Source organism: Levilactobacillus suantsaii, from assembly GCF_004115745.1.
GTDB classification, from domain to species: Bacteria; Bacillota; Bacilli; order Lactobacillales; family Lactobacillaceae; genus Levilactobacillus; species Levilactobacillus suantsaii.
This window is the reverse complement of record NZ_QXIL01000006.1, coordinates 56,626-113,261: the sequence shown is the minus strand read 5'-3', so window position 1 is coordinate 113,261 and position 56,636 is coordinate 56,626. Positions and strand designations below refer to the sequence as shown.

56 protein-coding genes, 1 tRNA gene and 2 pseudogenes (1 of these 59 running past the window's edge) are annotated in these 56,636 nt (G+C 51.9%); 36 read left to right on the top strand and 23 right to left on the bottom strand.

Annotation, left to right across the window (positions count from 1 at the left end):
* Positions 1–76: 76 nt before the first annotated feature.
* On the top strand, positions 77–370 hold the full coding sequence (locus tag DXH47_RS04920; RefSeq protein WP_129032126.1) for a hypothetical protein: 294 nt from the start codon (positions 77–79) through the stop codon (positions 368–370).
* Positions 371–423: 53 nt separating this feature from the next.
* Positions 424–1,677, top strand: coding sequence for a cytosine deaminase (codA, locus tag DXH47_RS04915; protein ID WP_129032124.1), 1,254 nt, complete (start codon positions 424–426; stop codon positions 1,675–1,677).
* Positions 1,678–1,924: 247 nt separating this feature from the next.
* On the opposite strand, the gene DXH47_RS04910 is transcribed toward codA, so the two are convergent.
* The gene (locus DXH47_RS04910) at positions 1,925–2,398 is read right to left on the bottom strand and encodes a hypothetical protein (RefSeq protein WP_129032122.1); all 474 of its coding nucleotides are present in this window, start codon (positions 2,396–2,398) and stop codon (positions 1,925–1,927) included.
* Positions 2,399–2,685: 287 nt separating this feature from the next.
* Here DXH47_RS04910 and DXH47_RS04905 point away from each other — a divergent pair, with 287 nt between their 5' ends.
* From DXH47_RS04905 to DXH47_RS04880, 6 genes are all read left to right on the top strand, one after another.
* Positions 2,686–3,531, top strand: a complete 846-nt coding sequence (locus DXH47_RS04905; RefSeq protein ID WP_129032119.1) for a ribonuclease H family protein — start codon at positions 2,686–2,688, stop codon at positions 3,529–3,531.
* 28 nt (positions 3,532–3,559) lie between these two features.
* Positions 3,560–4,024: a VOC family protein gene (locus DXH47_RS04900; RefSeq protein WP_129032117.1), complete on the top strand. Its 465-nt coding sequence runs from the start codon at positions 3,560–3,562 to the stop codon at positions 4,022–4,024.
* Between the two features lie 148 nt (positions 4,025–4,172).
* Complete coding sequence (locus DXH47_RS04895; protein ID WP_129032115.1) at positions 4,173–4,775, top strand: sugar O-acetyltransferase; 603 nt, start codon at positions 4,173–4,175, stop codon at positions 4,773–4,775.
* Between the two features lie 937 nt (positions 4,776–5,712).
* Positions 5,713–7,296: a BCCT family transporter gene (locus tag DXH47_RS04890; RefSeq protein WP_129032113.1), complete on the top strand. Its 1,584-nt coding sequence runs from the start codon at positions 5,713–5,715 to the stop codon at positions 7,294–7,296.
* A 162-nt stretch (positions 7,297–7,458) separates the two neighbouring features.
* Positions 7,459–7,917 (top strand): universal stress protein, encoded by a 459-nt coding sequence (locus DXH47_RS04885; RefSeq protein WP_129032111.1) that lies wholly within the window; start codon positions 7,459–7,461, stop codon positions 7,915–7,917.
* 114 nt (positions 7,918–8,031) lie between these two features.
* On the top strand, positions 8,032–8,724 hold the full coding sequence (locus DXH47_RS04880) for a beta-phosphoglucomutase family hydrolase (RefSeq protein WP_129032109.1): 693 nt from the start codon (positions 8,032–8,034) through the stop codon (positions 8,722–8,724).
* On the opposite strand, the gene DXH47_RS04875 is transcribed toward DXH47_RS04880, so the two are convergent.
* Positions 8,663–9,055, bottom strand: coding sequence for a DUF488 domain-containing protein (locus DXH47_RS04875; RefSeq protein WP_129032107.1), 393 nt, complete (start codon positions 9,053–9,055; stop codon positions 8,663–8,665). The two genes, DXH47_RS04880 and DXH47_RS04875, sit on opposite strands and share 62 nt — an antisense overlap.
* A gap of 143 nt (positions 9,056–9,198) precedes the next feature.
* Between DXH47_RS04875 and DXH47_RS04870 the strand changes: the two genes are divergently transcribed.
* Both DXH47_RS04870 and DXH47_RS04865 read left to right on the top strand, forming a co-directional pair.
* The gene (locus tag DXH47_RS04870) at positions 9,199–9,828 is read left to right on the top strand and encodes a DNA-3-methyladenine glycosylase (protein ID WP_129032105.1); all 630 of its coding nucleotides are present in this window, start codon (positions 9,199–9,201) and stop codon (positions 9,826–9,828) included.
* 62 nt (positions 9,829–9,890) lie between these two features.
* On the top strand, positions 9,891–10,736 hold the full coding sequence (locus tag DXH47_RS04865; RefSeq protein ID WP_129032103.1) for a helix-turn-helix domain-containing protein: 846 nt from the start codon (positions 9,891–9,893) through the stop codon (positions 10,734–10,736).
* 173 nt (positions 10,737–10,909) lie between these two features.
* Here DXH47_RS04865 and DXH47_RS04860 read toward each other — a convergent pair whose 3' ends face one another.
* From DXH47_RS04860 to DXH47_RS11630, 3 genes are all read right to left on the bottom strand, one after another.
* A complete protein-coding gene (locus DXH47_RS04860) occupies positions 10,910–11,632 on the bottom strand; it encodes a demethylmenaquinone methyltransferase (RefSeq protein ID WP_129032101.1) in 723 nt (240 codons plus the stop codon).
* 19 nt (positions 11,633–11,651) lie between these two features.
* Entirely contained in the window at positions 11,652–12,443 is a 792-nt protein-coding gene (gene map, locus DXH47_RS04855; RefSeq protein WP_129032099.1) for a type I methionyl aminopeptidase, read from the bottom strand.
* A gap of 149 nt (positions 12,444–12,592) precedes the next feature.
* Complete coding sequence (locus DXH47_RS11630; protein WP_170954949.1) at positions 12,593–12,769, bottom strand: hypothetical protein; 177 nt, start codon at positions 12,767–12,769, stop codon at positions 12,593–12,595.
* Between the two features lie 217 nt (positions 12,770–12,986).
* Here DXH47_RS11630 and DXH47_RS04850 point away from each other — a divergent pair, with 217 nt between their 5' ends.
* Positions 12,987–14,417, top strand: a complete 1,431-nt coding sequence (locus DXH47_RS04850; protein ID WP_129032097.1) for an MFS transporter — start codon at positions 12,987–12,989, stop codon at positions 14,415–14,417.
* A 93-nt stretch (positions 14,418–14,510) separates the two neighbouring features.
* Here DXH47_RS04850 and DXH47_RS04845 read toward each other — a convergent pair whose 3' ends face one another.
* Positions 14,511–15,332, bottom strand: coding sequence for an SDR family NAD(P)-dependent oxidoreductase (locus tag DXH47_RS04845; protein WP_129032094.1), 822 nt, complete (start codon positions 15,330–15,332; stop codon positions 14,511–14,513).
* Between the two features lie 243 nt (positions 15,333–15,575).
* On the opposite strand from DXH47_RS04845, the gene DXH47_RS04840 reads away from it, so the two are divergent.
* From DXH47_RS04840 to DXH47_RS04795, 10 genes are all read left to right on the top strand, one after another.
* Positions 15,576–17,297, top strand: a complete 1,722-nt coding sequence (locus tag DXH47_RS04840; protein ID WP_129032092.1) for a phosphoenolpyruvate carboxykinase (ATP) — start codon at positions 15,576–15,578, stop codon at positions 17,295–17,297.
* 176 nt (positions 17,298–17,473) lie between these two features.
* Positions 17,474–18,493, top strand: coding sequence for an aldose epimerase family protein (locus tag DXH47_RS04835; RefSeq protein WP_129032090.1), 1,020 nt, complete (start codon positions 17,474–17,476; stop codon positions 18,491–18,493).
* A 77-nt stretch (positions 18,494–18,570) separates the two neighbouring features.
* Positions 18,571–20,304 carry a phospho-sugar mutase gene (locus DXH47_RS04830; protein WP_129032087.1) on the top strand — a complete coding sequence of 578 codons (1,734 nt, stop codon included), beginning with the start codon at positions 18,571–18,573 and terminating at the stop codon, positions 20,302–20,304.
* An 81-nt stretch (positions 20,305–20,385) separates the two neighbouring features.
* Entirely contained in the window at positions 20,386–20,625 is a 240-nt protein-coding gene (locus tag DXH47_RS04825; protein ID WP_129032085.1) for a hypothetical protein, read from the top strand.
* A 367-nt stretch (positions 20,626–20,992) separates the two neighbouring features.
* Positions 20,993–21,238, top strand: coding sequence for a hypothetical protein (locus tag DXH47_RS04820; RefSeq protein ID WP_129032083.1), 246 nt, complete (start codon positions 20,993–20,995; stop codon positions 21,236–21,238).
* A gap of 35 nt (positions 21,239–21,273) precedes the next feature.
* Entirely contained in the window at positions 21,274–22,707 is a 1,434-nt protein-coding gene (locus DXH47_RS04815; RefSeq protein WP_129032081.1) for a glycoside-pentoside-hexuronide (GPH):cation symporter, read from the top strand.
* Positions 22,708–22,857: 150 nt separating this feature from the next.
* Positions 22,858–24,027, top strand: a complete 1,170-nt coding sequence (locus DXH47_RS04810; protein ID WP_129032079.1) for a galactokinase — start codon at positions 22,858–22,860, stop codon at positions 24,025–24,027.
* Between the two features lie 47 nt (positions 24,028–24,074).
* Complete coding sequence (galE, locus tag DXH47_RS04805; protein ID WP_129032077.1) at positions 24,075–25,079, top strand: UDP-glucose 4-epimerase GalE; 1,005 nt, start codon at positions 24,075–24,077, stop codon at positions 25,077–25,079.
* Positions 25,079–26,542 carry a UDP-glucose--hexose-1-phosphate uridylyltransferase gene (locus DXH47_RS04800; RefSeq protein ID WP_129032075.1) on the top strand — a complete coding sequence of 488 codons (1,464 nt, stop codon included), beginning with the start codon at positions 25,079–25,081 and terminating at the stop codon, positions 26,540–26,542. The genes galE and DXH47_RS04800 overlap by 1 nt, the downstream gene beginning before the upstream one ends.
* Positions 26,543–26,574: 32 nt before the next feature.
* Entirely contained in the window at positions 26,575–27,582 is a 1,008-nt protein-coding gene (locus tag DXH47_RS04795; RefSeq protein WP_129032073.1) for a LacI family DNA-binding transcriptional regulator, read from the top strand.
* Between the two features lie 93 nt (positions 27,583–27,675).
* Here the strand turns inward: DXH47_RS04795 and DXH47_RS04790 are convergent, their stop codons facing one another.
* The 3 genes from DXH47_RS04790 to DXH47_RS04780 all read right to left on the bottom strand — a co-directional run bounded on the left by DXH47_RS04790 (position 27,676) and on the right by DXH47_RS04780 (position 31,525).
* Positions 27,676–29,628, bottom strand: a complete 1,953-nt coding sequence (locus tag DXH47_RS04790; RefSeq protein WP_129032071.1) for a M13 family metallopeptidase — start codon at positions 29,626–29,628, stop codon at positions 27,676–27,678.
* Positions 29,629–29,829: 201 nt separating this feature from the next.
* Positions 29,830–30,327, bottom strand: coding sequence for a MarR family transcriptional regulator (locus DXH47_RS04785; RefSeq protein WP_129032069.1), 498 nt, complete (start codon positions 30,325–30,327; stop codon positions 29,830–29,832).
* A gap of 316 nt (positions 30,328–30,643) precedes the next feature.
* Positions 30,644–31,525 carry a hypothetical protein gene (locus DXH47_RS04780; protein ID WP_129032067.1) on the bottom strand — a complete coding sequence of 294 codons (882 nt, stop codon included), beginning with the start codon at positions 31,523–31,525 and terminating at the stop codon, positions 30,644–30,646.
* 214 nt (positions 31,526–31,739) lie between these two features.
* Between DXH47_RS04780 and DXH47_RS04775 the strand changes: the two genes are divergently transcribed.
* Entirely contained in the window at positions 31,740–32,165 is a 426-nt protein-coding gene (locus tag DXH47_RS04775) for a universal stress protein (protein WP_129032065.1), read from the top strand.
* A 67-nt stretch (positions 32,166–32,232) separates the two neighbouring features.
* On the opposite strand, the gene DXH47_RS11970 is transcribed toward DXH47_RS04775, so the two are convergent.
* The gene (locus DXH47_RS11970; protein WP_263853898.1) at positions 32,233–32,358 is read right to left on the bottom strand and encodes a hypothetical protein; all 126 of its coding nucleotides are present in this window, start codon (positions 32,356–32,358) and stop codon (positions 32,233–32,235) included.
* 220 nt (positions 32,359–32,578) lie between these two features.
* Here DXH47_RS11970 and DXH47_RS04770 point away from each other — a divergent pair, with 220 nt between their 5' ends.
* Positions 32,579–33,697: a YibE/F family protein gene (locus DXH47_RS04770; protein WP_129032063.1), complete on the top strand. Its 1,119-nt coding sequence runs from the start codon at positions 32,579–32,581 to the stop codon at positions 33,695–33,697.
* Entirely contained in the window at positions 33,694–34,473 is a 780-nt protein-coding gene (locus DXH47_RS04765; RefSeq protein ID WP_129032061.1) for a YibE/F family protein, read from the top strand. Before DXH47_RS04770 ends, DXH47_RS04765 begins: the two co-directional genes overlap by 4 nt.
* Before the next feature lie 291 nt (positions 34,474–34,764).
* Here DXH47_RS04765 and DXH47_RS04760 read toward each other — a convergent pair whose 3' ends face one another.
* Both DXH47_RS04760 and DXH47_RS04755 read right to left on the bottom strand, forming a co-directional pair.
* Positions 34,765–35,661, bottom strand: coding sequence for a peptidoglycan recognition protein family protein (locus tag DXH47_RS04760; RefSeq protein ID WP_225423498.1), 897 nt, complete (start codon positions 35,659–35,661; stop codon positions 34,765–34,767).
* A gap of 426 nt (positions 35,662–36,087) precedes the next feature.
* On the bottom strand, positions 36,088–36,600 hold the full coding sequence (locus DXH47_RS04755) for a Fur family transcriptional regulator (RefSeq protein WP_129032059.1): 513 nt from the start codon (positions 36,598–36,600) through the stop codon (positions 36,088–36,090).
* A gap of 274 nt (positions 36,601–36,874) precedes the next feature.
* Here DXH47_RS04755 and DXH47_RS04750 point away from each other — a divergent pair, with 274 nt between their 5' ends.
* The 3 genes from DXH47_RS04750 to DXH47_RS04740 all read left to right on the top strand — a co-directional run bounded on the left by DXH47_RS04750 (position 36,875) and on the right by DXH47_RS04740 (position 39,954).
* Positions 36,875–37,561, top strand: coding sequence for a VIT1/CCC1 transporter family protein (locus DXH47_RS04750; protein WP_129032057.1), 687 nt, complete (start codon positions 36,875–36,877; stop codon positions 37,559–37,561).
* A 15-nt stretch (positions 37,562–37,576) separates the two neighbouring features.
* A complete protein-coding gene (locus DXH47_RS04745) occupies positions 37,577–38,284 on the top strand; it encodes a VIT1/CCC1 transporter family protein (RefSeq protein WP_129032055.1) in 708 nt (235 codons plus the stop codon).
* 98 nt (positions 38,285–38,382) lie between these two features.
* Positions 38,383–39,954 carry an APC family permease gene (locus tag DXH47_RS04740; protein ID WP_129032170.1) on the top strand — a complete coding sequence of 524 codons (1,572 nt, stop codon included), beginning with the start codon at positions 38,383–38,385 and terminating at the stop codon, positions 39,952–39,954.
* Positions 39,955–40,069: 115 nt separating this feature from the next.
* On the opposite strand, the gene DXH47_RS04735 is transcribed toward DXH47_RS04740, so the two are convergent.
* Positions 40,070–40,516 (bottom strand): GNAT family N-acetyltransferase, encoded by a 447-nt coding sequence (locus tag DXH47_RS04735; protein ID WP_129032054.1) that lies wholly within the window; start codon positions 40,514–40,516, stop codon positions 40,070–40,072.
* Between the two features lie 203 nt (positions 40,517–40,719).
* Between DXH47_RS04735 and DXH47_RS04730 the strand changes: the two genes are divergently transcribed.
* Positions 40,720–41,760, top strand: a complete 1,041-nt coding sequence (locus tag DXH47_RS04730; protein WP_129032052.1) for a lactonase family protein — start codon at positions 40,720–40,722, stop codon at positions 41,758–41,760.
* A gap of 75 nt (positions 41,761–41,835) precedes the next feature.
* On the opposite strand, the gene DXH47_RS04725 is transcribed toward DXH47_RS04730, so the two are convergent.
* Complete coding sequence (locus DXH47_RS04725) at positions 41,836–44,214, bottom strand: ATP-dependent DNA helicase (protein WP_129032050.1); 2,379 nt, start codon at positions 44,212–44,214, stop codon at positions 41,836–41,838.
* A 135-nt stretch (positions 44,215–44,349) separates the two neighbouring features.
* On the opposite strand from DXH47_RS04725, the gene DXH47_RS04720 reads away from it, so the two are divergent.
* Complete coding sequence (locus DXH47_RS04720) at positions 44,350–44,613, top strand: PTS sugar transporter (RefSeq protein ID WP_129032048.1); 264 nt, start codon at positions 44,350–44,352, stop codon at positions 44,611–44,613.
* A 52-nt stretch (positions 44,614–44,665) separates the two neighbouring features.
* A complete protein-coding gene (locus DXH47_RS04715) occupies positions 44,666–44,872 on the top strand; it encodes a hypothetical protein (RefSeq protein WP_129032046.1) in 207 nt (68 codons plus the stop codon).
* Positions 44,873–44,947: 75 nt separating this feature from the next.
* Here the strand turns inward: DXH47_RS04715 and DXH47_RS04710 are convergent, their stop codons facing one another.
* A complete protein-coding gene (locus tag DXH47_RS04710) occupies positions 44,948–45,298 on the bottom strand; it encodes a hypothetical protein (RefSeq protein ID WP_129032044.1) in 351 nt (116 codons plus the stop codon).
* A 317-nt stretch (positions 45,299–45,615) separates the two neighbouring features.
* On the opposite strand from DXH47_RS04710, the gene DXH47_RS04705 reads away from it, so the two are divergent.
* The 4 genes from DXH47_RS04705 (at position 45,616) to pstB (ending at position 49,233) form a co-directional block, all read left to right on the top strand.
* Entirely contained in the window at positions 45,616–46,509 is an 894-nt protein-coding gene (locus DXH47_RS04705; protein WP_129032042.1) for a phosphate ABC transporter substrate-binding protein PstS family protein, read from the top strand.
* Positions 46,510–46,586: 77 nt separating this feature from the next.
* Positions 46,587–47,540: a phosphate ABC transporter permease subunit PstC gene (pstC, locus tag DXH47_RS04700; RefSeq protein ID WP_129032040.1), complete on the top strand. Its 954-nt coding sequence runs from the start codon at positions 46,587–46,589 to the stop codon at positions 47,538–47,540.
* Positions 47,530–48,417 (top strand): phosphate ABC transporter permease PstA, encoded by an 888-nt coding sequence (pstA, locus tag DXH47_RS04695; protein WP_129032038.1) that lies wholly within the window; start codon positions 47,530–47,532, stop codon positions 48,415–48,417. The genes pstC and pstA overlap by 11 nt, the downstream gene beginning before the upstream one ends.
* A gap of 12 nt (positions 48,418–48,429) precedes the next feature.
* Positions 48,430–49,233, top strand: a complete 804-nt coding sequence (gene pstB, locus DXH47_RS04690) for a phosphate ABC transporter ATP-binding protein PstB (RefSeq protein WP_129032036.1) — start codon at positions 48,430–48,432, stop codon at positions 49,231–49,233.
* Positions 49,234–49,348: 115 nt separating this feature from the next.
* On the opposite strand, the pseudogene DXH47_RS04685 reads toward pstB, so the two are convergent.
* From DXH47_RS04685 to DXH47_RS04670, 4 genes and pseudogenes are all read right to left on the bottom strand, one after another.
* A pseudogene (locus DXH47_RS04685) lies at positions 49,349–50,405 on the bottom strand (ABC transporter substrate-binding protein).
* Positions 50,402–51,202 carry an ABC transporter permease gene (locus tag DXH47_RS04680; RefSeq protein ID WP_129032034.1) on the bottom strand — a complete coding sequence of 267 codons (801 nt, stop codon included), beginning with the start codon at positions 51,200–51,202 and terminating at the stop codon, positions 50,402–50,404. The pseudogene DXH47_RS04685 and the gene DXH47_RS04680 overlap by 4 nt, the downstream one beginning before the upstream one ends.
* Positions 51,199–52,008, bottom strand: a complete 810-nt coding sequence (locus DXH47_RS04675) for an ABC transporter permease (RefSeq protein ID WP_129032032.1) — start codon at positions 52,006–52,008, stop codon at positions 51,199–51,201. Before DXH47_RS04675 ends, DXH47_RS04680 begins: the two co-directional genes overlap by 4 nt.
* Positions 51,995–53,107, bottom strand: a complete 1,113-nt coding sequence (locus DXH47_RS04670) for an ABC transporter ATP-binding protein (protein WP_129032030.1) — start codon at positions 53,105–53,107, stop codon at positions 51,995–51,997. The genes DXH47_RS04675 and DXH47_RS04670 overlap by 14 nt, the downstream gene beginning before the upstream one ends.
* A 117-nt stretch (positions 53,108–53,224) precedes the next feature.
* On the opposite strand from DXH47_RS04670, the gene DXH47_RS04665 reads away from it, so the two are divergent.
* Together DXH47_RS04665 and DXH47_RS11830 are read left to right on the top strand one after the other, a co-directional pair.
* Complete coding sequence (locus tag DXH47_RS04665) at positions 53,225–53,725, top strand: GNAT family N-acetyltransferase (RefSeq protein ID WP_129032029.1); 501 nt, start codon at positions 53,225–53,227, stop codon at positions 53,723–53,725.
* A gap of 262 nt (positions 53,726–53,987) precedes the next feature.
* A pseudogene (locus DXH47_RS11830) lies at positions 53,988–54,215 on the top strand (transposase); the annotation flags it as partial.
* A 188-nt stretch (positions 54,216–54,403) separates the two neighbouring features.
* Here the strand turns inward: DXH47_RS11830 and DXH47_RS04660 are convergent.
* The 4 genes from DXH47_RS04660 to DXH47_RS04645 all read right to left on the bottom strand — a co-directional run.
* A tRNA-Ala gene (locus DXH47_RS04660) sits at positions 54,404–54,476 on the bottom strand.
* Positions 54,477–54,645: 169 nt separating this feature from the next.
* A complete protein-coding gene (locus tag DXH47_RS04655) occupies positions 54,646–55,017 on the bottom strand; it encodes a hypothetical protein (protein WP_129032027.1) in 372 nt (123 codons plus the stop codon).
* A gap of 13 nt (positions 55,018–55,030) precedes the next feature.
* Positions 55,031–56,245 (bottom strand): ABC transporter permease, encoded by a 1,215-nt coding sequence (locus DXH47_RS04650; protein ID WP_129032025.1) that lies wholly within the window; start codon positions 56,243–56,245, stop codon positions 55,031–55,033.
* A protein-coding gene (locus DXH47_RS04645; RefSeq protein WP_129032023.1) for an ABC transporter ATP-binding protein crosses the window boundary here: on the bottom strand, positions 56,238–56,636 show its 3' portion. 498 nt of this gene lie beyond the right edge of the window; 399 of the gene's 897 nt are visible here — the last part of the coding sequence; its start codon lies off the right edge, out of view — the gene reads right to left on this strand; its stop codon occupies positions 56,238–56,240. The genes DXH47_RS04650 and DXH47_RS04645 overlap by 8 nt, the downstream gene beginning before the upstream one ends.

The following is a 56,636-nucleotide window of genomic DNA, read 5'->3' as shown; positions in this document are numbered from 1 at the left end:
TAAGCCTAGGATAGCATGAATTGCCACGGGGAACGATTAAATCGATTAAAAATTAGTGCGAGGGGGTAAACGGATTATGGGGAAACGTTGGCGGGGGCCACTCTGGGGCCTTATCGGACTGCTCATGGGGAGCTATGCGCTTACGGGGGCCCTCGGCTGGGCGTATCTCCTAACGGGTAACGAACCACTGACCTTAACGTTCGGATTGCTGGGATGTGTGCTAAGCTTAATAGGCCTAGGGAAAACGTTCGCTCACCAATCGGGCTGGTGGCTGGTCTGGACCGTGGTGGCTATGTGGGTCGCCGTTATCGGCGCTTTTGCCGACGGGTTGTTGCTCTGGTTCGGCCGGACCATCACTGGTTTTTATTAACGTTGCACCGAGGCAACGGTCAAACTTACAGGATAGAAGGGAACTGAAACGTCATGTTAATTCAACAGGGTTTCATTGAAAATGCCACGGAACCACAGGATATTCGAATCGAAAAGGGTCGCTTTACGGCCATTGCCCCGCACTTGACGCCGCTAGACCATGAAGATGTCCTGGACGCCAAGGGAAAGCTGATTTTACCACCATTCGTGGATCCACACGTTCATTTGGACAGCACCATGACGGCAGGGGACCCCGAATGGAACCAATCCGGGACGCTTTTTGATGGCATTCGTATCTGGGGAGAACGCAAGAAGACACTGACTCACGATGACGTCAAACAGCGGGCCCGACAGGCACTGGAGTTGCAAGCGTCACATGGGATTCAGTTCGTCCGTTCCCACGTGGATGTGACCGACCCGCATTTGACGGCATTGAAGGCTTTGATCGAAGTTCGTGACGAGGTCAAAGACTTTATCGAGTTGCAGTTGGTCGCTTTTCCACAAGACGGCATCTTGTCATTTCCACACGGGAAGGAACTCGTAGAACGCGCGGCCCAATTAGGAGTCGACGCGATTGGGGCGATTCCGCACTTCGAATTTACCCGGGAATACAGCGTGGAATCCTTACACTTTGCGGTGGGTATCGCCCAAAAGTACGGGAAATTAGTCGATGCGCACTGTGACGAGATCGATGATCCGGCATCGCGTGGCTTGGAGACGCTGGCGACGTTGGCCTACGAAACGGGGTTACGCGACAAAGTCACGGCCAGCCACACCACGGCGATGGGCTCGTACAACAACGCCTACGCTTACAAGTTGATGCGCTTGCTGAAGCTCTCGGGCATCAACATGATTTCGAACCCGCTGATCAACACTCACTTGGGTGGTCGCTTTGACACCTATCCAAAGCGTCGGGGCTTGACCCGGGTCAAGGAACTCAACGAAGCAGGCATCAACGTGGCTTTCGGTGAAGATGACATCAAGGACCCGTGGTACCCGATGGGCGATGGCAACATGTTGGATGCGTTACATACCGGGATTCACGTGACCCAAATGATGGGCTACGACGATATTTTGAACTCCTATCAATTTATAACCACCCACGGGGCTAAAGCCATGCACGTGGCCGACCACTACGGTATCGAAGTCGGTAAACCGGCGAACCTGGTCGTGATGAACAGCGATAACTTCTACAACGCGTTGAACACCCGTGCAGAAGTGTTGTATTCGATTCATCACGGCAAGGTGATTGTCCGGACCGAACCGAAACACGTCCACCTTCATTTGACACAAGACGAATTGAAATGATGCTTAAAAAGTCGCGCATTAATGACTCCGGTGAGACGCCTGCTTGGGGGTAGGCTCACCGAATTCGGGCTCAGCGCAACGACCTGACTTTTGGCGCCCGTTGCGGTATCGTTCTATTGGGTCACTTAAAAAGTGCACCGCCTTTAAATGGCTTTCCCATTTAAAGGCGGTGCACTTTAGTGTTTTGTCCCCGGCCCGTTTACCGATTAATGGGGACACAAAAAGCGTTCCCGAAAACGCGGAACGCCTATTTCTTCGCGTGTTTACTTTTCTTAACCACGGCAATCGTCGGTTTTTTCGCTACAGTGCTGGGTTTCTTTTTCTCGTGATGCTGGGTCCGTAGTTGTTTCTTCAGGACTTCAATTTCGTCAACGTGTAAGGATTTCCATTCTTGGTAGGAACTAGCGGAGTCAGTGTCGGTTGGTTTCAGACCGGTGTTTAACCAAAAGCAGGCCTCAGACAAACTAGGAAAATTATGAATCCACAACGTTTGGCCGTTGTCGGAATCAAACGCCACGTAAGACCGGAAGTGCCGTTTCAAGAAGGTGTGTCGGCGAATTTTAAACGCTTCACGTTTGCGGGTTAACCGATAATCTGGCAAGATATACTGACCGGAAAGTGCAAGGTGGGGAAAACGTTCGCCCCGTTGGTCGTGCTGATCTTTCAGCATGGCCCGGGCTTGGTCAACGGTAATGAGTGTTGCACGGATAGGACTTTCCATAAAGACCCCCCTTAGAAGTTTTAGACAAGGTAACAGATAAAGTCACTTTCCGGTCGGTAAAATCCCCTTATATACTAGGTTAGCATAATCTGTGCATAATGAAAACAAATATCCCCTGCAAAGGGCAGAATCCCGAATGAAAGCGGGAGCTAAGTCATTAGTCAGTTGATTTAACTTGTGAAATCGGCAAAGGTAACGGCTTCACAATTTTGGTAATACCCATTTTCAAAAATCTGATGAAAAAGTATGGTAAACTAACAAGGATTAGTGTGAAAGTGGGGATGACGATGGGACAGAAGTTTTATGCGGTCCGCCGCGGTCGTAAGCCCGGCATCTACCGGACTTGGCCGGAAGCTCAACGACAAGTCCAAGGGTTTCCGGGCGCCCGTTACAAGAGCTTTGCCACGCGCGGCGAAGCGCAGGCTTTTCTGACGGGGGAGCCCCCAAAAACGACGGCTAAAGTAGCGTCAAGCTCTCTGGCAACTCAATCGGGTGCCCAGACAACAGCGACGTCAACTAGTGAAATTACCGTTTATACGGACGGTGGCTCACGCAATACTGGTAACGTGGCGGGGGGCCACGTGCGGCAGGGTGATAAGGCCGCTTGGGCCTACCGCATCGAGTTGCCTGAGCAAGTCGTGACCGATTCTGCCGGTGAATGGGGCGCCAGTAATAACCGGATGGAGATCATGGCGTTTTTGCAAGCCCTCCAACGGTTAGTGGCACTCGACCAGACGGCGCGCCAAATTCAATTCGTGCTGGATTCCCAGTACGTTTTGAATGCCGTGACCAAGGGTTGGCTTTCTGGTTGGAAACGGCGTGGATGGAAGCGCAGCGCGGGGCCGTTAGCCAACACTGAGCTTTGGCAGCAAGTCGACCCCCTGTTAGGGCAGTTCCAGCACCTGAGTTTTCACTGGACGAAGGGGCACGCCACGAATCAAGGCAACGTGTTTGTCGACCACCTGTTAAACACGACGATGGATCAGATGGGGTCAACGGCCACTAACTCGCGGGTAAAACCGACGGGGACCCCGGCTAAGCAACCAACAGCCCAACCGGCGAATCAACAAACTGTTGACCAGTCGGTCGCGGCTATTCGGCGCATCCTCCAGATGCCGCCGGATGAGGAGTAATCAGACTAAGAATAATGAGGTAACGATCATGGAAGCAAAAATGATTCCCTATTTGGAATTCGAGAATGCTAAGGAAGCCTTAGCTTACTATCAACAAGTCTTTGGGGCCACGAACGTTTATCGGGTCAGTCCGACCGCGGACGAAGCGGAACAGTATGGGCTGAACGCTGACGTGGAATTGAGCCAATTGACCATGCGCGGGGGCTTTCAATTATTAGGGTTAGACGTGCAATGTGCCGACGCCTTCATGGGTCAACCCACGTCCTCGACGTTGATTTCACTGATGTTGCTGGTTGATGAGGACGACAGCGACAGCGTGAAGGCCTTAACGGCACTCTATCAACGCTTGGTGAAGGCCGACGTCAAGATTATCAGTCCGTTTACGGATCAACAACAGGGTGGTAAGATGGGCCAAATTGTTGATGCGTATGGCATCACCTGGATCCTCCGGGAAGCCCCGACACAACCCGTTGTGCCGACCCCGGCGGACTAAAGTGCCACTAAATCGATCATAAACCGGGGTCCGGGCAGGTTTTGCCGGGCTTTTTTGGCGTCCCCAGGTGGTGGGCTTTAGAGACCGTGCCTAGGGACTTCTGGGGGAAAGTGGTATCATTAACGGATATAGAGGAGTGATTCATGTTATGGCAACAGAACGGGAAAAGATGACCGCGGGCCAGCCCTACAAACAGTTCGATCACGAGTTGATTGCGCGGCGGACCGCAGCCCGGAAACAATTACGGGCGGTCAACCAGTTAGACGACAACGATGAACGGAACGCCGGCTACCGCAAGCTTATCACCGATACGGGTGACGACTTCTTCGTGGAAGCAGGGTTCAAATTTGATTACGGGTGGAATATCCACATCGGTGATCACTTTTATGGCAATTACGATATGACTTTCCTGGATACTTGTCCCATCACGATTGGTGAACACTGCTACTTTGGACCGAACATTGGTCTTTACACGCCGGTCCATCCCTTGAATGCGCTGGCCCGGTCGGCCGACGTGGAAATGGGCGCCCCCATCACCATTGGCGATAACGCCTGGTTGGGGGGCCGAGTCACTATTTTACCCGGGGTCACGTTGGGGAATAATGTGGTCGTAGGGGCCGGTTCCGTGGTGACGAAGTCCTTTGGCGACAACGTGGTCATTGCCGGTAACCCCGCGCGGGTCATCAAGGAAATCGATAATGGCGCGACGGGCAACGCCGCTGTTAAGGCGAAATGGCCCTGGGCTTTTTAGTTGCCGGCCAACCAATTGTCGACAATCAAAATTCTCATCAAATTCTTAGATTAAAGCCATGATGGGGACCGCAACCGTTTACAAAAGTAGGCTAATGTCTGATTTAAGGTTAGGGTTTTACTAATGACAGCGACCGCGTATAATAAGCTTTGGATATTGCTTCACAGGAATGCAGTCGTAGCGGCTGTTTAGGCGCGTAGCGTCGGACTCGTGGGACGACCCGGTTCGGCGCTTTTTGTGTATCCTGGGAGCGTGACACCCCGAGCGAAAGTCGTTCGGGTAGACTAATGAGGAGGTAATTGATGATTTCTAATTTCACCTAAAACATCTGTTGGCCTAATACAGCCAACAACGTTTCGAATGCGGTTATCATTTTCGATTACCGAAGATTGGCGGAACCTTAAGCCAACCCGACACGCAGTCTTTGTTCTCTAATGAGTCAGTCATTGATGTTTTGCCAATCGTGAGGCCTCAACTTGCGACGTCGCGACTGATGGGGGGCAAAGTGTTGAGCCAGTTGAAGGTTTGTCGGCACTGAGTTTTATTTGCGAGGCTTCGATCAGTATCTTGCACCGCAGGCCAGACCGAAGAAGGAAGGAAAATCTGCTACTGATTTTATACCTAGCAAAACTAGGCCGAACGTGCAAAAACTCTATCAGGAACGGAGTGTTCCCGTTCCTGCGCCCAACGAGGTTTTGTCAAAGCCCTGTTAAAAATCTGGAGATACTGAAAATCTTTGTGCGGTCGTTGACCGTTAGCAAAGGGCTGTACCGGTAGCTAGCCGGGAATTAACGCTTGTGGACTAGGCACTAAATTGTGTGTGATACAATTTGACGAGTGCGAATAGGACGAAGCAAGAACTTCTGAAACTTTTAACCAAGTTATCAGTGGCAGGATTTTTATTTTAGCGCGAAAAAATATTGATAAGTTAGTGTTCGTGCCAACCTTTGTCTTGTTTATTATCGCGTCCATCTTCTTTATTATGGGCGGTGATCGATTACAGGCAACGTTAAGTACCGTGCTGAGTTGGATTGATACCAACATGGCGTGGGCTTATCTGCTGGTTTACGTGATCAACTTTTTATTCTTTATGTATCTCGCTTTTGGTAAGTTTGGGAAAATTAAATTAGGGGATCCCGATGACAAGCCGCGTTACAGCAGCTTCCAGTGGGGGAGTATGGTCTTTGCGACGGCGATTGATGCCAGTATCTTAATGCTCTCCATCGTTGACCCCCTGCGGTACTTGCAGCACCCGGCCTTCGGGTTAAAGCCGTTTTCCAAAGCGGCTTACGGGGCAGCACACATGTACGGTCAGTTCAACTGGGGGCCGATGGCGTGGATGATGTTCGCGCCGGCTACCATTGCGATTGCCTACGTGTTGTTCGTGAAGCACGGAAAAGTGCAACGGGTAAGTGCCGCCATTACCAGCCTCCAAGGTGATAGTCGCGGTAAGAAGATTGCCCGTCAGGTGATTGACTTCCTCGTGGTCTTCGGGATCATGGGCGGAATCGGATCATCGGTCGGCATGGAAATTCCGATTATTTCGAAAGTCTTAAGTCGCTTGACCGGGGTTCAAGATAACTTGACCCTGAAGATTGAGCTCTTTATTATTTTATTCGTTTTGTTTGCCGTCACGGTCTTCCACGGGTTAAACGGGGGGATTGACCGGTTGAGTGCGGCACATATTTGGACCGCCTTAGGACTGTTGGCCTTGATTTTGATTATCGGACCAACCATGTATATTTTGAATTCCGAAACCAACAGTTTGGGCTTGATGGCCCAGAAGTTTGTCTCGATGGCCACGAATACCCTGCCGAACGGTGGGGACACCACGGCCCAGCAGGAAACCATTTTCTACTGGGGTTGGTGGTTGTCCTACATGCCCGTCATGGGACTGTTTATCGCCCGGATCTCTAAAGGCCGGACTATCAAGCAGGTCTTGATTGGAATGCTGACTTATGGGGCTTTGGGTTGCATGAGCTTCTACGCCATCTTCGGGGGTTACTCCCTGTGGCTCCAGCAGACGGGGGCTGTGAACTTGGTCCACATCTTAAACACGCAGGGGCAGGCCGCCGTGGTCGCCACGGTGATCTCTACCTTACCGTTTAAGATGATTGTGTTGGCCTTGTACTGCATCTCGTGTTTCATCTTCTTGGCCACCACGATTTCGTCATCGGCGTTCATCGTGTCGTCGTTCACCAGTCTGAACTTAGACGATGGGCAACAACCAAGTCGTTGGAACCGGATGGTCTGGGTCGTCGTCTTCATTTTCTTCTCCTTCGGGATTGTGATGGTCGGGGGCTTCAAGACTGTTCAGACGGTCTCAACGATTGCTGGATTCCCGTTGATGGCAGTTTGCCTGTTGTTGCTTCATTCCATCTGGCACATGTTAACGGCGAAGACCAAGCCAGCCACGGCACCCGTGGTTGTGCCTAAGCCAGTGGTGATGCGCCGAATTACGGTTGAATTACCACACGCGGTTCGCGGACCGATGATTCTGTCACCGGACCACGCCCGTTAAGGTCAGGCATCATTAACTTAAATCGAATTAGAAAAAGGGTCCTGCCGACTGATTGTCGGTGGGGTCCTTTTTAGTTAAGGCCGTCGCTTAGCGGTTCGGTTGCGTTTTCATAACTGGTTGTTATAATGAAATCAGGAAAAAGAGAACACCAGGAGGGGTTTTATGCCAGAAGAAGAGTACCGCCCGTTATTTTTTGACCGGATTTTGATTACGATTGATGAAGATGATCGCCCATCGACCAGTCGCGCCTTTCGCTTTGCGCTGACCATGGCGCGGGATTACGATGCCGAACTGGGAATCGTGTCGGTCCTAGAAAATAACGATATTAGCGTCTACGACTCGTTAATGCCGGATAAGCTACACCAGAAGCGTACGGAACTCCAAACGGTCGTTAAAGATTACGCCGCTAAGGCCGAAAGCTTTGGCGTCAAGCACGTTCAACCGCTGGTTGCTGAAGGCGGTGACGTGGACGACGTCATCTTACAGCAGGTCATTCCGAGCTTTGAGCCCGATTTGGTCGTCTGTGGGGCCGACGTTGACTTCGCGTCACACGGCCGACCAGGAGCTATTGGTCTGCGCTTGGCCCGCAAGGCCGACGTGTCCGTCATTGTGATTCGTTAAGACGGTTGATTGAAGTCACTTTAAAAGCGCCAGCGGATGAAATACCGTTGACGCTTTTAATGCTAATTGGGGTGTATAATTGCGCCTAATGAGTACGCGATAGGGGGGAGTCTCGTGACTAAAACACAGATTAAAGGCTTTTTATTTGATCTCCACGGCGTGATCGCTGATTCCTGGCAGTATCACTTGCAATCCTGGCAGGCCGTAGCTCGTGAGCTCCAGATTCCGTGGACCGCCGATTTGACGCGCCGGTTACCAGGGATGAGTCGGCGTCAATCACTGGTGACGATTCTAGACTCGGTGGGGCAACCCGACCGATTAGACGCCCAACAGTTCCAACAGATGACCGATCATGAAAATGAGCTGTACCGCCAATTTGTGGCTCAGATGACGCCGGCCAACCGGTTACCGGGGATTACGGCCTTTTTGACCGAAGTGACGCAGCAGGGCTACCCAGTGGCCTTAGCGTCGGCCTCAACCAATGCCCCGGCGGAAATCGCCCACCTCGGCTTAACGGCGATTTTTGATAAAATTGTCCCGGCGGCGAGTCTGCCAGCCAGTAAACCGGCCCCCGATGTCTATCTTGCCGCGGCCAAGTTAATCCACCAGGCTCCGGCGCAGTGCGTGGCGTTTGAAGACACGACCACCGGGGTGCAAGCGGCCATGGCGGCAGGGTGTTTGACCATCGGCATCAACGCTCAGCCGTTAACGCCGGTTACCGCGATGCTCGCCAGTACTGAAGAGCTTAGTCTGCCAACCGTTCAGCGGATACTTGCCCCGCAAGCTGAGCTTGTAGCCAAGCCTTGAGGACTACGGCCTGATTGTGGGTCTGGTCCTTGGCGCCGTAAAGTAAGATGACGTCTTGTTGGGGCAATTGCTCCGCCAGGAGTTGCAAAAAGGCGTCCTTGTCCGGGTTAGCGGCCAGCTCCGCTAAGTAGCGGGCCCGAAATTCGGGAAATTTTTCGGGATCGTGGTTGAACCATTTACGTAGGTCGGTCGATGGCCCAATCGACTTTTCCCAGCGATCCAACTTAGCGTTGACTTTAGAAATGCCGCGGGGCCATAACCGGTCGACGAGGACCCGGTAACCGCTAAGGTCGGCGGGCTTGGTATAGATGCGTTCTAATTTTAATGCCATCAGTCATATCATCTCCTATGCCCCATTTTACCGTTTCGTAAGCTGGGTGCAAGCGTACTTCTTTTAGATTGTCTCTCGCAGAAAACGGAAACCGGGTGTACAATTAAAGGGGAAGTAGAAATTTTTGGAAGGGAGCGTAGCGGATGACGAACCCAATTGGCGATTTTTATACGGGTCGGCCAACCGAGCAGATTGCCCAAGACCTGTTAGGGCATGAGTTGATTTACGAGACCCGGGCTGGTGTGATGAGTGGTTGGATCGTGGAGACCGAAGCTTATCTGGGCGAGCAGGATACTGCTGCGCATGCCTTTGGCGGCCGGAAGACGGCGGCTAACGCGGCGTTGTATGATGCCCCGGGTACCATCTACATTTACGTGTTACAGGGTTATTACATGTTTGATGTCGCGACCCAAGCCAACGGGGTGCCTCAAGGAATCTTGATTCGCGGGTTAGAACCGCACCGGGGGCGTGAACTCATGCAGATTCACCGCGACCAACCGGTGTTGAACCTGACCAATGGACCGGGAAAGTTGATGGCGGCTTTAGGAATTCACACGAAGGACCTTAATCGGACTATGTTGGGAACCCACAACTTGACGATTACGGCGGAAGCCACGCGAGTGCCCCAAAGAATTCAGGCTTCAGCACGGGTCGGCGTCAGCGCCGGTAGCTGGCAAGACCAACCGTTACGCTTCACGGTCGCTGGTAACCCGTTCGTCTCAGCCAGCCGTAAACGTGACTGGGACCGTACCCACCACGGGTGGCAATTTTAACAGTCGTGGTGTACTCTGAAAGTGTAACCCCGAAACCATTTAAGGAATGAGAATCCAATATTATGAACGTAGAAATTTTCATTGAGACTCGAAAACAGATGCACCTCTCGCAAGATCAGCTGGCTCAGGGAATTTGTACGCAGGCCACCCTTAGTAAATTCGAACGAAAGGGGAAGGTCCCATCGTTAAAAATTCTGTTACAGCTGTGCGACCGCTTAGAATTGACCCTTGATGACCTTTTTCCGGTCAATCAGGGGGGCGATTCCAAACGTGCCGCTATTTTAGAAGCGGCCGAAACGCACCTCCAACGGGAGATGTATCCAGCTGTGCGTGCGGATTTGGTCCAACTAGGCGACCCACATGAGGATTCAACGACCTTTCAGTTGCGTTATTACTTCTTGCGTGGTTACGCGACGGCGTTGGGTCATGGGAGTATCAGCGATGCGTTGTTTGATTTCTCCCAGATTTTAAATCGCTTGGACGAAAGCCATCACTCGATGTACGCCTTATTGGCCTACACGGGGACGGGGATTGCGTACAACCTGGCTGGGGATGCGACCCGAGCTGAATTTTATTTTAATAAGGTTTTTGACGAAATCTATAAATTGTCGTTTAAGACGCATCACAGTATTTGGCGGGCGCTGAACATCGTCAATTACACCGCTGAATTTTACAGTCAGCAACACGATTATGAGACCAGCGACGACTTGTTAGCATACGGCGTGAAGATTTGCGCCCAGTACCACGTGACCTTTTATTTGGCCCGAATCACCTTGCGGCGGGCATTGAACCAGCAACAAGAGCACGGGGATCCTGCGGCCATCCAGCAAGACTTAGACGACGCCGCGGCCTTTGCGCGGTTGAACAATAATCAGCATGTCTTAGCGCTGATCGAACAAGCCCAGTAAGCGACTATTACATAGTAGTCTGGCAATCTAAGACGAGAGCGCAAGGAACTGATGTTGGCGCACGTTTGGCACTATCATGGCCACCAAACAGCTAAAAAGTGCACCGTTTTTAAGTGGATTTTCCATTTAAAAACGGTGCACTTTAGTGTTTTGTAAAGTAATGAGTAGTGGGGTTAACGCCACGGTTTGCGGCCGTAGTGGGCCGCTGCGGCTCCCAGATTGAAACGGGTATAGTGGACCGCCGTTAACCCGGCCGCTTGAAACATCCGGACCAAAGTCGTGGCGGAGACGAACTCATGGGTGGTCCGTTGCAGATACTGGTAAGCACGATAGTGGTGCGCTACCACCCGGCCCATCAAGGGAACCAGGTGACCGAAATACAATTGCCAGCCTGCGTGGATCACCGGGTTGGTCGGTTGGGAGGTTTCTAGACACACCACCTGGCCGCCAGGCTTGACCACCCGGGTCATCTCGGTGAGCACTTGCGCGGCATCGGGGACGTTGCGTAACCCAAAGCCAATCGTGACCACGTCAAAAGTGTCGTCCGGGTAGGGGAGGTGCATGGCGTCGGCCGTTTTGAGGGTGAGTTGACCCTGTAAGTGCTGGGCTCGCGCTTTTTTCTCGGCGATAGTCAGCATCTCGGCACTGAGGTCCAACCCAACCACGTGACCACTGGGGCCGACCGCTTGGGCTAACGCCAGCGTCCAGTCGCCGGTGCCACAGCACAAGTCCAGGGCAAAGTCCCCGGGCGTCACGGCCATGGCCGCCATCACTTTATGGCGCCACACCTGGTGGGTTCCCAGACTGATCAGACGGTTCATCTGGTCATACTGGGGCGCAATTTGGTTGAACAGTGTGGTGACCGTGGCTTCTGGTGTATGATTGGTTAACGACATGCTGACTCCCCCTTAAGGATTAAAGATACTTGGCATCAAATTCGGGGTCCTGCGAGGTTAAAATCTTGGATCCGTCCTTAGTGATGACCAGGGTATGTTCGTATTGGCACGACAAAGAACCGTCGGCGGTGACGTAGTATTCCCAGGTCTTATCGGCCGTGGGCTTCGAGGCGATTTCCCAAGTCCCTAAGTTGACCATCGGTTCGATGGTGATGGTCATGCCTTCGCGGAGCCGTAAGCCGTGGCCCGCTTCACCGTAGTGGGGCACGTTAGGCTGTTCGTGCATGGTCGGCCCAATGCCATGGCCGATGAGTTCGCGGACGTCACCCATATGGTTCTGCGTTTCCACGTAGTCTTGGATGGCGTGGCCAATGTCACCAATCCGGTTGCCGACGACGGCTTGGTCGATGCCCAAGTAGAGCGCCTTCTTGGTGACGGCCATGAGACGCTTGGCATCGTCACTGATGGTGCCGACTGCGTAGGCCCAGCAGGAATCGCTTTCGAACCCATCTAAGTTGACGGTCATGTCAACTTTGACGATGTCCCCGTTCTTTAAAATTAAGTTCTTGCGGGGGATGGCGTGGGCCACTTCATCGTTGACACTGACGCAGGTGGCGTACTTGTACCCCTCAAAGCCCTTTTCGGAAGGTCGAGCGCCGTGCTCTTCGATGTACTTGTTGGCAAATTCTTCGATTTCCCAACTGGAGATACCGGGCTTGATGATCTTGCGTAGGCCCAAATGAACCCCCGCCAAGACAGCGCCAGATTCACGCATTTTTTCGATTTCACGAGCTGATTTAATAGTTATCAACGTGTTGCCTCCCTCTAAATTTATGTCCGTCTCTAATTTACACCTATTTCGCGTTTCCGGCGAGTTTTCAAGTCAGGATTAGGCGGAACCAAAAAGCCCCACGCCAGACCGTTTATCAGCGGGACCAGTGTGGGGCTGGTCATAGTGGCCTAACCCTTGGTGAGTTGGTCGATGTCGCCAGCGTCGATCTTGTTTAAAATATGCTTAGCTTCTTCAATTCGGGCGTCGCAGAGAAAGCGCATCGAACTGTTCTGCTCCTTTTCGGCGGCCGTCATTTGTTCGGTCAGAAAGTTGATTTCATCGTGTAAATAGCTTACTAAGTCCATAGCGTGCCCTCAATTCCTTTAGTCTAGTCATTCATAACCTCTATTGTACCAAAAAAAGGCGGGGAAGTAACGGCTGGTTCGGGGATGGACAGTTGGTAAAATCACCAGCGCTAGCCGGTTAACTTCGGCTGGGCTGAGCGGTGTGAGTTTACAGACCTGCTAAAAAGCGCTAGGATGGAACAGTTAAGAACAATTCTAAACTAGAGGAGTGGGTTAGATGGCAGAAGCACAATCGATTGATTTGAAGGGGAAACCCTATAATCACCTGGCGTTCATCTGGACGCTACTAGCCGGGACCTTCACCATGTCCATCAGTCAGTCGTCCTTGTCGACGGCGTACCCGACGTTGATGCGTTACTTTGGCGTGTCGGCATCGACCGTACAATGGCTGACGACCGGATTCATGTTGGTCATGGTGGTGATGATGCCGGTCAGTCCGTGGTTACTGAATAATTTGCGCTTCCCGATTTTATTTATGAGCATGTTGGCCTTATTCGACGTGGGGACGTTCATTATTTATCTGGCCACCAGCTTTCCGCTGATGTTACTGGGCCGGGTCATGGAGGCCATGGCCGTAGGAATCATGTTTCCATCGTATCAAACTGTGATGTTGCGCATCACGCCCGAGGATAAACGGGGCGGTGTCATGGGCTTCGCCGGGTTAGTCATGGGGTCTGCCTTAGCGGTCGGCCCGATTATCTCTGGCATCGTGTTGAAGTACACCACGTGGCAGGGACTCTTCGTAGTCTTTATGCTGATCATCACGGTAGTCTTTTTGGTGGCGTTCAAGACGATCAAGGACGTTATGCCCCAAAAAACGTCGCGGTTGGATTACATTTCCGTGATTGGCAGTCTTGGGTTCATCGGGATTTTATACGTAGTCAATCAAATTGGTAGCACCGGCGTCAACTGGGGCGCGCAAAGTGTGTTACTGATCGTTAGCTTACTATTGGTTGCCTTCTTCGTTTGGCGGCAATTTCACGTCACCTCACCGTTGCTGGATTTACGGGTCTTAAAGACTTTCAACTTTGACTTGGCCGTGTTGCTGACCGGAACTTCGTACATCGCGTTGATCGTCGTGACGATTATCTTCCCGTTGTACTACCAAAACGTCTTGGGGCTGTCGCCGTTTGCTTCCGGGATGTCGCTGGTTCCTGGGGCCGTTTTGTTAAGCCTCTTGAACCCGTTGACCGGACGCTTAGCCGATAAGATTGGCTTTAAAGGCACCATGTTGACCGGGATGGGCATGATTGTCGTCGGTTGGGCCTTACTGGCTATCATCTCCGGCAAGCAACCGCTGATTGTCATGATTTTGATTGCGGCCCTGATTGAAGGGGGCAATGCCTTCGTCATGATGCCCGCCGTCACGTTGGGGGCTAATTCGCTGCCCGACCAGTTGATTTCACACGGGACCGCGGTTATCACGACGGTGCGGCAAATCCTGGGGTCGACCGGGGTTGCCGTGGCGACCTTGATTCTAGCGGTCGTGACGGCCAGCCACAAGGCTACGATGTCGGCTTCTGCCGCGACCCTCGTGGGGTACCGGCGGGTTTTCATCACCTTCTTGGTGGTCTCGGTACTGGGCTTCATCTTTGCCGCAATGCTGCGCGATGGGCGGAAACAAAAGGCCCAAGCAGCTCAGGATTGATGCCTGACCTTAAATAGAAATGACTAAAAAAGGACGCCACACGGCATGCCCCTAATGGGCATCACGTGCGGCGTCCTTTCGTTTAGTCGGAGGTTAGTGGGTCTCGGCGAACCCGCGCCGGCCACCAGGCTTAGGAATCTGGTTTTGCATCATCACGCTAAAGCCACCGTCAATCGGTAAAGCCGCCGCGTTGATGTAGCTGGAACGGTCGCTGGCCAAGAACAAGATGGCGTTAGCGATGTCTTGAGTGGTGCCGATACGCTTGCTAGCGGTCAGTGCCTTGCGGCCATTTTCCACCTTGGGGTCGGCGTAAAAGTCGGCCGACATCGGCGTCTTGACCAGACAAGGTTCCAAGACATTACTGCGGATGCCAAACATGCCCCATTCGGCCGCCACCTGCTTTGAGAGCATGTTGACCCCAGCCTTACTGGTGCTGTAGGCGCCACTGTAAGTTTCGGGAATGTCACTGGCCACCGTTGAGATGTGAACGAAGGTCCCGTGTTTCTGGGCGATCATCAGTTTGCCAAATTCGTGCGTAATTAGGTAATAGCCGTTCAAGTTGACGTCTAAGACCTGTTTCCAGGTTGCGTAGTCGAGGTCTTCTAACGGGTCGAATTTTAAGATACCCGCCGTGTTGATGACCACGTCGACGTGGTCCAAAGCATCTTTGACCTGGGTAACGGCGTGTTGCACGCTGGTTTCGTCGGTGACGTTGCAGGCCACGGCTAAGGCGTTGGTCTGGTAAGTCGTCTTGAGCTCTTTGACGAATTTTTCGAGGGGGTCACGTTTCATATCTAACGCCACGACGGTCGCTTCTTGGGCGGCTAGTTCGTGACAGATTTTGGTGCCCATACCACCGATAGCACCGGTGACCACGCACACTTTATCTTTGAGTCCGAGCCAATCAGTTGCCATATTCATCATCCTCCTTTAAATTATGTAACCGTTCACTTTCTATGCTAGTCGCTCTTTTGGCAAATACCAATACGATTTTGGGGGCGAATTGATAGGCGGTGTCTATCAAACGGCTGCAAGGGGAGTTTAGTTCGGTTGACAACAAAACCAAAGACCGGGTCAAGAAAGGCTTTCATCTGGGCGGAAAATACGCTAAACTGAGGGCTAATCTAATAATGAGAGCACCATGAGAGGAGCCTTTTTATGCCAGTACCCGCACCGATTGATTTACGCACCTTTTATGCGACCCCCGACCGCAAAGTTGCCGTGTTGAACTACAGTGCCCGCTTTTTGTCGAGCACCTTCGAACTAATCAACAGCGCCGAATTTGCCGCGTTCGTCGCGTTGTTTTTGACCGAACAACAGGATCACCTGCCGACCGTTGCCGATGCCGAGACCACCTTTGCCTGCACGGATGCCGCGACCTATATCGACACGTTAAAGGACGTGTTGACCGACCAGCCCCGGGCCTTTGACCACTTTTCCCGCAAAGAGATCTTGGACAGCATTGAGGCCCTCTACTCGTATTATCGGTCCTATCTGCGCGTGGCCACGATGACCACTCAGCAAAATCACGTGGTCGCCAGTGAATTCATCACCATCGACCAACGGTTCAACGACGTGGTCTTGCGCTTGTACCGAACGATTGAAGAAAAGCTTCAGGGTCATGCCAACCACGTTTACCGGCAAACGGCCGCCGCGACCAGTGCCTGCATGTTACTGCAACGGGTGCAGTGGCCCATTCCGGCTGGGTACGAGGCCCTGCGTGACGTGCGCTTCATCAACCGTTTGATGTTACGGCCACCGATGATGTTGCATACCAAGAGCAACAAGCGCAAAGGCCGCTTCACGGCTAGTCAGGAGAACCCCCTGAAAAACTTCACGGGGGGCTATACCGATTGGCTGTGTTACCCGGCGAAGATTGGGACTAGCCTGGCTTATATTTACTTCCACCGCGACTACTTAGCGTCTGGACTAGCACTGGCGAACCTCTTTCAACTGGCCGACCGTCAGGAAGTCTTGAATCATAAGCCGGACCTGATCTTGCTGTTTGGGTCGCCCAGTGCGGCGGGGGATGCCGACCCAGAAAACGGGCACTATTTCTACGACGCGGCCAACGACCTCTACGTGGGCCAAGTCCCGTATAACGACCAGACCACTTACTTCGGCTACATGAAGAAGATGTGTTTGACGCTGCACAACCTCCACCAGATTGTCCGGCAACGGCTGCCGATTCACGGTGCGATGGTCAAAATTACCTTTGCCAGTGGCCAGGCTAAGACTGTGGTCTTCTTCGGTGACTCCGGGGCTGGTAAGTCCGAATCAATCGAAGCCTTACAGACCGTGGCGGATGACCAAATCGTTAACATCGAGACCATCTTCGATGACATGGGCAGTTTCACCCTGGATAGCCAGGAAGGCTTGTACGCACAGGGGACCGAGACCGGGGCCTTTGTCCGGCTCGACGACCTGAGCAGTGAGGTGGCCTTCACCAACATGGACCGAGGCATTTACATGAATCCCGAACAGGCCAACGCCCGAGTAATCATCCCTGCCAACACCTGGGGCCGGGTGGTGGCGCACCACCACGTCGACATGTGGGTCTACGCCAACAACTACGATGATGCCGTCGGGGTGCACCGCTTCACGGACCAGGAGACTGCCAAGGCGACCTTTGTGGCCGGGAAACGCCGCGCACTCGGGACTACCGACGAAGTGGGGATGAGCACGACCTTCTTCGCCAATCCGTTTGGTCCGGTCCAAGAACCTGCCGCGACGCAACCCATCATCGATGCGGTCTTCGCCCAGTTCTTTAAGGACCAGACCTACGTGGGGGAAATCTACACTCATCTGGGCAACGACAAGTCGCAAGATAAGTTGAACGAGTCCGCTAAGGCATTGTTGGCGGTCCTCATGACAGATTAAAAAATTGATTGAACCGCTTAAAATGACGTTAATCGTGATTTTAAGCGGTTTTTTAAGGGCTGAAGTAGCCGTCGTGGGGTGGTAAAATTTTACTAAATCTCGGAAAACGATGGTACTTAAAGGCTGATTATTATACAATGAAACCGGATTCTTAATCTTTTGGAGGTGCCTGTTTTATGCAAATTACGCAAGAAGTTGCTGGCGAACTTCACCAACAAAAAGTCACGAAGTATATTTTGACCAACCAACACGGGACGAGAGCCGCGATTCTCACCTGGGCGGCAACGCTTCAAGAATTTAGTGCCCTGGAAGACGGTCGGCGGCAACAGCTAGCCGTTCACCAGGATGACCTGGCGGCTTACGACGACAATACGTATTGCCTCTGCCAGGCCCTGGGCCGAGTGGCTGGGCGAATCAAGAACGCTGAGTTTGAACTGAACGGGGTGACGTCCCACATTGACGCCAACGAGGCGCCGAACGCAATTCACGGTGGCCCGCATGGGTTTCTGTTCATCAATTGGGATGCCACGACGACCCAAACCGACAACGCGGCCAGCGTGGTTTTGACGCATACGTCCAAGACGACCGACGACCGTTACCCCGGCAATCTGACCACGACGATTACCTATACATTAGATGAAAATGATCGGTTGACCGTGACCTTCACCGGGAAGAGTGACGCGACGACTTTGTTTAACCCGACGATTCACGCCTACTTCAACGTGACGGACGACCAGCACGATTTAGACCATCAGTGGTTGAAATTGAACGCCGACAAGCACTTGATCTTAGACGACCAGAAGATTCCGACCGGCGAAAAAGCGGCCGTGGCCGGCACTGGATACGATTTTCGAGAAGCACGAACCATCAAGGATGGTTTGGCCCAATTGGCAAAGAACGGGGGCGTCGAATACGATGATGCCTTTGAAGTCAAGCCCGGAGACAATCCTATTGCCACGGTCGGTGATACCACGGGGCACCGGGAAGTTCGCATTTATTCGGACCGAAACGGCGTCGTGGTCTTCACGGCGAACGCCACAGATCCCGACCGAGCCGCTAAGCGCGATTACAACGCCTTAGCGTTGGAAGCCCAGAACTTACCTGATGCCATTCACCACGAGGATTTCGGGGACATCATTTTGCCGGCTAATCAGTCAATCACCCATACGATTGCCTACCAGTATGTTCGCAAGTAAGGGCGTTTGTTCGCGGGTCTTGAAACGAGTACGATAATATTGGGTTAAAAAGTTACCAGCAGAAGGAGAGATTTGAATTGAGTTGGCAAGAAAACTATGCCGTTTGGCAAAAACAACCGACGATGTTGCCTACCGTGCGCCAAGAACTGGACGCCATGGCGGGAGACAATCAGGCCTTAGAGGCCGCATTCAGTGGCCCGATGAGTTTTGGGACCGCCGGGATGCGGGGCGTCATGGGCCCCGGTATCGGGCAAATGAACGTCTACACGGTGCGGCAAGCCACCGAGGGGGTCGCCCGCTACTTAGATACCCTCGATACGGCGACGAAACGCCGGGGAGTCGCCATCAGCTTTGATTCACGGTACCACTCGACGGAGTTTGCTCACGAAGCGGCGAAGGTCTTAGGCGCCCATCAGATTCCGAGTTTCGTGTTTGATGACTTACGACCGACGCCGGAACTGTCCTTTGCCGTGCGCTACCTGCATACCGCCATGGGCATCATGATTACGGCCAGTCACAACCCGAAGCAATACAATGGGTATAAGATCTATGGTCCCGATGGTGGGCAGATGCCCCCGAAGGCCTCAGATATGATTACCAAGTTCGTCCGGTCGGCCAGTGATGTCTTCGCGATTCAGACTGCCGATGAACAGGCGTTGCGCCAAGCCAACGTGATGCACATGATTGGCGAAGACGTCGACCAACCTTACTTACAAAACGTGGCCAGCGTGTCGATCAACCATCAGTTGATTGACCAAGTTGGTAAGACCATGAAGTTGATTTATACGCCACTTCACGGGACGGGGAAGGTCATTGGTGAACGGGCCCTGCGCAAGGCGGGGTTTGAAAACTTCACTATGGTCCCGCAACAGGCGATTGCCGACCCCGAATTTCCAACGGTTGACTTCCCGAACCCTGAATTCCCGGAAGCCTTTGACATGGCGATTGCTTTAGGCAAGAAACAGGGGGCCGATTTGTTAGTGGCCACCGATCCTGACGCCGACCGGTTAGGGGCTGCGGTACGCCAACCTGACGGCGAGTACCAATTATTAAGCGGGAACCAGATTGCGTCGATTCTGTTGGCTTACATTCTGAAAGCCCGGAAAGCGGCAGGGAACCTGCCCGCTAACGGCCGAGTGGTCAAATCAATCGTGTCGACCGAGCTCGCCACCAAGATTGCGGCGGCTTACGGGGTGGAAACGACCAACGTTTTGACCGGCTTCAAGTTTATCGCCGAACAGATTCACCAGTACGAAACGACGCATGACCACACCTTCCTGTTTGGGTTTGAAGAGAGCTACGGTTACTTGATCAAACCGTTCGTCAGGGATAAGGATGCCATTCAATCGACGGTCTTATTGGCCGAAGTGGCGGCGGATTATAAACAACGGGGGATGACCCTCTACGACGGTATCGAAGAGCTTTACGCAACCTACGGCTACTACGCCGAAAAAACCACCTTTGAAGAGTTCCAGGGTGTCGATGGTGCCGCGCAACGGGCCAAGTTGATGAATGAATTCCGGGAAAATACACCGCATGATTTTGCGGGAGAAACAATCACAGCCGTTGAAGACTTCCAGACGAGCACGAAGACGACCGCCACTGGCCAGACCACTGCCATCGACTTACCACAGTCCAACGTTTTGAAGTACTGGTTGACCGATGGGACCTGGATTTGCATCCGGCCATCCGGGACCGAGCCAAAGGTCAAGTTCTATATCGGGACCAGTGACCAGACGGCCGCTGCGGCGCAAAAGCGGTTGGCAAGCTACGAACAAGCGCTGAAGACTTACGTGGCTTCGATCAGCTAAAAGGCTCTCAGTTGAATGTTGTGTCGGTACTGTGTTAGCGGCCGGGGATGGTCGCTGACTAGATGGGAAGGAGTTTTGACCATGGCAAGAGACAAAATGACTTTAGATCCAGAAACGTTTGCGGCGGCGGTTTTAGGTGGCAACGCCCAAAAACCCGGAGAAGAAAATAAACGGTATATTAAGCGCCAACTGACGCTGTATCTAGAGGCGACCTTGCTAGCCCAAGACTTTAATCATTTGGAAGTGAGTCGCTTTAGCGCGGCGAAGGCCCAACAACGTGAAGATATCCTTAAAAAACTGATGGAACATCGTTATAATTAGCGCCGTTAGCCACGGGTTCTCAGGCTGAGCGTAACTAATGGTCCTTGTTGTAATCATCGTAATGAATTAAAGAAGCGCATGCCTTGAAATGAAGCATTTATTTTAGGGGATGCGCTTTACTATTTCGGCTACGCCCAGTTTACTGGCTGGCGGCGGTCGTTAGGTACGAGATTTACTAAATTTTTACTTTGAAAAGACAACCGGTTGCAATTACGTAAGACCGTTGATACACCTGGATTTAAGTATAATTGTGCACAAGGATTAGGGTTGTAATTTTTAACTAAAACCCCTAAACTAAAACCGTAAAGCGCTTACATCTAAGTTGACTTTGGTCACGAGTTTATCTGCAGAAAAGAGGGATCTAGAAATGGCAAACAGCGATAAGATTAAGCTCAATCCAGAGACGTTTGCGGCGGCTGTTTTGGGTGGTAACGCGCAACGGCCTGATGAAGAAAACAAGATCTATATCAAGCGTCAATTGACGTTATACTTAGAGGCCACGTTATTGGCCCAGGATTTCAATAGTTTGGAGGAAAGCCGGTTTACCATGGCTAAAGCGCAACAGCGCGAGGCTATCTTAAGCAAGTTAGTTGAGCACTGTTATCATGGTTAGCCTTAACATAGCAAGAAGAAAGGTGTTGTAGAACCGTGAATTTATTTAAACAGTACGCGTCATACGCGTTTGGGGCGTTCGGGCACGATGCGTTTTATGCCACGCTGAGTACCTACTTCCCTATTTTCGTTACCAGTGTCTTATTCACTGGCCACGCCAATTCCGCTAAAATGATTGGGACGGTCAGTGCGATGCTGGTCATCATTCGGTTGATTGAAATTGCCTTTGACCCCATGATTGGTGGGGTCGTGGATAATACCCGGACCCGTTGGGGGAAATTCAAGCCCTGGTTATTCTGTGGTGGGTTGATTAGTGCCGTTGCGTTGATGCTGATCTTTACCAGCCTGGGTGGCTTGGCCGACAGCAACGATTTGGCTTACCTGATTGTCTTTGGCATCGTGTTTGTTATCTTGGATATTTTCTATTCGTTCAAAGATATTTCACTCTGGTCAATGTTGCCAGCGCTGAGTGTTGATTCTGCGACCCGGACGAAATTCGGGACCGTTGGCCGGTTTGGGTCCACTTTAGGGGCCCAAGGGGTCATCATCGTGGTCATGCCGTTAGTTTACTTCTTCAGTCAGAAGTTCTCCGGCGCCACGGGTCAAACGCAGACTCGAGCCGGTTGGTTCGGCTTTGCCACGGTCATCGCCATCGTGTCCTTCTTAGGGGCGTTAGCGATTACCTTAGGGACTAAGGAACAAAAGAACCTGTTACGGGAAAACACCAAGAAGACCCGGTTACGGGACGTCTTCAAGGCGATTGGGGAAAACGACCAGTTGATGTGGTTAGGTCTCTCCTACTTCATGTTTGCCTTTGGTTACGTTGTCACCAATTCCCTCTTGCTTTACTATTTCCGTTACGTTATTGGGAATGCGGGGGCCTACAGTATCGTTGGGGTCATCACCGCGATCTTAGGGGTCATTTCCGTTGTCCTCTTCCCATTCATGGTCAAGTTGCTCACTCGACAAGGGGTCTACATTGGCGGTATTGCCGTGATGGTGATTGGTTACATTATCTTCCTGTTCTCAGGAACTAACGTGACTTCCGTCCTTGTCGGGGTTGCCTTTTACTTCTTCCCGTACCCAATGGTCTTCTTGGCTGCGTTGATGACCATTACGGACAGTGTTGAGTATGGTCAATGGAAGAACGGCACGCGGAACGAATCCGTCACCTTGTCCGTTCGGCCATTGATTGATAAATTGGCCGGTGCGTTCGCCAACGGGGTCGTCATGTTAGCGGCTTTGCAATCCGGCATGACCGGGAACGCTAAGCCAAGTGATATTTCGGCTAGTGGCCTCTTACAATTTAAGATGTTCATCTTCTACATCCCAGTGATTTTGATTATCTTGGCCGCAATCATTTACTTCACGAAGATCAAGTTAACCGAGAAGGAACACGCTAAGATTGTTAAGGAACTCGAAACGAAGTTGAAAGCTGAAAAGGCCGCCGGTAAAAAGATCGGAGACTAATCAGTGAGCAGGGGGTCTCTGGTCAATGACCGAGACCTCTTTCTTGAAACATCTTTGAAAACGCTTTATTTTTGTTTGACACACGAACTTTTACTGGGTATAGTTAAACTATAGTAAAAGTTTACTAAAATTCTAAAGGAGTTAATCGTCATGGATTATGCCAGCCTTGCATCTGAATATAAAGAAACTTTTAATGCCACACCACAACGGGTCTTTTTCTCCCCGGGACGGATCAATTTGATCGGTGAATACACCGACTTCAACGGGGGGCACGTCTTCCCAGCCGCCATCAGTCTCGGAACTTACGGGGCCTTTAGTAAGCGCGATGACCGGACGGTGCGGATGTATTCTGCCAACCTGCCCAAGGCTGGCACCATCGAGTTTTCACTCGACGATTTGACCTACGACCCGGCCGATAACTGGACTAAGTATTTCAAAGGTCTACTCTTTGAACTTGCCAAGCAGGGCAAGACCATCGACCAAGGGTTTGACCTTTACGTTCACGGGAACTTGCCCGATAGTTCTGGTTTATCCTCTTCCGCTTCGGTGGAAATGTTGATGGCCCAGATTCTACTGGACGCTTACGACCAGCAGATCTCCCGGGTAGATTTGGTCAAGGCCGGGCAACAAGTCGAAAATGACTACTTGGGCTTGAACACCGGGATCATGGATCAATTCGCCATCTTCATGGGGAAAAAGGACCAAGCCATCCTACTGGACACCAACACGTTGAAGTACCAATACGCTCCGGTCAAGATGGACGGGTACGTGGTGGTTATCATGAACACCAAGAAGCGCCGGGAACTGACCGATTCGAAGTACAACGAACGGCGGTCTCAATGTGAAGAAGCCTTGAAGCGCCTGCAAACGAAGCTCGATATTCAAACTTTAGGTGATTTAAACAATGACCAATTTGACGAAAACAGTTATCTGATTAACGATGACGTGTTAATCAAGCGGGCGCGGCACGCGGTCGTCGAGAACCAACGGACGTTACGGGCCTTCGATGCGTTGCAAAAAAATGAGTTGACCACGTTTGGAAAGTTAGTCAACGCGTCCCACGTGTCATTACATTACGACTTTGCCGTGACCGGGAAAGAACTTGACACGTTAGTCGAAACGGCTTGGGCCCAACCAGGCGTCTTAGGTGCCCGGATGACCGGGGCCGGTTTCGGTGGCTGTGCGATTGCCATTGTGAAGGAAAGCAACGTGCAGGATTTCGAACAGGCTGTAGGGGACACTTACAACCAAAAGATTGGTCACCCGGCCGAATTCTACATCGCGCACTTAGCCGACGGGACTCACGAATTGACTAAATAAGGTTTAACGAGTTGAACGCACAAGATAGATTGAGGAGGAATTACGCAATGACAGTTTTAGTTTTAGGTGGTGCCGGTTATATCGGCTCCCACGCGGTTGATCGGTTGATTGAAAAGGGGTATGACGTGGCCGTCGTGGATAACTTGATCACGGGGCACCGCGCCGCCGTGAATCCCAAGGCCCGCTTTTATCAGGGCGATGTTCGCGACCAGGACTTTTTGAACAACGTTTTCGACCAGGAAGATATCGAAGGGGTCATGCACTTCGCGGCCTTTTCTATCGTACCTGAGTCGATGGAAAAGCCGTTGAAGTACTTTGACAACAATACGGCTGGCATGGTCTCACTGTTGGAAGTCATGAACAAGCATCACGTCAAGCGCATCGTCTTCTCCTCAACGGCCGCCACGTATGGTGAACCCAAGCAAATTCCGATTAAGGAAACCGACCCCCAGATTCCCACCAATCCTTACGGAGAAAGTAAGCTGATGATGGAAAAGATCATGCGGTGGTCCGACAAAGCGTACGGCATCAAGTTCGTGGCCTTACGGTACTTCAACGTCGCGGGCGCGAAGCCCGATGGTAGTATCGGGGAAGATCACCATCCGGAAACTCACTTAGTCCCCATCATTCTCCAAGTTGCGGCCGGCGAACGCAAAGAGCTGTCGATTTTCGGGGATGATTACCCGACTAAGGATGGCACCAACGTACGCGACTACGTGCAGGTGGTCGACTTGGCCGACGCCCACATCTTAGCGCTCGAATACCTAAAGGCGGGACACGACAGCGATGCCTTTAACCTGGGGTCTTCGACCGGCTTTTCCAACAAAGAGATGTTGGAAGCGGCCCGGAAGGTCACCGGCAAGGAGATTCCCGCCAAGATGGCACCGCGGCGGGCAGGCGACCCTAGCACCTTGATTGCGGCCAGCGATAAGGCTCGCAAAGTCTTGAACTGGCAACCGCAATACGACAACGTCGAAGACATTATCCGGACTGCTTGGAACTGGAAACAATCCCATCCCGAAGGTTACGCTGACCGGGGGGCGAACGCGTAATGGCTCAAACCACCTTACAACTATTCTTAGACGCTATCGTGGCGTCACCATCACCGTACACGGCCTTAGACCGCCAATACGTTGAAAACCGGATCTACGCGTTGATTGGCGACGGTGAGACGCAGGCTGCGGTGGCGGCCAATCCCATTGATTTGGTCACGGCTCTAATCAACACGGCCGTTGAGCATGGTAAGATTAACGACACGCCAAGTGAGCGTGAAATCTTAGAGGCCCAGTTGATGGATTTGATGACACCATTGCCATCCGCATTGAATCGCGGTTTCTGGGACCGGTATCAGGAAAGTCCGACTAAGGCGACCGACTGGTTCTACCAGTTGAGCAAGGCTAATGACTATATCAAGACGCGCAACATTGCGCGCAACGTGGTCTTCGATGCCGACACGGCGGCGGGCCCGTTGGAAATCACCATTAACCTGTCGAAGCCCGAAAAGGACCCGAAGGCCATTGCGGCCGCCCGGAACCAACCGAAAACGGGTTATCCGCTCGATCAATTGTGCATGACCAACGAAGGGTACCTGGGCCGCTTGGGTTATCCCGCCCGCAGCAATCACCGCATTGTGCGGTTGATGCTCGGTGGTGAAATCTGGGGCTTCCAGTATTCGCCGTACGCCTACTTCTCCGAACACGCCATCTTCTTGTCCCAGATTCACCGGCCGATGAAGGTCGACCAGCACGCCATCACGAACCTATTGGAGATTGTGCGGCAGTTCCCGACTTACTTTGTCGGTAGTAATGCTGATTTGCCCATCGTAGGCGGTTCGATGCTCAGTCACGACCATTATCAGGGGGGCAAACACACCTTCCCGATGATGAAGGCGCCGTTAGACCGTGAATTTGATTTGGACGTTCCCGGCGTTACGGCCGGCGTTGTTCAGTGGCCAATGACCGATTTACGATTACGCGGGGCCCATCCTGAAGAGCTAGTGACGGCGGCGGTCAAAATCATGGCGAGTTGGAAAATCTATTCCGATGAAAGCGTGGATGTGCGGGCCTACACCGATGACACGCGGCATCACACGGTCACGCCAATTGCGTACCGGGATGGTGACGACTACGTGTTGGACCTGGTCTTACGGGACAACCAAACGTCCGCGAAGTATCCGGATGGCATCTTCCACCCGCATCAGGACGTACAACATATCAAGAAAGAAAACATTGGTCTGATCGAGGTCATGGGCCGAGCTATTTTACCGGCCCGGTTGAAGACCGAGATGGCTGAAGTGCAGAAGTACTTGGTTGGGCAACCAAACCAGATTGCCGACATGCATCGGGCTTGGGCCGACACGATTAAGCAAGATAACGACGTAACGACCGCCAACGTGCAACAAATCGTCCACCAAGAAATTGGTAAGACGTTCGCGCGGGTCCTGGCTGATGCCGGGGTCTTCAAACGAAACGCGACCGGCCAAGCGGCGTTGGACCGATTCTTGGCCCAACTATAAGCTATTAATCCGGCATAAGGGAGGCGAGAACGATGGCAGCAACGTTAAAGGATATTGCCCAGACGGTCGGGGTCTCACTGGCGACGGTTTCGCGGGTCTTAAATTACGACCGGACGTTATCCGTCAGTGACCAGACCAGAAAGCAAATTTTCGAAGTCGCGGAGAACCTCAATTACGCGAAGTTGAAGCGGCGAACGGCCGTAACGGGTAAGCCACTAAAAATTGCCGTCGTTCAATGGTACTCTAAGGCTAAGGAACTTGATGACCTGTATTATATGTCGATTCGTCTCGGGTTAGAAAAGCGTAGTGAACAGCGGCATTTGCTCACGATGCGGACGTTCAAAAATGATTTGACCAAGATTGATACGGACGTCGATGGCATCATCGCAATCGGGAAGTTTAGTCCGCAACAGGTCACCGCGCTCGCCAGCTTGACGCCCAACCTGGTCTTCGTGGACCAGGATCAGCTAGAGCGGGGGTACGACAGCGTAGTCACTGATTTTGATATTGCTGTCCAACAGGTGGTCGACCACTTTACCCAGCACGGGCAGACCCGAATCGGCTTGCTGCACGGCACGGAATGGTCAACTGACCATCAATGTCGATTAATCGACCCACGATATCAGGTCTTTAAACGCTTGCTACAGGCGCAAGGGACCTATGACGACCACTTGGTCTTTGCAGGCAATTACACCAACGATTCGGGGTATCAGCAGATGAAACGAGCGATTGCGATGTTAGGTGACCAGTTACCACCGGCGTTCTTTGTGACGAATGATCCGATGGCAGCGGTGGCCTTGAAAGCCTTGCGTGAAGCGCAAGTCGCGGTCCCGCAACGGGTCAGCGTGATTGGGTTTAACGATACCACGATTGCCCGTTACGTTTTCCCCGAATTAAGCAGCGTGCACGTCAATACCGAACTGATGGGGACCACCGCCGTGGATATGATTGAAAATCGAATCCGGACGGGACGACACACGCCCCAGCGGGTGACCGTGGGAACACGGTTGGTTTTGCGGGAAAGTACCCGTTCAGATTAAGGCTAACAATTAAAAATAGGCGTTTCGGACAGTCTCGATTGAGGCTTGTCTGAAACGTCTATTTTAATGGTGCTAAGCTTTTTTTGGAATGGCTTACCAAATTTTGACCCGGTCGGCCGGCTTCAAGTACATCCCATCACCTGGTTGGACGTTGAAGGTGGTGTAGAAGTCATCGAGGTTCTTGACCTGGACGTCGGCCCGTAGTTTTGCTGGGGCGTGGACGTCGATCGACAACAGCAGCTGCATGTATTCGGTCGTTGCCTTCATCCGCCAAACATTGGCCCAGTTGATAAAGAAGGCCCGTAAGTCGACGTCGTCCGCTGATTTGGCAGCTTCTAGGGCACAGCTCAGGCCTCCAGCGTCGGCGATATTTTCGGAGACGGTCAGCTTCCCGTTGACCTTTTGACCCGCAAATTCGATACCGTCGAATTCCTTGATCATGGCCTGCGAGAGGTCCTTGAAGTGGGCCAAATCATCGGCGGTCCACCAGTTGTTCAGGTTCCCAAACTCGTCGAACTGTGATCCGTTGTTATCGAAGGCGTGGGAGATCTCGTGAGCCATGACCGCCCCGATGCCGCCATAATTGGTGCTACTGGATTGTTCGAGACTGTAGAACGGCTTTTGCAGGATAGCTGCGGGGAAGACGATTTCGTTGTTCGAAGGAGAATAGTAGGCGTTGACCGTGTTGGCACTCATGTCCCACTTGTCACGGTCGACGGGGTGACCCCAGTGACCGAAGTGTTCTTCAAGCGCGATTTCGTCGAAAGCCTGTGCGTTTTCGAAGAGTGTCTTAGTGGTATCGACTTTGAACTTAGCGAAGAGCGGGTCGATCTTATCCGGATAGCCAACCTTGATAGTCAGTTTTTGGAGTTTGACGATGGCCTTTTGCCGGGTCGCACTGCTCAACCAGTCGTTGGTCTTCAAGCGGTTTTGGTAGACCCCAGCCATCTTGACCACCATCTTACGGACGTCAGCCTTAGCAGTTTCACCGAAGTACTTGCGACCGTAATAGTCGCCGACGACTTGACTGAAGTAGCCACTAGCTAAGTAGTAGGCCGCCTTCTTCGGCGAACGGGCTTGCTTTTGTCCGGACAAGGCCCGGCTATAAGTCCCGCCGACTTGACTGAAGTCCTCACTTAGCGTGGCACTGGCAAATAGCACGGTCTTAACCAGCATCCAGCTCTTAACTAACGTGAAGTTGGCTGGCGTCAACAAGTCGCTTAAAGCGTCAAAGTAGGTCGGTTGCGGCAAGATGACCTGGTCGGGGGTGTCATGTAAGAGTTCGGTGATGGTAGCCGTCAAATCAAGGGCATCGGTCTTAGCCGCTACGGTCGCTAACGGGAAGGGGTTGTAATCCTTGACGTAGTCGGCTGCTTCCTCGGACGACTTCACGTGTGGTGCAATCAAGGCATCGAATTGCTTGGTCTGGTCAACTAAGCGTTGGGCGTCGTCAGCCGAGTACCCCACCATGGTCAGGAGCTTCGTCGCCATCTGCGTGTAAATCGGCAATAATTGCTTGGCTGCCGGATTGTCCTTAGCGTAGTAGGTCTTATCGGGCAAAATCAAGTTCGGTGCGTCGACGTACAGCGCGTAGTTGCTGGTATCTTTCATGTCCGGTTCGACCACCAACGTGACTGGTGTTGGGATACCTTGTCGATAGAACTTAGGCAGCTTGGCGTTTAAATCAGCGAAGCTGTGAAGGGCTTCGATTGAGGCCAAAAACGGCTTTAAGGGTGTAGCTTGCGCTTTATCGCGGGCGGCCGTGTCCAAGGCTAACGCGTAAAACTTCTTGAATTCGGCCATTTCTGAATTGGCTGGTGTCAATTTGCCAGCCAAGAGGTCATCGAAATCGGTCATCAAGGTGTGTTCGATGTTGTCGACCAGATCCATGAAGCCCCCAGTCGAAGAGTGGTCGGCGGGGATGGTGGCTTGCTTGGCCCATTGCCCGTTGACGGCGTCGTAGAGGTCCTGGTTCAATTGCGATTCGTCAATGGGAAAAGTCGTGGCACTACCGGGATTGCCGGCAGCAAAATGAGTGTTGTGCATACGAAAGTCCTCCTTAAAAAATAATATCATTAATCATAGGGTAACCCACTTAGGCTGGAAAGGGAACTGTTTTATCATCAAAATCTCATAATAGGGGGAGTTCGGTTGGCCGGTGAGCACGAAAAAGGTGGGGGACCAAGGTGGCTGGCGGACTAAAGCCCGGCTCTTCTTGGTCTCCCACCTTTTAGCCGCCAAGCGGGATTACTCCTCGGCTTGATGGCGCACCCGAACCACTGGCCGGTGGAACTTTGGCCGGTTCCGGTTCCAAAGTGCGACGTTGGCTTGGTAGTGAGTGAAGAAATCGGTGATAGCTTCCGGATCCAAATCGGAAGGTAGTTCGTTCCAAGTATGGGCGCTTTGCAAAAAGACTTGGTGGATATCGTCTTCGACCCGGGTGCCCTTTGGGGTCAACCGCAGGTACTTCACACGCCGGTCGTCCATCTTAGCTTCTTGTTCCACGTAACCATCGAGTAAGAGGGCCCGCAGTTTCCGGGCGGCCGCTGAACGGGTGGTTCGTGTATCGTCCGCCAGTTCACTCAAGGTGATGTTACGCTGTTCATGAATCTGTTTTAACAGTAGATATTGTTCGAAACTCAGTGAGTATTGCCCCGTAATCTGTTCGGCAGCGTTGATCAAGACGCAGAAGATTTCTCGATACTGTCGTAAGAATGTCTCAAATACTCTCTCCTCGCTTTGCATACTGACTCCCCCTAGTAGAAAAATGTTTTGGCCGGTTTAGGTGACTCCGAAACGACATGATGCCTCGTCGTCACTAGCACAGCTTACGGTCATTATGCGGCACTATCGACGGGGATGAAAATGATTACACTTTATTGCGGTGGGTTAAGAAAGCTCAGCTTTTTATCTAATTGGTCTTGGAAAGACCGTGTGGGGACGGGATTAGTTTGCCGAATCGTTTTGAGAGCAGACCGATGATGGGGCCGTTGACTGGTGGCATGAAAAAAACGTCCCCGACAGATTACCGGAGACGTTCAGATGGTGAGTAATTGAGAGCCTATTTGGTCATGTAGATGTAAAGATTATCGGTCGAAAAACCGGTGTTGAAGCGGATGCCGTTAGACCGAATGGTTTTGGTCTTAGTTGAGCTACTGTTGGCTTTGGCGTCCTTTAAGACCTGTTTGAACTTCTTCATCACGGTCTTGGGGTGGGCTTTTAAGGTCGTACCCAGCAAGGCAAAGGTGGTCCCAAATTGACGTTGCCCCACCTTGGTCTTCACCTTTTTAGTGGACGTGATCTGCGCGATGCCCATCAGCTTACCCTGTTGGACGTTGGCGCGTAATGTGACGCCGTTTGTCTTGACCAGGTTATGAATCCCATCCTTGGCCGTTGTCGGCAGCAACTCGTCTTTGGCGGCCTGTTTTTCTTTGGCCGTTTGTTGCTTGAGCTTTTTAGCTGCAGCCTGTTGTTTTTTAGCGGCAGCTGCGGCGGCAGTGGGGTTGCTTTGAGCTAATTTTTCTAGTTGACGCTTGGTCTTGGCCTGGTTCTTTTTGGCCGTTTGGAGTTGTTTTTGAACCTTGGTCGGCAGGTGACTGGCAATGACGAGTTGGTTATATTGGGTCGCGAGTTTGTGGTAGGTGCCTAAAGCCTGAGTTCCCTTGACCGTAATGGTCTTGTGGGCGCTACCACTGGAGACCTTAACGTCCTGGTCACTTGTCGCCGCGGGAACCTGGAAAAAGTAACTGCCGGCCTTGATGGGGGCGGTTTGTTTTGCGTGTCCCTTAACTTGGTAGGTCACCTGGTCACCCTTGGCCGTGCCTTTGACCACGGCGGTGAGGGCCGTGGGGTGATACGTTGTTTTGCTAGTGGTGAGTGAATTAGAGCACCCCGCGAGGACTAGGGCTAGGAGTCCAAGGGCACCCGTGAGTAGTTTTTTCATGGAGAATAACGCCATCCTTATCGTGTAAAGTCTTGCTACATCTTACCACAAGTCGCGCCGTTCCGGGGACTAAAAAGGTTAGGGCCACCAAGAACCAGGGGACTTGAGCGGGGGAAAAGTCAGATGGTTACTTCCATAATTTAACGTTTATTGGTATGATAAAGGTGTTGAAAGCGATGTCACCGACACCGGATTATGGAAAGGACGGGATAGCATGTATGATCGGATTTTGGTCCCGATGGATGGAAGTAAAAACGCCCACGCTGCACTGGTGGAGGCCATTAAATTAGCCCAGAAACTCGGCTCGAAACTGTTCATCGTTTCCGTCGCCAGTGACCAGACTTACGCCCATTACGGGGCGGAATTTGGTAGTGAAATCGTCACGCACTTTAAGGACGCAGCGACGAAGTTCCTGGATAGTGCGGTCCAGGAAGTCGAAGACGCCGGCGTTCCGGTCGAGACCAGTTTCAAAGTGGGGTTGCCAAAACCAACCATCGCCACGACTCTGCCTAAGGATTTAAACACCAGTCTGACGGTCATTGGCCGCTCAGGGGTCCACGGGTTAGGTCGGGCCATCATGGGGTCGACTACTGCTTACGTGGTCCGTAACGCCAAGACCAGCGTGTTAGTCGTCGATTAACTTGACGAAATTAAAGGATAGAAAAAGAGCCGGGACAACCGTCCCGGCTCTTTTTGGTCATTGGCGATTACTTGGTTTTGATTTCGCCCTTCAACCAACGTTGGAGGTCAGAAATTTCGCCTTGCCGCTTCCGGTCCTTTTTACGGTTAACCTTCCGCCGGCCTTGTACGCCATTTGGATGTGCTTTTCTCATGGTATAAACCCTCGCTTAATTAAAATAACAATCGGCTACTATTCTACTGGATTCCGCTTGAAATTGCAAGGCTTTCCCATAATTGAGGGGGGCCACTTCGATTTGGTTAAGTTTTACCAGGAGTTGCCGTGCTGTCAAAGTAAAGTGGTATATTGGACGTATGTGCAGTAAATTAACGGACTAATAACGGGACGGATAGTCTTTTTTGGAGGGGACAAGGTTGCAAGGATTCAATAAAAAACATCGGGTGACCTGGTGGGCCTGGTTACTGGTTCTTTTCATTGGCGGCCTTTTGGTTTGGGGGACCGCACACGATGCGCGGCTCTACCAGGATCCCATTTTGCAAGTTACGGCCGTGCAAAAACAACAGACCACTAAGGAAACGGACGATTTTCAAAACGTTGACCATCAGACCAAACAAAAACTGACGGGGCACTTGTTGAATACTAAACGCCGCGGGCAACGGGTGACGTTGACGAATACGTATTCGACTTCGGGAGCTATGGATCAACGCTACCATGTGGGGAGTCAACTCTTCGTGGTGGTGCACAGAAGTGGCCAGCAGCTCCACGCCATGGTCAAGGATAAGAAACGAGACACACCACTAGTCTTCATGCTGTGGCTAGTGGTCGGCTTACTGTTGCTGATGATGCAGACGAGTGGCTTGATGGCCTTCTTGAGTGTGGCGGCCAATGGCGTGCTGTTTTTCTTAGCCATTCTGTTGAATGGGTCGACGCAGGGCGCCCAAGTCCTCTGGATTTTCGGAAGTTTGGCCGTGGCGTTTGCGGCCGTAACACTGTGGCTGGTTTTGGGGTGGACCCGCCAGATGGTCATCACGTTAATGACGACGTTAGGTGGGACCCTGTGCTCGATTCTCGTGGCGTTGGTGGTCTTTCACCTGACCCACGAAAAGGGGATGTATTACGAATCGATGCAGTACGTCACGCAGTTACCACGCCCCTTGTTTATCGCGGAGACGCTGCTAGGGTCTTTGGGGGCGGTGATGGACGAATCGACCGACATCATCTCATCGCTCTACGCGTTGAAACGTGAACGGCCGCAGTTGACGCCTCGCCAGATTTTTCTTTCCGGCCGTCAGATTGGAAGCACCATCATGGGGCCGCTCATCAATGTCTTGTTCTTTATTTTTGTGGCTGATACTTTTCCCATGGCGTTGCTATACCTCAAAAATGGCAATAGCTGGGGCTACACCTTCTCGATGAACATGTCGATGGGAGTTGTTCAAAGCCTGATCAGTGGGATTGGCATCGTGTTGGCAGTGCCACTGGCCAGTTACTTGGCTAGTCGTTGGCTGCCGCAAGAGGAGGTGCACGCATGAGTACGATTACGGTCTTAGGATTGCTCTTATTGCTCCTGATGATTTTAGTGGGGGGCAAGGCGGGAGCCCAGGCGTTTTTTGCCTTGATTCTCAACTTCGGCTTGCTTTTCTTAGCCATCGTGCTGGTGGCCTTTCACTTCTCACCGTTGATCGTGACGCTGGTCGTGGGAGTTCTAGTTCTCGCGTTGACCATCTTCATGAGTAGTGGTGACGACTTGTCCAGTACGGTTGCCTTTCTGGCGTCAGTCGGCGTCTTAGTCGTGCTGGTCTTGCTGATTGTTCCGGTCGAACACTGGGCGCTGGTCCAGGGCTTTGGACCCGAAGACAGTGAAGATCTGGAAGGCCTTTCGGTACTGGTCGGCATCAGCTTCGTTCAAGTTACTATGGCCACGGCGATTCTCAGTACGCTGGGGGCGATTGCGGAGGCCGCGATGGCGATTTCTGCGGGGTTGAGTGAAATCCTCGAACAACACCCGCAGGTGACTATGAAGGCCCTGTTTGGCGATGGCATCACGGTGGGCAAGCAGATTATTGGGACCACCTTCAACACCTTGTTTTTCGGATTCTTTGGGGGCTTTTTGGCGTTGTTTATCTGGTTTACCGGCGTGAACTATTCCTTCGGCGAAATCTTGAACGATAAGATTTTTGTTGCGGAGGTCTTGATGGTTCTCTTTGCGATGTTCAGTGTCTTACTGACGGTGCCCATCACCACTTGGGTGATGACCCGGGCCATCGCATTACGGCGGAAACGGCCGCAAGATTCGACGGAAAGTTAACTCACTCATAAAATTAAAGGGACGGGCGCGAAGACAAGCCTTCGCGCCCGTTTTGCGTCGCTTTAGGGGATGATTACCAGCAGTCACCATCGCGAAGTGCCCCATTCTGGCGGGGGTGGGCATACTGTCTGGCAGATGGGTGTGGTATGCTGGTCCCGATAATTCGACAGCTAAAATATTACGACTATCGATAACTCGGTTGGTGAGGCATCGATTGCTAGCCTGATGGTAGCCTTTGGGGGATAGAAAAAGGACCCCGGAAAAATCCGGGGTCCTGAGTTGAATTCGAGTTTAGTTGCTAGCACTACTACTGCTGGTCGAAGCGCTACTGCTTGCAGTACTGCTACTGTCGGCGGAAGGCGTAATGGCCGCGTTAGTGGCACTAACCGTTTCGGTCGGCACGTTCTTGATACCCGTCAGGACCTTCGAGTAGACCCAGTAACGTTTGCTACTGTTCTTGGAAGGCTTGATCCGGTACCAGGTAGTCTTAGTCGACTTCTTCTTGGCCGTCATGTCGATATAGTAGGTCTTGCCCACTTGAGGCGAGATCTTCGACCACTTGAGGCGCTTGGCGTTTTTGTTGGCGCCCTTAACGTGGTTGTACAGGTAGTACTTCGAGTACTTGCTGCTGAGTTTGGCCTGCTTGTCGACGGACTTATAAGTTGCCGTGGTCAATTTAACGTGGCTCTTAGTGGTCAAGGACTTGTAGTACTTCTTGGTCAACTGGTAAAAGGCGGCCATGGTGTACTTTTGGCCGAAATACTTCTTACCGGCGCTAGCGTAGTAGCCGTCCGGATCGGTATGGCTCGAGCCCCCGAGGTGCTTAGCCACGGATTTATGAGACCAAACCGTTCCCTTACCATCGTAAGCGGCGTCGTTGGGCTTCAAGTTATACTGCTTCAATAACGAGGCAGTGTACCAAGCAGCGTTGTTGACCTCACGAGCGAAGGCGGATTTACTGTGGACTTCAATCTGTTCGAATTGAATGAACCGCGCGTTCCCCGGATAGCCAACGCCCCAGGCGAGGTAGTTAGTGTTGGCGATGTTGATGATGTGCGAAGCGTCCACGAAACTGTGCACAAAGGCATTATTATAGTTACGCTTCATATAAGAAATTTCGTTGTAGATAGTTGAGGACGGGTTGGCCGTTTCGTGGACCACGACGCCTTCTGGTTTCCCCCTTACCATGTCGGTATTTGTACTTTGGAAAGCCACTCCAGATGGATTTTGTGACCTTGGCTGGCTTGTAATTTTTACTGTTAATATAGTTGTTAACTTTTGAACTAGCGTTGGCCGTCGTAGTCGTCCCACCGAAGACACCGGCTAGACCGACCGTCGCCAGGACAGTCAAAAGCGCTGTATGCATTTTCACCCGAATCATCCCTCAAATCTGTAACCTATTGTTGGCAATCGTCCGTACAATTGCGTCGTCATTTTACACTTCATCCCTTACTATATCCGGAAAAGGAGTCTACGACAACTGCTATGACGGGGATTGACGCCAATATTACATGGTTAATATCACTAATAACGGGCTTTGTTTTGGGTGTTTGCAAATAGATTAAAACTCCACGACGACTGTAACCTAAATGTAATAATTCCTAAGTTGCGGTTTTATTGGGGGTCGACCATCTTTAAACGGTCACCTTGCGTCCACTCCTGACGAGTGGGATCGATATGCAACTTCTGTTGACATTCAGGGCATAAACCGTAGACTTCCACGTGGTTGCTGGTGACCAGGTAACCGGTCTTTTCACTGGCTTCGCGGTTGAGTTGCTGTTCCAATTGACCAAAGTCCGAGGTGAAGACGTCGGTGATTTTGCCACAATTTTCGCAGATAACATGATAGTGGGGTTGGCCGTAAAAATCGTAGCGCACCCCGCCGGCATCGTTTGGCAGCTCAATCACAATTCCCAGATCGACCAAGAGGTTTAAGGTGTTGTAGATGGTGGCCATGCTGAGGTTCGGTTGTTCAGCGGTCAAAGCCGTGTAAATCGTGTCGACTGCGGGGTGATTGTGGTGGGTCACCAGATACGTCAAGATGGTACGACGTTGCGGGGTGACCCGAATATGGTGCTCCTTCAAGGTTTTTAACGCCTGAGCGAGCAATTCATTGGGTTGGGCCATTGTGATTTCCTCCTTATAATTAGTCTTGTCTGACTCTATTAAACCACATTTTAGCAAGACTTCCAGTCTTCTGCTCAATTTAGAATAATTCGTACTTAATTTAAATTCTTGAGCGGGAGCGATTTACTTTCAGGGAATTCATGGTAAAATAGAACCGTTGCTAGGTAATAATAATTCTAATATAAATAAAATTTTAAGGGCACCAAACTTTTAAATTGGACTCGTGTTATGATGAAAGTACTGTGTCTAAAAGAATTGTAGGGGGTAGGCAGTAATGAAAGGAAAGAAGAAGCCAGCTACGTTAGCCCAACGGGTCAACGTCTTACGGGCTAGTGTCATGGGGGCTAATGATGGCATTTTATCCGTCGCCGGGATTGTCTTGGGGGTGGCTGGAGCGGCAACTAGTAGCTTTGCCATTTTCATTTCCGGGATTGCCGGTATGATTGCCGGGACCGTCTCGATGGCCATGGGGGAATACGTGTCGGTGAATACGCAAAAGGACGCCCAACGTAAAGCCATCGAAACGCAGACGGTGGCGCTGGATGACCAGTACACCGATGAGTTCGCGTTCGTTAAGAACAAGTACGTGGCGAGTGGCATTAAGCCCGAACTAGCGGAACAAGCGACCCACGAGATGATGACCAAAGACCCGTTGAAGACTACGGTGCGGGAACGCTTCGGGTTCAATGTCGGGGAGTACACCAATCCATTTTCCGCGGCCATCGCTTCAATGATCTCGTTTCCAACTGGGTCAATCTTGCCGCTGGTTTCCATCGGGTTATTGCCCAAGAATCTCCGGATTATCGGTACGTTCATCGCGGTGATCATCGCGTTGTCGATCACCGGGTACTTAGCGGCGGTGCTTGGCAACGCCAATCGCCGCAACGGTACGATTCGTAACGTGGTCGCCGGAGTCTTGACCATGTTAGTGACTTACGGTATCGGTCACTTATTTGCATAAAAGGGGCGTTAAATAATGGTAGCAAATGATTCAGTGCAAGTAAAAAAACAAAAAGAACACCAGACGATGGAAGAAAAACTGAATACCTTACGGGCTGGTGTCCTGGGGTCCAATGACGGAATCCTGACCGTCGTCGGGGTCCTGTTCAGTGTGGCAGCTGCCACGACCAATCAGTTCACCATCTTTATCGCGGGATTGTCGGATTTGATTGCCTGCGCTTTCTCGATGGCGTCGGGGGAGTACGCGTCCGTGAGCACCCAAAAGGACACGGAGCAGGCGGCCGTGGCCGAAGAAGCGAAATTATTAAAAAAAGACTATGCCGGTGAACAAGCGCTAGTGCAGAAATTCTACGAGCAACGCGGCGTCTCGTCCGCGACCGCATTAGCAATCGCTAAAGATCTGATGAGTAAAAATGCGCTGGAAACTTTAGTGGGAATTCGTTATGACATTAAATTAGGGCACTATATGAACCCATGGAACGCTGCATTTTCGTCCTTATTTTCTGCTTCGGCCGGTGGGGTCTTCCCATTGGTTGCCATGACGTTTTTGCCGGTGGCTTGGCAATGGCCGGGGACCATCACTGCGGTGATTCTATCGGTTGCATTGACCGGTTATTTGAGTGCAAAATTAGGGCATGGTCTGGTCAAAACGGCCATCATCCGCAACATCGTCGTCGGCATCATCACCATGTTCATTCACTACTACGTTGGCCAGCTCTTCTGAGAGGATTATGAGGGCCTTATCATTGCATTACTCGCTGACAGGAGTAAAATGGCACTAATCTGACGAAGGTGAGGAATTTTGGCTTGAAACAACGTAAAATGAGTCTATTTTCATTAGTCATGCTAACACTTAGTGCCATTATTGGCTCTGGTTGGCTGTTTGGTGCCGGAATGGCCGCCCAAATTGCCGGGCCAGCTGCGGTTCTATCTTGGGTGATCGGGGCCGTTGTGATTGGCTTGATTGCTTTGAACTACATTGAATTAGGAACCATGTTTCCGTCCAGTGGGGGGATGAGCCAGTACGCTGCCTTTTCCCACGGGCCCCTGTTAGGGTTCGTGGCGGCTTGGGCGAACTGGTTGTCACTGTTAACGATCATTCCCATTGAAGCTGTTGCCGCGGTTCAATACATGAGCTCGTGGCCATGGTCCTGGGCCAACTGGACCCGGGGCTTCCTAAGTGGTGGCAATATCACGAACTTGGGATTATTTATCGTGTTCTTGTTTATTTTGGCGTTTACGCTACTGAACTTCTGGTCGGTTAAGTTGATGACCCGGTTCACGAGTTTTATTTCGATTTTCAAATTAGGGATTCCGACGTTGACGATCATCGTTCTGTTTTTGACCGGTTTTGATTCGTCGAACTTTATGGCTCAGGGATGCTTCATGCCGAGTGGGACCGCGCCAATCTTCGCGGCCACGACCGCTGCCGGGATTATCTTCTCGTACAACGCGTTCCAGACGACCATTAACATGGGGAACGAAATTGACCACCCCGAAAAGAATATTTTCTGGGGAATTATCATTGCTTTTGCTATTAGTACGGTCATTTACACGTTGCTCCAAATCGTCTTTATCGGGACCGTTCCAGCGCACTCATTGATTCACGGCTGGTCTGGGGTTAACTTCCAGTCACCGTTCGCGGATATCGCGATTTTGCTGAACCTGGGGTGGCTATCCACGTTGCTCTACTTGGATGCGTTCGTGTCGCCATTCGGGACCGGGGTCTCATTCGTTGCCACGGCCAGTCGGGCCTTAGCCGCAATGGGGGCCGACAAGCATATGCCGACCCGGTTGGGTGAATTCAACCGGATGTACCAGACTCCTCGGCGGGCCATGGTGGCTGATATGGTCCTCGGGGTCTTATTGGTAGCTTGTTTCCGGAACTGGAGTGCGTTGTCCGATGTCATTTCAACGGCAACGTTGATTGCATATCTGACTGGTCCTATCACGGTCATTAGTTTGCGGCATCAGGCACCGGATTTCGTTCGGCCTTACCGGATGCCACACGCCAAATTGTGGGCGCCGTTATCCTACGCGTTGGCTAGTCTGGCAATTTACTGGGCCAAATGGCCGACGACCGTAGAGGTCTTCGGGGTCATTGCCCTGGGCTTGGTCTTCTACGTTTACTATGAAGTCCGTGAGCCTGCGGGGTGGCGGAAGATTCGTAACAGTCTCCGGGGAAGCCGTTGGCTGTTATTCGAAATGATTTGGCTGACCCTAATGTCTCTCATGGGAAGTCATGAATTTAGTGGTTTGGGTTGGATCCCTTATCCACTGGATTTCGTGGCGGTTGCCGCCGGAAGTTTGGTTTGTTACGCATTGGGGTTACACGATGCTTACCGGAGTGATTCCATGGACTTAGCGGTCGACTTAAATGAACGGGTCTCGTAAGTTTCATCAGGAAAGTTAAATCAGCAAACTAACTTAATTCACTTTGAAACCAAACTAAAGAGCTCATCAACCAGTGTTCAACTGGCTGATGAGCTCTTTTTAGGTCGTCATAGAATTAAAGTTTTAAGCGCCACTGGTGGTTCTGACGAGGGGTGAAGCCTAACGTCGTCAAGACCGTGGTATCGAGGTCGTGATCGTCGAGCAACGTTAAGGTGGTGAATTCCAATTCGGATTGGGCGAATTTCACCAACCGGGTCAAGATTTCTTGTTGTTCACTGCTGGGTAACTGAGGGGCGGTCAGATAAACGTCGCCGCGGTGGCCGGGTAAATCGATAGCTTGAAAGCCGCCCCAGCCCACCAGTTTGCGGGTAGCGCGGCGCTCGATGCCCCAGGTCAAGGCCTGACGGCTCATGGTTTGGCGCATGACGGTATTCAACCAATCGGCAGTTTCGGCTAAGCCTTGATGGGTCAAGGTCGCCACGTGTTTCAGACGAAATTGAGTCAGCCAATCAAACCGAAACGTGGGCGTCATTAAGGGATGGTAGCCTTCAAAACTAGACATAGTACAGGAGTCCTTTCTGCGATAAGACTGGTAAGCTATCGAGGAGATTGCCCCGGTCAACCAGTAAGTTAAGTCTATTTTACCGGTTCTATGCAGGAAGTACCAGTCAGGACTTTGGCGACGAAAAGGGCCCCTCTAGCAGGTTCGTTTAGGAGCTGTGCTATACTTAAAGAGGATACAGATAAGTTGAAAGGGGTAACAGTATGACTGAAGAGTTTTACATTGGGACTTATACCAAACGCATTAGTCGTGGAATTTATCAGGTCAGCGTCGATTCAGACGCGGCTGAAGTGACGAAGTGCGAATGGTTGGCATCTGCCGGCAGCCCAACTTACATTGCGAAGTCGAAGGCCCACCGCCTGTACGTCATCAACAAAAAGGAAAGCGATGGTCAGACCCAGGGTGGTTTGATCATCTATGACATGACGGATAAGAAGCCGCGGGCGATTCAACAAGTCTTAACACCGGGGTCGTCACCGGCTTACGTGTCTGTCGATGAGGATCGGCAATTGGTCTATACGGCCAACTACCACACTGCTGAAGTGACGGTCTACAAGATTGCCGAGGATGGGGCTTTGACCGTGGCTGACGAAGTGACCGATACGGATCCCGTGGGTCCTGCGCCAGAGCAGGCCGATGGGCCGCACCCGCACTACGCCGACTTGACGCCGGATAAGCGCTTAGTTGTGTGTGACTTGGGGACGGACCGGGTCTACCTCTATGATGTCTCGGATGCCGGGAAGCTATCAGCTGTAAGTCACCTCGACTTGCCGGCTGGCTTTGGTCCGCGGCACATCGTTTTCGATGCTACCAAGGGCGTGGCTTATCTGGTGGGCGAACTGAGCAGTAACGTGGCCACGTTGACCTACGACGAAAAGGCGGGTCAATTAGCCGTTAAGCAGATCACCCATGTGATTCCTGATGACTGGACCGCCCACAACGGTTCAGCCGCCATTCGGTTAAGTGGTGATGGTCGTTTCGTCTACGTTTCCAACCGGGGCAATAACTCGATCACGGTCTTGCAGACGGCCGACGATGGGACGTTGACCGAGATTCAACGCATCGCCACGGAAGGGGACTTCCCCCGCGACTTCAACTGGACGGCTGACGAAAGCTTAGTCTTAGTAGTTCACCAAAACTCCGACAACGCTTCGTTGTTTAAGCGCGATGCCGCGACTGGGAAACTGACCTTGGCCCAAAAGGACTTTATGGTTCCCGAAGGCGTCAGCGTGTTACCCGCTTAAGTAATTGATTAAAAGTGAAATTAATTAAAAATTGCGTACCCACACCGATTGGGTGGGGACGCAATTTTTGTGTACTTAGGATTCCCCGGACAACGGGTTGGTCACGCCGGCCCAAAATTGTTGGAGTGCCGGTTGCAATTGTTCGGGACGAAACAGGCGCTGGTAGTGTTGCCAATGCTGCGGGTAAAGTGACGTGTAACGGGTGGTGGCGAAACGTTGGTCCATCAGCAAGACGACACCGACGTCTTTAGCCCCGCGAATCAGGCGTCCAGCGGCTTGAAAGACGTTGTTCACCCCAGGCAATTGGTAGGCAAAGGCAAAGCCGGGTTGCCCTTGCTGGTCGAAATAGTCGCGAATCAGGTCGTTTTCGGGGCTGATTCCAGGAAGCCCCACGCTAACGATACCGACACCACTTAGCCGGTCAGCTTGCAAGTCGATTCCCTCGGCGAAGATGCCTCCCAGGAGCGCAAAGCCAACTAAGGTTTGGTTAGGATGCGGTTGAAAGGCCGCTAAGAAATCATGCCGTGCCGCTTCGGTCATCTGCGCTTCCTGGGCGATCGTTGCAACTTGCGGATAGGCCAGGCTAAAGGCTTGTTTAACCGTCAGGAGATAACTGTACGACGGCAAAAAAATCAGGTAGTTACCCTGATGACTGTCGATCATGGTTTTGATAGCTAACAGGATATTGGCCAGGTTAGCTTGGCGTTGCTTGTAAGTCGTTTGGATGTAATTGGTAATGAACAATCCCTGGTGGTGCGGATCAAAAGGCGACTCGAGGCGGTAAGCTAGGCTCTTGGGGCCGCCCCCTAGGACGGTCTGGTAGTAATCAAGCGGGGAGAGCGTGGCGGAAAAAAGCACGGCGCCATGGCCCAATGCCAGACTGTCAGCCAAAAAGGCACTGGGGTCCAAGCAGAGTTGTTTCAAAGTGATGCCGGTGTGGTCCACCGTCAAACGCATCCGGTAGGTGTCGTCATAATATTCCCCGATACGTTGGTAGCTGATGGCCGTAAAGTAGAAGTCCAAAATCGCCTGGGTAAACGGCGTTTGGGCTTGGTCAGCCAGCCAATCGTGGATGGCTTCGATGAGCCGACTAAGATCGTGGTTGAAGGCTTCCGGCGGCGTCAGAAAGGTGGTGTCGGTCTGGCGACTTTCCCGCAGCGGCGCGCTGACGTCATCGAAGGTGGCCCGGAGATCTTGCAGGCGCCGGCGTAGCTTAGGAGTGGCCTGAGTCGCGTCACGACTGCTGTCGATTAGCGCGTCGAGTGGCGCACTGCTGATGGCTGCCGAGTACATATCGCGGGAGCGGTCCACCAAATTATGGGCTTCATCGATCAAAAAGAAGTTTTCGGGGTCGGCCGTGGCGAAGAACCGCTGAAGGTGGACTTGCGGGTCGAACAGATAGTTGTAGTCCCCGATGACCACGTCGCAAAGGAGACTAGCGTCCAATTGAAATTCAAACGGATCGAGCGTATGTTTGCGCGCATAGCGTTCGATGACGGGCCGAGTCAGTTGGTCGTTGTGTTGAATCAAGTCGAGTAACGCCGGTTTGAGGCGGTCGTAGTAACCCAACATGAACGGGTTGTTTTCGGGCAACAGGTTCTCTTCTTCGGGAAATTGAATCTTGGCCTTGGCCGTGAGGGTGATGCTCTTGAGCTTGAGTCCCTTAGTCGCCATTAAGTCGAGGGCTTCTTCGGCCACGCGTCGGGTACTTTGCTTGGCCGTCAGGTAAAAGATGCGTTGGATGACGCCTTCGCCGATGGCTTTAATGGTGGGAAACAGGGTCGAAATGGTCTTGCCCGTCCCGGTCGGCGCTTCGGCAAAAAGCCGTTGGTGACTGAGAATCGTTTTGTAAACGGCTACGGCTAATTCGCGTTGGCCCGGACGGTACTGCCCGTATGGAAAGGTCAAACTTTGAATCGTGGGGTCACGGCGGGCCCTTAATTCGGCCTTGAGGGTCAACCAGGCCACGTAGTCATCGATGACTTGCTGGAAGAAGGCCTTGGCACTCTCCGGGTCGATGGTCTGGGTGGTCTGAGTCACCTGGTCTGTGTCGGTCTGGTAGTAAGTCAAAGTCAGGGTAAGTTCGGTGAGCTTGGGTAGTTGGCAAAAGAGCAGGTGCGCGTAAAGCTTGATTTGCCCCCAGTACAACGTCAACGTATTGGCACTCAGTTGGTCAAACGGGGTGTCTGAAGTTTTGATTTCTTCGATTTCGGCCGTGGTGTCGTGCAGGGTGACCCCGTCGGCCCTGCCGTGGAGGAGATAGTCGTGGTGGACCAGTGTGAGGGGGAGATCCAGATAATATTCTTTTTGATAGTCGTTGCCGCGCTGTTTTTGGAGCCGCCGGTGAATCTGGGCACCGAGTAAAGCGGTATTCTGACTGTTCGTGGTGGTCCCGAGATCGCCGGTTCGTAAGGTGAACTCGACTAAGTCGCGCACCCCAAGTTTGATTGGCATGTTGCGTTTCTCCGTTTCTCAGCCCCATCATACCATACTTTTTTGAACGCACGTTCGCCGTCATTTTGACGCGAGCGTGTAAAGGGGGTTGGCTTCACTTGTGAAATCGCTTACAATAAAGATGAGGTGATTACTATGAAGACAATTGGACTCCCATTATACCCGACGATTCCAGCGACAGACGAAGCCCCCATTTTGCAAAAAGTCTGTCAAAAGTACACGGGTAATGTTATGATTCGTATTCGGGATATCGAACTTGATCCCCGCAAACAGCCGGGCATTGCGGAACTTAGCAATCACGGTGGTGAATTCATGCAAATCGTGGCGGAGGGGCCCGATGAAGGGGACCTGGCTGCGGCCATTCACCAGCAACTCGCTAAAGATAAGTATTGTTATTGACCTTGACGCGCCCACCCGCTTTGATTAAGCTCAAATCAGGGGGCGTTTTGTGATGAACGAACAGCAAGTCGACCGGCTCTGTACGGTGGTGGCGCCCAAGTATGGGTTGACCCTGACTCATGAGGGGACGATGATCACGACGGTGGACGGCGAACCAACCAGTTTTGAAGCCGCTCAATACATGCCGGACCAGTTTATCGATTTTTTGACCAAGATTATTGCTACTAAAATGAAGGCTGACCTGTGGAATTGGCAGTAGGTCATTGAGTCCACGATGTAGTCCAAACTAAAAGAGATCCGGAAAGCTTTGTTTTCCGGGTCTCTTTTAGTTTAGTTAAGCTTCTTCCCATTTGTTAAACTCGTTGGGATGGCTACCAAGGTACGCAATTGCTTCTTTCGTCAGTTCCGTGCTGGCGGCCTTTACGTCGTTGGATTCTTCGACGGCGTTGACGTTGTCTTTATCTCGTAAAAATCCCGTGGCGACCTCTTCGTACTTGGTACGCCGGCCGACCCCCTCATCCTTGAATAAGTCATCTAAACCGGTCAAATCAGGTTGTCCGGCTGCCGCGACTTGTTGGGCGAGGTTAGCTTGTTGGCCTAATTTACCAGCAGCGTAATCCATCAAGAAATCGTTCATGTCGACGATAATAGCGTGCCGTGCCCGTTTTTCATCCTTTTTTGCCACTTCGAATCACCTCTTAGTCTTAATTTTAGCCATTTTTGCGCGGGGACGCAATTGTTCCACCACTCCGGCGGTAATCGGGGTAAAATCCTGGTCGAACGCCCCCTAAATGATGGCACGGTACCCTGTTTTACCGGCATTCGCGGGCAATTTTGCGTAAAACGCTCAACATTTACTCAAAATTTACATGATTGCGACAATTACTATATATTCGTCGCTTAAAATTAGTTTTGTAAGTTAAGGGGAGGCGTCACGGAGTTCGTTGCCTGACTTACAAAGTTGACGTACCGACTATATCTAATAGACATGGAGTGACAGGGATGAATAAAGGAACGAAGTTAGCAATGGGATTTGCAACGATCAGCTTATTGTTGGTTGGCTGTGGTAAAGCCACGAGCTCAACGAGTAGCAGTAAGTCCAGTAGTGCAGCACTTTCTGGTAAGGTAACGGCAGTAGGGTCAACGGCGTTACAACCATTAGCAGCCAAGGCCGGCGCTAACTTTCAATCGAAGCATAGCAAGGTTAACTTGACGGTGCAAGGCGGTGGGTCCGGAACTGGTTTGAGCCAGGTTCAATCCGGTGCCGTTTCAATCGGGGACTCTGATATCTTCGCGGAAGAAAAGCAGGGGATTGACGCTAGCAAGTTGACTGACCACAAGGTGGCCGTTGTGGGGATGGGCCCCGTCGTCAACAAGGATGCCGGTGTGAAGAACTTGAAGATGTCACAACTGAAGAAGATCTTTACGGGTAAGATTACGAACTGGAAGATGGTCGGTGGTAAGGATCAAAAGATCGTCATCATTAACCGGGCACAGGGCTCTGGGACCCGGGCAACCTTTGAAAATGCTGTCTTGAAAGGAAAGACCGCCGTTAAGTCACAAGAACAAGACTCTAATGGTGCCGTTCAAAAGATTGTCGCAACGACGCCAGGGGCTGTGAGTTACTTAGCCTTCTCCTACTACACGAACAAAGTTCAGGCACTTTCCATCAATAACGTTGCCCCAACCGACAACAACGTGGAAAACAACAAGTGGAAGATCTGGTCTTACGAACACATGTACACTAAGGGCAAGCCTAACGCAACCACGGCAGCGTTCTTAAGCTACATGACGTCGAAGGACGTCCAAAACAGTTTGGTCAAAGACATGGGTTACATTAGTATTCATGACATGCAAGTCACCAAGGATGCTAAGGGCGTCGTGACGTCTAAATAATCCAGCTTAAGGTGAATGGTCGGGTGAAGGTGCAGACGTCAAACGCACCTTCACCTTTTTTAAAGGAGAGTTATCTTATGGAGCAAACAAATTCGAGTTTTAAGCAGGAGAAGACCCAGACGAAGGATTGGGCGTACACTCTGCATCACGCGACCCGGGCAACCCATGAAGACTGGTTAGGCCGGAGCATTAGTTACACGTGTATCGGAATTATTATCTTGGTCGTGGCGTCAATGTTATGGTTCATCACGTCGAAAGGGATTGCCACGTTTACGCAGAACCACGTCAACGTTTGGCAATTCTTAAGTGGGACCAACTGGGCCCCTGACCAAGGTAAAATCGGGGCTTTACCCATGATTGTCGGATCGTTTGCAGTGACTTTTGCCGCTGCATTAGTCGCGACACCTTTCGCGATTGGGACGGCCATCTTTATGACCGAGATTGCCCCGAAACGCGGGCGGAAGTTCTTACAACCGGTGATTGAACTGCTAGTTGGGATTCCTTCCGTGGTGTACGGGTTCATCGGTCTGGCCGTAGTCGTGCCGTTTATGCGGCACCTAGTCGGTGGTTCCGGTTTCGGGATTATCTCGGCGACCTTCGTGCTGTTCGTCATGGTCTTACCGACGATTACGACGATGACCGTCGATAGCTTACGAGCCGTACCACGCTTCTACAAGGAAGCTTCGTTGGCCTTAGGGGCGACGCGGTGGCAAACGGTCTCGCGGGTCATCTTACGGGCCGCGACGCCCGGAATCTTGACCGCGATTATCTTCGGAATGGCGCGGGCATTTGGTGAAGCTCTAGCCGTCCAAATGGTCATCGGTAACGCGGCCATCATGCCCAAGAACCTGGTTTCACCAGCTGCAACGTTGACCAGTCAATTGACGACGGGAATTGGGGACACTATCGACGGGACCCTGCCTAACAACGCTTTATGGTCACTAGCACTGATTCTGTTACTGATGTCACTGTTCTTCAACGCCTTAGTGCGGGTCATTGCAAAGAGGGGGCAACTGAGTCATGAACGCTAAACGGAAAGACTTATTGGCAACGATTATTATCGACGTGATCGTGGCAACGGTCGTCGGTATTCTGGCCTTCCTACTGGCCTACATCTTAATTTCAGGATTGCCGCACGTGAGCTGGTTATTTCTGACCGGATCCGCGGATTCCTTTAGTGGGGCGGGAGGTATCGGTATCCAACTGTTCAATTCCTTCTACCTGCTGATTTTAACCATGCTGATTTCAATTCCTATTTCGCTGGGAGCCGGGATTTATCTGGCCGAATACGCGAAGGATAATTGGCGGACGCGTTTGATTCGTTCTGCCATTGAAGTCTTGAGTTCACTGCCATCCGTGGTTGTAGGGCTGTTCGGTTTCCTACTCTTCGTGGTGAAATTCAAGATTGGCTTTTCGGTCATTTCGGGGGCGATTGCCTTGACGTTCTTTAACTTACCATTATTGACGCGGAACATCGAAGAGTCCTTGAGCGCCGTTTCCCGGAGTCAACGGGAAGCGGGCTTATCGTTAGGGTTGTCGAAGTGGAAGACTGAGATTGGCATCATCTTGCCCGTAGCCTTACCCGGCATCGTGACCGGGATTGTGTTGAGTGCCGGGCGGGTCTTCGGGGAAGCCGCTGTGCTGATTTACACGGCCGGTCAAAGTGCCCCGGTCACGAACTTCAGTGACTGGAACCCGATGGACGCAGCCAGTCCGTTGAACCCGTTTCGACCCGCTGAAACATTAGCGGTCCACATCTGGAAGGTCAATACGGAAGGTCTCGCTACTAACGCCGCGCAGTTATCAGCGGCGGCGTCGGCCGTCTTGATTATTGCGGTGCTGTTGTTCAACTTGTTTGCGCGGGTGTTAGGGAACTACCTATATCGGCGCGTCACGGCCAGTAAATAGGGAGGTCAGCTGATGCTAAAAAATTATTCTTTTGAGAAAACGGCGGTTCAGACGTTTGATGAGCATACGACGTTGGCCATGAAGACCGAAAACATGCAAGTGTTTTACGGCAGTAACCACGCGATGCACGATGCCAGTCTGGCTTTTCCGAAGAACCAGATTACGGCGTTGATTGGCGCTTCGGGGTCTGGGAAGTCCACCTACTTACGGTCGTTGAACCGGATGAACGATACGATTGCCACGGTGACAGGTAAGATTTGGTACCACGGGGTGGATATCAACCAGCCAAATGTTAACATCTATGAAATTCGGCGGCACATCGGGATGGTCTTCCAACGGCCCAACCCGTTCGCCAAATCGATTCGGGAAAACATCATCTACGCTTTACGAGCGACGGGGGTCAAGAATAAAAAGGTCCTCGATGAGCGGGTCGAACAGAGTTTGCAAGGGGCGGCTTTATGGGATGAAGTTAAGGACTCATTAGATAAGAGCGCCTTGGCGTTGTCTGGGGGGCAACAACAGCGACTGTGTATTGCGCGGTCACTGGCCATGTCCCCGGACGTCCTGCTCTTGGACGAACCGTGTAGCGCGTTAGATCCCATCTCCACGGTAAAGGTCGAAGAGACCCTTCTGGAGTTGCAGAAGAAGTACACGATTATCATCGTGACGCACAATATGCAACAAGCGGCCCGAATCAGTAGCCAGTGTGCGTTCTTCCACCTGGGTCACGTGATGGAATACTCACCGACGACCACGATGTTTAGTACCCCGCAAATTCAAGTCACCCAAGACTACGTTTCCGGAAGTTTCGGTTAAACAAACGATAATTCAAACCCAGCGACTCGTGCCTGCCGGAGATTCGGCGTGGTAACGGGTCTTTTTGTTTGAGCTAAAACGACCAGCACCCCTTGCGGAGGCTGGTCGTTTGGCGTTAATGGTGCATTTTAAATTCGAGATAACGGTCGTTATACAGTTGGACGGTTGCGGTAGACTTGCAGATGGCGAATCGTTGCGTCATCAGGATAGAACTGGCGGTCATTGCGCACGCTTCTTGGTAACAGCGCCTTAGCTTTGGCGTTGGGGGTGGCGTAACCGATGTATTCGGCGTTTTGGGCGGCGTTTTCCGGTCGATTCATGAAGTTCAAGAAGGCGTAAATGGCTTGATAGTGCTGGGCGGATTTCGGAATGACCAGGTTGTCGAACCACAAGTTACTGCCTTCTTTAGGCACTACGTAGTGCAGGTGGCTGTTGGACGCCAGCATCTCGGCGGCTTCTCCGGACCAGTCCACCGCAATGGCGGCTTCGTCTTGAATCATGTACATTTTGATTTCATCGGCGACGATGGCTTTGACGTTGGGACTGAGTTGGTCGAGCCGGTGGGTGGCCGCTAGTAGGGTCTGCGGGTTCGTGGTGTTCATGGATTCCCCCCGTTCGACCAAGGCCATGCCCAGGATATCCCGGGCGGAATCGACCAGCATGATCTGGTGGCGGTACTTAGGTGACCAGAGTTGGGACCAGTGAGTCAGCGTCCCCGGGCGAATATAGCGGTCGTTATAAATGATGCCCAAGGTACCCCAGAAATACGGAATCGAGTAGCGGTTGTGGCGGTCAAAGGACTGATTTAAAAAGCGCGGGTCGTAGTTTTGCATGCCGGTCAACCGGTGCCGGTCGATAGGTTGGAGTAAGTGGGCCTGTTTGAGCTTGCTGACCATGTAGTCACTGGGGACCGTCAAATCGTAGTGGGTTCCCCCTTGCTTGAGTTTGGTGAACATCGCTTCGTTGCTGTCGAAGGTCTCGACGTTGACGTGGTAACCCGTTTCGCGTTGAAACTTACTCAGTAGAGACGGATCGATATAATCCCCCCAGTTGTAGAGGTTGAGGACTTTACTGCCGGAATCACCACTTGAACGTTGTAGACGATTGCCAGTGTAGGCTAACAGCCCACAGATGGCTAATAAGCCGATGACGAGACTGATTAAACGTTTCATTGGGCCGCCTCCTGACTCCGTTGCCGGCGTTTCGCGTTGCCCTGTTGTAGGAGGTAGTAGCCGCCCACTAGTAGAAGCGAGAAGATGAACATGACACCAGACAGCGCGTTGATTTCCAGGTTGATCCCTTGCCGAGCCCGAGAGTAGATTTCCACGGACAGGGTCGAAAAGCCGTTACCGGTCACGAAGAAGGTCACCGCAAAGTCATCGAGGGAGTAGGTCAAAGCCATGAAGAAGCCCGCCATGATGCCCGGAGTGATGAACGGAATGATGATTTTGTTGAGTTGTTGACGGGTGGTCGCGCCGAGATCGGCTGCGGCACAGAGAAGTGAAGGCGACATCTCCCGTAGGCGGGGCAGAATCATCAAGACCACGATGGGGATCTCGAAGGCGATATGACTGAGTAACACCGAGGTGAAGCCTAACGGGACTTTCAAAGTGGTGAAAAAGATTAAGAAACTGGCCCCGATAATGACGTCCGGGGAAACCATCAGAATATTGTTTAAGCTCAACAAGACATCGCGGGTAACCCGTTTAGACGTGCGGTGAATGCTCAACGCACCTAACGTGCCAATCAAGGTCGCAATCAGCGAAGACAGCAGGGCAACCAGTAGTGTATCGGCCACGATGGCTAGCATCCGTGGGTCGGCAAAGAGGTCACGGTAATGTTGCCAGGTAAACCCGTGGTAGTTGGTCATAGTCGTGCCCTGGCTAAAGGAATAAGCAATCAGGTAGAGAATGGGCAGGTACAGGACGATGAACACCAAAACCAGATAAACGCGTGAGAGCTTTTTCATTGTGAAGACCTCCCCGAATGATCGTTAGTCAGTTGCATCACGATGATCATGGCCACGATGAGGACGACCCCAATCGTCGAGCCCATCCCCCAGTTCATGGTGGTCAAGAAATGTTCTTCAATGGCGGTTCCCAGTGTGATGACCTTGTTGCCCCCAATCAGACGGGTCAACATGAAGAGGGACAGTGAAGGGATGAAAACGGCCTGTACACCCGCCTTCACACCGGGGAGAGTCAGCGGGAAAATCACCCGGTAAAAAGTTTGCCAACGGGTTGCGCCTAAATCTAAGCTGGCATTGATGTAGGCCGGATTTAGATCGGCCAGCGAATTATAGATGGGTAAAATCATAAACGGAATTTGAATGTAGGTCGCGACAAAGATAAAGCTGGCGTTGGTGAACAGTAACTGCTGGGGGCCGATACCGATGAAGCGTAAAAAGCTGTTGGCCACACCGTCTTGACTGAAGATGCCGATAAAGGCGTAGGCTTTGAGTAAAATATTGATCCAGGTGGGGAGGATAACCAGCAGAAGCCAGAATTGGCGGTGCTTCAACTGGCGCAGGACGTAGGCCGTGGGGTAGCTGATGAGCCCGGTGAAGAGGGTGATCAGAAAAGCGTACCAGACAGAATTCAACGTCATTTTGAGGTAGACCCCGGATTGAAAGTAAGTGGCGTAGTTCGCCAAGGTCACGTGATGGTCCAGGCTGAAAAAGGATTGGTAGACGATCAACGCAACGGGCGCAATTACGAAAAGTCCTAACCAGAGACCGTAGGGGATGAAGTACCCACAAGTTTTACGCTTCGTCATGAGCCGTCCCCTCCACTTCTTCATAGGTTTCCAAGCGTGCTTCGAAGTCGGCCTCCCGTTCGTGAAGGCGCATGACGTGGAGGTCGTCCGGTTGGAAAGTGAGGCCGACCTGCTGGCCCTCGACGGTGGCACGGACCGAATGGATTAGCCAGGAATGGCCCTGGTCATCGGTCGCGCCAATCTCGTAGTAGTCGCCGCGGAAGAGTTGGTTATCGATGGTCACCTTGAGCTTGGCGTGGTCGAGGTCGGTCAGCGTCAGGTCCTCGGGCCGAATGACGATTTCGATGGGTTCATTAGAGGGGATGCCCGCGTCGACGCATTCAAAGGTGCGATTATCGAAGCTGACCTGGTAATCGGCCACCATGTGACCGGGCAAAATATTGCTTTCACCGATAAAATCGGCGACAAAGTGGTTGACCGGTTCGTTGTAGATGGCGACGGGCGAGCCACTTTGGAGGATCTCGCCGGCGTTCATCACGAAGATATCGTCACTCATAGCCAAGGCCTCTTCTTGGTCGTGGGTTACGAATAAAAAGGTGATGCCTAAGCGTTGTTGCAGGTCGCGTAATTCGTATTGCATGGCCCGGCGGAGTTTAGCATCGAGAGCTGAGAGGGGTTCGTCGAGCAACAGAACCCGGGGCTGCATCACGATGGCGCGAGCAATGGCGACCCGTTGTTGTTGCCCGCCAGACAGGGCACTGATGGCCCGGTTGCCGTAGTCGCTGAGGCGGACTAGTTTCAGGGCTTTGGCGACCTCGTCGTCACGTTTGTCGGCGGGCATCTTCTTGATGGTCAACCCAAAGGCCACGTTTTGGGCCACCGTCATGTTAGGGAAGAGGGCGTAGTCTTGGAAGACCGTGTTGACGTTGCGCCGGTTGGCGGGCAGGTCGTTGACCCGTTTCCCGTCGAAGAAGATGTCGCCCGCCGTAACCTGGTCGAAACCGCCGATAGCTCGCAGAATGGTGGTCTTACCGCATCCCGAAGGCCCCAGCAACGTGTAGAACTTTCCTGATTCCAGGGCCAGACTCACGTCCTTTAAAATGGTGTGGGTCCCGTACCGTTGCGTGACGTGACGTAGTTCGATCATGGGTTGAGTCATGAGAAACCCTCCTTTAGCAAAATTGGCAAGTGGGCCAACCAAAGTGACATAGTGATGGCAGATGGTGGTGGCCATCGAGTTAGGCTATAATAAAAACTTATAAGGAAGTGACGCAAGATGGACCTGACGTTTAAAACGGCACAGCGGGCGGACCTCCCGCGTATCGTTGCAATTTATAATGACAGTATTCCTGGACGACTAGCTACCGCTGATACTCGACCGGTTCAGGTAGCGGACCGCGAAGCCTGGTTTGCGGCCTTTGATCCCGCTAGCCGCCCGATTTGGGTGGTAAAAGTTGGTCAACAGATTGCGGGCTGGGTCAGCCTGGAATCCTTTTATGGGCGCCCAGCGTATTATCAGACGGCGGAGATCAGCCTGTACATCGACCCAGCTTTTCATCACCAGGGTTTGGGCCAACACGCGTTGGACTTTGTGACGGCGCAGTTACCCCGGTTAGGTCTCAAAACCATCGTGGCCTATGTCTTTAGTCACAATGCCCCTAGTCAGGGACTATTCGTTAAAAATGGGTTTGCGTGGTGGGGGCATTTACCTGACGTGGCAGTCCTTGACGGGCAGCTGCGAAGCTTAGATATCTTGGGCCGACGGTTTGAGGCCTAAGTGGTATTGCGGATAAGGTGATCAGCCACGTTAATCCTCAGTTTATGGTCCCAAAGGACAGGGCGCAAGCAATTGGCATTTAATCAATTCGAGCCTTCAATCAATTCTACACGCAACGGTGGCAATGGTTCACGGCTCACCATTTAGATACGCCAGTGACCTTACTGGGGGGGTGAGCCCAATTGAGACTGATGGGGACTTCTGCAAGCTAAAGCAGTTGACTGACCTCAAGAGAGGGCAGTCAACTGCTTTTAACGTTACCCTTAAGAATATAAGTTCTCAGCTTGATGCAACGCACGAAACGTTTACCAAGAACCGTCAATTAATTAAAAATATAACCAGTAGTTCACTCTTAAACGGCTCAATTGAGGGAACTAAGCACAAATTAAACGAACAGCATATGGTTATCGTAACTGGCGAAACTTTATTTACCGTGATTCAAATCGAATTTAAAATCAGAATAAAGAAAAGGAACCCAATTCGAAAGTGAATTGAATTCCGAGCAACCTCCTCATCAACAACGGTTGACAAAGAGTCGTATAAAAAAACTCACCGACTATATCAGCCGATGAGTTCAACGCCCCTGTAAGTTTATTTATTTCTCAGCATCCCTAAAAATCAAGAATGCTGTAACAACAGTATTTTAAGCGACTATTTCTATCTCTAAACAATCAAAAATGGACCCTACCGGATTTGAACCGACGACCTCCTGCATGCGAAGCAGGCGCTCTCCCAGCTGAGCTAAGGGCCCGAAAAACTTACGTGTCTAATTATAGCACTTCCATGCAAAATGTGAATATCGAATTTGAAAATTTTTGTTATAGCTTCCATTAGGTGAATTGCCAAACGAAAGCACCTCGGTGACACCAGGCATTTTGCCTGCGTTACCGGAGTGCTTTTAATTAGTTGATGGATGGCGCTTAGTGTCGACTACTGCGGTGAGTGCCCGAGCCATGATCCTTGACTACGTGGCGCTTGAACTTGGGACCCGTTGCGTCGGGCACAAACTTGAAGTGGCGCAGACGTCCCGGATAGGGTTGCCCGGTCAGCCGCACCTGTGTCCAGCGCTGCATGGCTTGAGCCATGTCTTGCGTGGCGGTGACTAAATCGGCGCGGTGTTCCGCTTTAGCGGCGGCCGGCAAGTCGCTGGTCAAACGGCCCAATAACTTTTGATGGTAATCGAAGAGCTCCTGGGTCAACGGCGCGTTGCGGTAGCTGTTGAATAATTTTTGGACTTCCGTCAGGGCGTCGGTGACGTCACTGGGTTGATAATAACGGTCTTTTTCCGCCATAGTGACTTCCTTTCTAGTGGTGGTGCTTGAAGAGGTGTTGCCAAACGCTGTGACTGTCGGTCTGCAACATCAACTTCTGGTATCGCCGTCCAATATACTCGGCTAGCAGGATCACCGTCAAGAGGGCCAGGGCCAGCGAAATCCATTGAGTTTCGAGACTGACCGTGCCGTTGATGATTCGCAGGGGCATAAAGTACGACGACAGAAATGGGATATACGACATGATTTTGACCGGTAGCGCGTCCAGATTGTTTTGGAAGGGGAAGGTGGCGAAGAAACCGACCATCCCTAGTAACGTAATCGGTTGGGCGGCCTTCGAGGCGTCCTCGGCTTTGGCGACTACGGCCCCGCTGTAGGCGGCGACCAGGGTAAAGAGAATCACCCCGAGCAACAGGTACAGCAAATTCAGGTTCAACAGGTTGTGAATCACGGTCGAAATCAACGTGCGGTACTGCTCCCACATGGCGTGGAAGTGCGGCTGGCTGAGGGCCCAACTGTAAATCGCCCAACCACCCAACAGGTAGATCACGATTTGGGTCAGAATCATCAGGAGAATCCCAGTGATCTTGCCCACGAAGTAGCTAACGGCCGTGGTACTCGAGAAGATAATCTCCATAATCTTAGTGCCCTTGTCCGATGCAATCTCCTGGGCAGTGATCGAAGCATAGGTAATCAAGATGATGTAAATCAACGTGACGATCAACCAAAACGAAATCATTTTAGCCGTATTAGCGGCCCCGGTCTTTTTGGCGATGAGCTGTTTGAGTTGTGGGGCCTGTTGTAGGGCCTGCTGTTGTTTGGGCGTCAACTGGGCCTGCTGGTAATTTTGTCGTTGTTGGGCCTGCGTGAGATAATTTTGAATTTGCGCCTTAACGCCACTGTCTAACGACTGGTTCCAGTGAAAGTCGGCGCGTACCTGATGACCGGCTTGGGTGAGGACCAGATAGCCCGCCAAATGGTTTTTGTGGAGCGCTTGTTTCGCGGCAGGGACCGTTTTGATGGTCGACTCGATATTAGAGGGGTGACTGGCCAGGAAGTTTTGGCGCAGTTGCGGGGTGGGGGAAACGACTGCGACCTTGGTACTGCTAGCGTTGCTTTGGGAACTAACGTAGGTGATTCCTAAGACCAGCCCCAGCATCACGAAAGGGCCTAAAATCATGAACAGAAAACTCCACGATTTGACCTGGCGGAGGTAGGTCTCACAGGTCACAATCCAAGTCTTACGCATCGGCTTCACCCACTTTCAAGCGGAAAATCTCATCGAGAGTTGGCGGTTGTTGGCTGAATTCTTCGATGTATTCGCCGTGCGTGAGGGCTTGGAAAATGGCGCGGCCCGCGTTGGCGTCGGCCAAGTGAAGGCGATACTGGCCCGGTTGGCGGGGGATGACCTTGAGTACGCCTGGCAATTGTGCCAATTTATCGGGTGACCAGGGCGTCGTCACGAACAATTCGGTCTTGTCAAATTGACTGCGGACTTCCTGCAAGGTGCCGTGGAGCACCACGTGGCCGGTCCGTAACATGACGAGACTATCGCAAACTTCGGTGACGTTTTCCATATTGTGACTGGAAAAGATGATGGCGGCGCCCCGTTGCTTGGCATCTAGGATGGCCTGTTCTAG

Bases quoted from the DNA above. Each gene is read 5' to 3' on its own strand.
- DXH47_RS04920 (WP_129032126.1), top strand. From the start codon at position 77: ATGGGGAAACGTTGGCGGGGGCCACTCTGGGGCCTTATCGGACTGCTC.
- codA (WP_129032124.1), top strand. From the start codon at position 424: ATGTTAATTCAACAGGGTTTCATTGAAAATGCCACGGAACCACAGGAT.
- DXH47_RS04910 (WP_129032122.1), bottom strand. From the start codon at position 2,398: ATGGAAAGTCCTATCCGTGCAACACTCATTACCGTTGACCAAGCCCGG.
- DXH47_RS04905 (WP_129032119.1), top strand. From the start codon at position 2,686: ATGGGACAGAAGTTTTATGCGGTCCGCCGCGGTCGTAAGCCCGGCATC.
- DXH47_RS04900 (WP_129032117.1), top strand. From the start codon at position 3,560: ATGGAAGCAAAAATGATTCCCTATTTGGAATTCGAGAATGCTAAGGAA.
- DXH47_RS04895 (WP_129032115.1), top strand. From the start codon at position 4,173: ATGGCAACAGAACGGGAAAAGATGACCGCGGGCCAGCCCTACAAACAG.
- DXH47_RS04885 (WP_129032111.1), top strand. From the start codon at position 7,459: ATGCCAGAAGAAGAGTACCGCCCGTTATTTTTTGACCGGATTTTGATT.
- DXH47_RS04875 (WP_129032107.1), bottom strand. From the start codon at position 9,055: ATGGCATTAAAATTAGAACGCATCTATACCAAGCCCGCCGACCTTAGC.
- DXH47_RS04870 (WP_129032105.1), top strand. From the start codon at position 9,199: ATGACGAACCCAATTGGCGATTTTTATACGGGTCGGCCAACCGAGCAG.
- DXH47_RS04865 (WP_129032103.1), top strand. From the start codon at position 9,891: ATGAACGTAGAAATTTTCATTGAGACTCGAAAACAGATGCACCTCTCG.
- DXH47_RS04860 (WP_129032101.1), bottom strand. From the start codon at position 11,632: ATGTCGTTAACCAATCATACACCAGAAGCCACGGTCACCACACTGTTC.
- DXH47_RS11630 (WP_170954949.1), bottom strand. From the start codon at position 12,769: ATGGACTTAGTAAGCTATTTACACGATGAAATCAACTTTCTGACCGAA.
- DXH47_RS04850 (WP_129032097.1), top strand. From the start codon at position 12,987: ATGGCAGAAGCACAATCGATTGATTTGAAGGGGAAACCCTATAATCAC.
- DXH47_RS04845 (WP_129032094.1), bottom strand. From the start codon at position 15,332: ATGGCAACTGATTGGCTCGGACTCAAAGATAAAGTGTGCGTGGTCACC.
- DXH47_RS04840 (WP_129032092.1), top strand. From the start codon at position 15,576: ATGCCAGTACCCGCACCGATTGATTTACGCACCTTTTATGCGACCCCC.
- DXH47_RS04835 (WP_129032090.1), top strand. From the start codon at position 17,474: ATGCAAATTACGCAAGAAGTTGCTGGCGAACTTCACCAACAAAAAGTC.
- DXH47_RS04825 (WP_129032085.1), top strand. From the start codon at position 20,386: ATGGCAAGAGACAAAATGACTTTAGATCCAGAAACGTTTGCGGCGGCG.
- DXH47_RS04820 (WP_129032083.1), top strand. From the start codon at position 20,993: ATGGCAAACAGCGATAAGATTAAGCTCAATCCAGAGACGTTTGCGGCG.
- DXH47_RS04810 (WP_129032079.1), top strand. From the start codon at position 22,858: ATGGATTATGCCAGCCTTGCATCTGAATATAAAGAAACTTTTAATGCC.
- galE (WP_129032077.1), top strand. From the start codon at position 24,075: ATGACAGTTTTAGTTTTAGGTGGTGCCGGTTATATCGGCTCCCACGCG.
- DXH47_RS04800 (WP_129032075.1), top strand. From the start codon at position 25,079: ATGGCTCAAACCACCTTACAACTATTCTTAGACGCTATCGTGGCGTCA.
- DXH47_RS04795 (WP_129032073.1), top strand. From the start codon at position 26,575: ATGGCAGCAACGTTAAAGGATATTGCCCAGACGGTCGGGGTCTCACTG.
- DXH47_RS04790 (WP_129032071.1), bottom strand. From the start codon at position 29,628: ATGCACAACACTCATTTTGCTGCCGGCAATCCCGGTAGTGCCACGACT.
- DXH47_RS04785 (WP_129032069.1), bottom strand. From the start codon at position 30,327: ATGCAAAGCGAGGAGAGAGTATTTGAGACATTCTTACGACAGTATCGA.
- DXH47_RS04780 (WP_129032067.1), bottom strand. From the start codon at position 31,525: ATGAAAAAACTACTCACGGGTGCCCTTGGACTCCTAGCCCTAGTCCTC.
- DXH47_RS04775 (WP_129032065.1), top strand. From the start codon at position 31,740: ATGTATGATCGGATTTTGGTCCCGATGGATGGAAGTAAAAACGCCCAC.
- DXH47_RS11970 (WP_263853898.1), bottom strand. From the start codon at position 32,358: ATGAGAAAAGCACATCCAAATGGCGTACAAGGCCGGCGGAAGGTTAAC.
- DXH47_RS04765 (WP_129032061.1), top strand. From the start codon at position 33,694: ATGAGTACGATTACGGTCTTAGGATTGCTCTTATTGCTCCTGATGATT.
- DXH47_RS04760 (WP_225423498.1), bottom strand. From the start codon at position 35,661: ATGGTAAGGGGGAAACCAGAAGGCGTCGTGGTCCACGAAACGGCCAAC.
- DXH47_RS04755 (WP_129032059.1), bottom strand. From the start codon at position 36,600: ATGGCCCAACCCAATGAATTGCTCGCTCAGGCGTTAAAAACCTTGAAG.
- DXH47_RS04750 (WP_129032057.1), top strand. From the start codon at position 36,875: ATGAAAGGAAAGAAGAAGCCAGCTACGTTAGCCCAACGGGTCAACGTC.
- DXH47_RS04745 (WP_129032055.1), top strand. From the start codon at position 37,577: ATGGTAGCAAATGATTCAGTGCAAGTAAAAAAACAAAAAGAACACCAG.
- DXH47_RS04740 (WP_129032170.1), top strand. From the start codon at position 38,383: ATGAGTCTATTTTCATTAGTCATGCTAACACTTAGTGCCATTATTGGC.
- DXH47_RS04735 (WP_129032054.1), bottom strand. From the start codon at position 40,516: ATGTCTAGTTTTGAAGGCTACCATCCCTTAATGACGCCCACGTTTCGG.
- DXH47_RS04730 (WP_129032052.1), top strand. From the start codon at position 40,720: ATGACTGAAGAGTTTTACATTGGGACTTATACCAAACGCATTAGTCGT.
- DXH47_RS04725 (WP_129032050.1), bottom strand. From the start codon at position 44,214: ATGCCAATCAAACTTGGGGTGCGCGACTTAGTCGAGTTCACCTTACGA.
- DXH47_RS04720 (WP_129032048.1), top strand. From the start codon at position 44,350: ATGAAGACAATTGGACTCCCATTATACCCGACGATTCCAGCGACAGAC.
- DXH47_RS04715 (WP_129032046.1), top strand. From the start codon at position 44,666: ATGAACGAACAGCAAGTCGACCGGCTCTGTACGGTGGTGGCGCCCAAG.
- DXH47_RS04705 (WP_129032042.1), top strand. From the start codon at position 45,616: ATGAATAAAGGAACGAAGTTAGCAATGGGATTTGCAACGATCAGCTTA.
- pstC (WP_129032040.1), top strand. From the start codon at position 46,587: ATGGAGCAAACAAATTCGAGTTTTAAGCAGGAGAAGACCCAGACGAAG.
- pstA (WP_129032038.1), top strand. From the start codon at position 47,530: ATGAACGCTAAACGGAAAGACTTATTGGCAACGATTATTATCGACGTG.
- pstB (WP_129032036.1), top strand. From the start codon at position 48,430: ATGCTAAAAAATTATTCTTTTGAGAAAACGGCGGTTCAGACGTTTGAT.
- DXH47_RS04680 (WP_129032034.1), bottom strand. From the start codon at position 51,202: ATGAAAAAGCTCTCACGCGTTTATCTGGTTTTGGTGTTCATCGTCCTG.
- DXH47_RS04675 (WP_129032032.1), bottom strand. From the start codon at position 52,008: ATGACGAAGCGTAAAACTTGTGGGTACTTCATCCCCTACGGTCTCTGG.
- DXH47_RS04670 (WP_129032030.1), bottom strand. From the start codon at position 53,107: ATGACTCAACCCATGATCGAACTACGTCACGTCACGCAACGGTACGGG.
- DXH47_RS04665 (WP_129032029.1), top strand. From the start codon at position 53,225: ATGGACCTGACGTTTAAAACGGCACAGCGGGCGGACCTCCCGCGTATC.
- DXH47_RS04655 (WP_129032027.1), bottom strand. From the start codon at position 55,017: ATGGCGGAAAAAGACCGTTATTATCAACCCAGTGACGTCACCGACGCC.
- DXH47_RS04650 (WP_129032025.1), bottom strand. From the start codon at position 56,245: ATGCGTAAGACTTGGATTGTGACCTGTGAGACCTACCTCCGCCAGGTC.